This is a genomic window from Paenibacillus lautus (assembly GCF_050482385.1).
GTDB lineage: Bacteria > Bacillota > Bacilli > Paenibacillales > Paenibacillaceae > Paenibacillus_AQ > Paenibacillus_AQ lautus_B.
In genome coordinates, this window is record NZ_JBCNHV010000021.1 from 1 (window position 1) to 57,671 (window position 57,671).

The 57,671-nt window shown below is 51.3% G+C and carries 41 protein-coding genes and 1 riboswitch (1 of these 42 running past the window's edge); of the genes, 6 read left to right on the forward strand and 35 right to left on the reverse strand.

What is annotated here, in order from left to right:
- Positions 1 to 638 precede the first annotated feature (638 nt).
- The 22 genes from ABEW73_RS24405 to bcp form a co-directional block, all read right to left on the reverse strand.
- On the reverse strand, positions 639 to 2,009 hold the full coding sequence (locus tag ABEW73_RS24405) for an NCS2 family permease (RefSeq protein WP_430173253.1): 1,371 nt from the start codon (positions 2,007 to 2,009) through the stop codon (positions 639 to 641).
- A gap of 212 nt (positions 2,010 to 2,221) precedes the next feature.
- Positions 2,222 to 2,320: riboswitch (purine riboswitch) on the reverse strand.
- A 277-nt stretch (positions 2,321 to 2,597) separates the two neighbouring features.
- A complete protein-coding gene (locus tag ABEW73_RS24410) occupies positions 2,598 to 3,536 on the reverse strand; it encodes an NADP-dependent oxidoreductase (protein ID WP_430173251.1) in 939 nt (312 codons plus the stop codon).
- A gap of 254 nt (positions 3,537 to 3,790) precedes the next feature.
- Positions 3,791 to 5,329, reverse strand: coding sequence for a glutamine-hydrolyzing GMP synthase (gene guaA / locus ABEW73_RS24415; protein WP_430173249.1), 1,539 nt, complete (start codon positions 5,327 to 5,329; stop codon positions 3,791 to 3,793).
- A 78-nt stretch (positions 5,330 to 5,407) separates the two neighbouring features.
- Entirely contained in the window at positions 5,408 to 7,732 is a 2,325-nt protein-coding gene (locus ABEW73_RS24420) for a transglutaminase domain-containing protein (protein WP_430173247.1), read from the reverse strand.
- Positions 7,704 to 9,020 (reverse strand): DUF58 domain-containing protein, encoded by a 1,317-nt coding sequence (locus tag ABEW73_RS24425; RefSeq protein ID WP_430173245.1) that lies wholly within the window; start codon positions 9,018 to 9,020, stop codon positions 7,704 to 7,706. The genes ABEW73_RS24420 and ABEW73_RS24425 overlap by 29 nt, the downstream gene beginning before the upstream one ends.
- Positions 9,017 to 10,024 carry an AAA family ATPase gene (locus tag ABEW73_RS24430; RefSeq protein ID WP_430173243.1) on the reverse strand — a complete coding sequence of 336 codons (1,008 nt, stop codon included), beginning with the start codon at positions 10,022 to 10,024 and terminating at the stop codon, positions 9,017 to 9,019. The genes ABEW73_RS24425 and ABEW73_RS24430 overlap by 4 nt, the downstream gene beginning before the upstream one ends.
- A 273-nt stretch (positions 10,025 to 10,297) precedes the next feature.
- Positions 10,298 to 14,737: an endo-1,4-beta-xylanase gene (locus ABEW73_RS24435; protein WP_430173241.1), complete on the reverse strand. Its 4,440-nt coding sequence runs from the start codon at positions 14,735 to 14,737 to the stop codon at positions 10,298 to 10,300.
- A gap of 57 nt (positions 14,738 to 14,794) precedes the next feature.
- The gene (locus ABEW73_RS24440) at positions 14,795 to 15,754 is read right to left on the reverse strand and encodes a carbohydrate ABC transporter permease (RefSeq protein WP_430173239.1); all 960 of its coding nucleotides are present in this window, start codon (positions 15,752 to 15,754) and stop codon (positions 14,795 to 14,797) included.
- Positions 15,755 to 15,756: 2 nt separating this feature from the next.
- On the reverse strand, positions 15,757 to 16,722 hold the full coding sequence (locus tag ABEW73_RS24445; protein ID WP_430173238.1) for an ABC transporter permease: 966 nt from the start codon (positions 16,720 to 16,722) through the stop codon (positions 15,757 to 15,759).
- Positions 16,723 to 16,804: 82 nt separating this feature from the next.
- On the reverse strand, positions 16,805 to 18,502 hold the full coding sequence (locus tag ABEW73_RS24450; RefSeq protein ID WP_430173236.1) for an ABC transporter substrate-binding protein: 1,698 nt from the start codon (positions 18,500 to 18,502) through the stop codon (positions 16,805 to 16,807).
- A gap of 126 nt (positions 18,503 to 18,628) precedes the next feature.
- Entirely contained in the window at positions 18,629 to 20,161 is a 1,533-nt protein-coding gene (locus ABEW73_RS24455) for a response regulator transcription factor (RefSeq protein ID WP_430173235.1), read from the reverse strand.
- On the reverse strand, positions 20,133 to 21,977 hold the full coding sequence (locus ABEW73_RS24460; RefSeq protein ID WP_430173233.1) for a cache domain-containing sensor histidine kinase: 1,845 nt from the start codon (positions 21,975 to 21,977) through the stop codon (positions 20,133 to 20,135). Before ABEW73_RS24460 ends, ABEW73_RS24455 begins: the two co-directional genes overlap by 29 nt.
- Before the next feature lie 17 nt (positions 21,978 to 21,994).
- Positions 21,995 to 23,542, reverse strand: a complete 1,548-nt coding sequence (locus tag ABEW73_RS24465; protein WP_430206403.1) for a response regulator transcription factor — start codon at positions 23,540 to 23,542, stop codon at positions 21,995 to 21,997.
- 303 nt (positions 23,543 to 23,845) lie between these two features.
- Positions 23,846 to 24,679, reverse strand: a complete 834-nt coding sequence (locus ABEW73_RS24470; protein ID WP_076325872.1) for a carbohydrate ABC transporter permease — start codon at positions 24,677 to 24,679, stop codon at positions 23,846 to 23,848.
- A gap of 31 nt (positions 24,680 to 24,710) precedes the next feature.
- Positions 24,711 to 25,661 (reverse strand): carbohydrate ABC transporter permease, encoded by a 951-nt coding sequence (locus ABEW73_RS24475; protein WP_083659825.1) that lies wholly within the window; start codon positions 25,659 to 25,661, stop codon positions 24,711 to 24,713.
- Positions 25,662 to 25,691: 30 nt separating this feature from the next.
- Positions 25,692 to 27,014, reverse strand: a complete 1,323-nt coding sequence (locus tag ABEW73_RS24480; protein ID WP_430173229.1) for an ABC transporter substrate-binding protein — start codon at positions 27,012 to 27,014, stop codon at positions 25,692 to 25,694.
- Between the two features lie 141 nt (positions 27,015 to 27,155).
- Positions 27,156 to 28,709 (reverse strand): response regulator, encoded by a 1,554-nt coding sequence (locus tag ABEW73_RS24485; protein ID WP_430173228.1) that lies wholly within the window; start codon positions 28,707 to 28,709, stop codon positions 27,156 to 27,158.
- Positions 28,684 to 30,462 carry a sensor histidine kinase gene (locus ABEW73_RS24490; RefSeq protein ID WP_430173226.1) on the reverse strand — a complete coding sequence of 593 codons (1,779 nt, stop codon included), beginning with the start codon at positions 30,460 to 30,462 and terminating at the stop codon, positions 28,684 to 28,686. Before ABEW73_RS24490 ends, ABEW73_RS24485 begins: the two co-directional genes overlap by 26 nt.
- A 324-nt stretch (positions 30,463 to 30,786) precedes the next feature.
- The gene (locus tag ABEW73_RS24495) at positions 30,787 to 31,962 is read right to left on the reverse strand and encodes an NAD(P)/FAD-dependent oxidoreductase (RefSeq protein ID WP_430173224.1); all 1,176 of its coding nucleotides are present in this window, start codon (positions 31,960 to 31,962) and stop codon (positions 30,787 to 30,789) included.
- 32 nt (positions 31,963 to 31,994) lie between these two features.
- The gene (locus ABEW73_RS24500; RefSeq protein WP_430173222.1) at positions 31,995 to 32,465 is read right to left on the reverse strand and encodes a DUF1641 domain-containing protein; all 471 of its coding nucleotides are present in this window, start codon (positions 32,463 to 32,465) and stop codon (positions 31,995 to 31,997) included.
- A 270-nt stretch (positions 32,466 to 32,735) separates the two neighbouring features.
- Positions 32,736 to 34,043, reverse strand: a complete 1,308-nt coding sequence (locus ABEW73_RS24505) for a polysaccharide deacetylase family protein (protein ID WP_430173220.1) — start codon at positions 34,041 to 34,043, stop codon at positions 32,736 to 32,738.
- Positions 34,044 to 34,225: 182 nt separating this feature from the next.
- Complete coding sequence (gene bcp, locus ABEW73_RS24510; protein WP_430173218.1) at positions 34,226 to 34,708, reverse strand: thioredoxin-dependent thiol peroxidase; 483 nt, start codon at positions 34,706 to 34,708, stop codon at positions 34,226 to 34,228.
- Between the two features lie 129 nt (positions 34,709 to 34,837).
- Between bcp and ABEW73_RS24515 the strand changes: the two genes are divergently transcribed.
- The 5 genes from ABEW73_RS24515 to ABEW73_RS24535 all read left to right on the forward strand — a co-directional run bounded on the left by ABEW73_RS24515 (position 34,838) and on the right by ABEW73_RS24535 (position 40,198).
- Positions 34,838 to 35,926 (forward strand): LCP family protein, encoded by a 1,089-nt coding sequence (locus ABEW73_RS24515; protein WP_430173216.1) that lies wholly within the window; start codon positions 34,838 to 34,840, stop codon positions 35,924 to 35,926.
- Positions 35,927 to 36,007: 81 nt separating this feature from the next.
- Complete coding sequence (locus ABEW73_RS24520; RefSeq protein ID WP_430173214.1) at positions 36,008 to 37,324, forward strand: glutamate-1-semialdehyde 2,1-aminomutase; 1,317 nt, start codon at positions 36,008 to 36,010, stop codon at positions 37,322 to 37,324.
- 171 nt (positions 37,325 to 37,495) lie between these two features.
- The gene (locus tag ABEW73_RS24525) at positions 37,496 to 38,368 is read left to right on the forward strand and encodes an aminoglycoside 6-adenylyltransferase (RefSeq protein WP_430173213.1); all 873 of its coding nucleotides are present in this window, start codon (positions 37,496 to 37,498) and stop codon (positions 38,366 to 38,368) included.
- 299 nt (positions 38,369 to 38,667) lie between these two features.
- Positions 38,668 to 39,267: an RNA polymerase sigma factor gene (locus ABEW73_RS24530; protein WP_430173211.1), complete on the forward strand. Its 600-nt coding sequence runs from the start codon at positions 38,668 to 38,670 to the stop codon at positions 39,265 to 39,267.
- Positions 39,218 to 40,198 carry a DUF4367 domain-containing protein gene (locus tag ABEW73_RS24535; RefSeq protein WP_430173210.1) on the forward strand — a complete coding sequence of 327 codons (981 nt, stop codon included), beginning with the start codon at positions 39,218 to 39,220 and terminating at the stop codon, positions 40,196 to 40,198. Before ABEW73_RS24530 ends, ABEW73_RS24535 begins: the two co-directional genes overlap by 50 nt.
- A 294-nt stretch (positions 40,199 to 40,492) precedes the next feature.
- Here ABEW73_RS24535 and ABEW73_RS24540 read toward each other — a convergent pair whose 3' ends face one another.
- From ABEW73_RS24540 to ABEW73_RS24600, 13 genes are all read right to left on the reverse strand, one after another.
- A complete protein-coding gene (locus ABEW73_RS24540; RefSeq protein WP_430173208.1) occupies positions 40,493 to 41,941 on the reverse strand; it encodes an ABC transporter substrate-binding protein in 1,449 nt (482 codons plus the stop codon).
- A gap of 131 nt (positions 41,942 to 42,072) precedes the next feature.
- Entirely contained in the window at positions 42,073 to 42,939 is an 867-nt protein-coding gene (locus ABEW73_RS24545) for a carbohydrate ABC transporter permease (RefSeq protein ID WP_430173206.1), read from the reverse strand.
- Position 42,940: 1 nt separating this feature from the next.
- On the reverse strand, positions 42,941 to 43,876 hold the full coding sequence (locus ABEW73_RS24550) for a carbohydrate ABC transporter permease (RefSeq protein ID WP_430173204.1): 936 nt from the start codon (positions 43,874 to 43,876) through the stop codon (positions 42,941 to 42,943).
- Between the two features lie 96 nt (positions 43,877 to 43,972).
- Complete coding sequence (locus ABEW73_RS24555; RefSeq protein WP_430173203.1) at positions 43,973 to 45,292, reverse strand: response regulator transcription factor; 1,320 nt, start codon at positions 45,290 to 45,292, stop codon at positions 43,973 to 43,975.
- Entirely contained in the window at positions 45,292 to 47,124 is a 1,833-nt protein-coding gene (locus ABEW73_RS24560; protein ID WP_430173201.1) for a cache domain-containing sensor histidine kinase, read from the reverse strand. The genes ABEW73_RS24555 and ABEW73_RS24560 overlap by 1 nt, the downstream gene beginning before the upstream one ends.
- 311 nt (positions 47,125 to 47,435) lie before the next feature.
- On the reverse strand, positions 47,436 to 49,301 hold the full coding sequence (locus ABEW73_RS24565; protein ID WP_430173199.1) for an SLC13 family permease: 1,866 nt from the start codon (positions 49,299 to 49,301) through the stop codon (positions 47,436 to 47,438).
- Positions 49,302 to 49,673: 372 nt separating this feature from the next.
- Complete coding sequence (locus ABEW73_RS24570) at positions 49,674 to 50,936, reverse strand: stalk domain-containing protein (protein WP_430173197.1); 1,263 nt, start codon at positions 50,934 to 50,936, stop codon at positions 49,674 to 49,676.
- A gap of 185 nt (positions 50,937 to 51,121) precedes the next feature.
- A complete protein-coding gene (locus ABEW73_RS24575; RefSeq protein WP_430173195.1) occupies positions 51,122 to 51,388 on the reverse strand; it encodes a hypothetical protein in 267 nt (88 codons plus the stop codon).
- Positions 51,389 to 51,451: 63 nt separating this feature from the next.
- Positions 51,452 to 52,315: an inositol monophosphatase family protein gene (locus ABEW73_RS24580; RefSeq protein ID WP_430173194.1), complete on the reverse strand. Its 864-nt coding sequence runs from the start codon at positions 52,313 to 52,315 to the stop codon at positions 51,452 to 51,454.
- Positions 52,316 to 52,578: 263 nt separating this feature from the next.
- Positions 52,579 to 53,580 (reverse strand): UV DNA damage repair endonuclease UvsE, encoded by a 1,002-nt coding sequence (gene uvsE / locus ABEW73_RS24585; RefSeq protein ID WP_430173192.1) that lies wholly within the window; start codon positions 53,578 to 53,580, stop codon positions 52,579 to 52,581.
- Positions 53,577 to 53,894 (reverse strand): hypothetical protein, encoded by a 318-nt coding sequence (locus ABEW73_RS24590; RefSeq protein WP_006208215.1) that lies wholly within the window; start codon positions 53,892 to 53,894, stop codon positions 53,577 to 53,579. The genes uvsE and ABEW73_RS24590 overlap by 4 nt, the downstream gene beginning before the upstream one ends.
- A 98-nt stretch (positions 53,895 to 53,992) precedes the next feature.
- On the reverse strand, positions 53,993 to 55,087 hold the full coding sequence (locus tag ABEW73_RS24595) for a D-alanine--D-alanine ligase (RefSeq protein ID WP_430173190.1): 1,095 nt from the start codon (positions 55,085 to 55,087) through the stop codon (positions 53,993 to 53,995).
- Between the two features lie 45 nt (positions 55,088 to 55,132).
- Positions 55,133 to 56,155 (reverse strand): amidase domain-containing protein, encoded by a 1,023-nt coding sequence (locus ABEW73_RS24600; protein WP_430173189.1) that lies wholly within the window; start codon positions 56,153 to 56,155, stop codon positions 55,133 to 55,135.
- Between the two features lie 315 nt (positions 56,156 to 56,470).
- On the opposite strand from ABEW73_RS24600, the gene acnA reads away from it, so the two are divergent.
- On the forward strand, positions 56,471 to 57,671 hold the start of the coding sequence (gene acnA, locus ABEW73_RS24605) for an aconitate hydratase AcnA (RefSeq protein WP_430173187.1). 1,517 nt of this gene lie beyond the right edge of the window; the window shows 1,201 of its 2,718 coding nt (coding positions 1-1,201); it begins with the start codon at positions 56,471 to 56,473; its stop codon lies off the right edge, out of view.

Here is a 57,671-nt window from a genome sequence, read left to right on the forward strand (position 1 = left end):
TTCAATTCTCTATTTCAACGTTCCACCGAAGTGGTCCGTTTTACTCACTCGTTGTTCAGTTTTCAAAGATCAACTTCTTCGTTTGTCACCAACAATTTATCTCGTTAGCAACTCTTATATCTTATCACACCGGCTCGATCATTGCAAGCTTTTTTTGAATTTGTTTTTCAAATTCATTTTGGCTTGTTGACCCAAGCGTTTGTTTCGACCGTATTTCTTGGCCGGAAATATAATATACCATGTGCAGAACTAGAATACAAGTCTTTTTTAAAAGTTTTTTTCATAGAATTACTCTCTATCTAATATAAAGACCGCTGAATATAGTATAGGCTGTAACACTCCCACAATAAAAACCAGATTCTTATCGGATATTCACATGTGTTCATAATGAGCAGATACCAATTACAGTCCCATAATATTATAGAAAAGAACTGTACCCGATGTTTTTCGCTCCAGCACCTGATGACATGTCTATTCCGTGACTGAACATTTCTATAATCATATGACAACTTAACCCTTAGCTTCCCAAAGCCCTGTTATCTTAGTTAAGAAACATTTGCAGACGAAAAAAAGCGAAAGCCCCGAATAGATAACCCGGAGCCTTCGCTTTATTTGTTCATTAGAATAGAATTCCGAAACTATTCGGCACCGAGGAAAGCGTACCGGATCAAGATGATCACAAACAGGATCCACATTAGCCAATGCACCTTGGTGTCTGTACGTCCAGTCAATTTTCCGAATACCGCAAGGAGCACGTAGGCAATAATACCAGCAGAGATACCGTTAGCGATACCGCCAGTAAAAGGCATCATGATGATGGTCAAGAATGCCGGGAATGCCTGCATGAAGTCATCCCACTCGATATCGCGTACCTGGTTCATCATCAGTACACCGACAATGACAAGCGCTGGAGCTGTAGCAGCCGAAGGAACAACCAGAGCAATCGGAGCCAAGAACAATGCCAGAATAAAGAGTACGCCTGTAGTAACCGCAGTCAAACCTGTACGTCCACCTTCTGCAACACCGGAGGTACTTTCTACGAAAGCAGTGATTGTACTTGTTCCAAGGAATGCGCCCGCGCTTACGCCGCCGGCATCCACGAGCATCGCTTTACCAAGCTTCTTCTCGCCTTCCTCTTTGTTCTTCAGGAGTCCCGCACGGCCTGCGGTACCAACCAGTGTACCGAACGTATCGAACAGTTCAACGAATGTAAAGATGAAAATAACTTCTAGAAGACCCATGCCCAGAGCGCCCTTCAAGTCCATCTGACCGACAGCCAGATTATCAAATGAAGGAATCCAGCTTGCAGTGCTAAGACCTGACAAATCGGTTACTCCCATTGGAATACCAATCAGCGTCGTCAACACGATACCGATAAGCAAAGCGCCCTTCAATCTGAGAACCATCAGGATGGCGATCAGGAACAACCCGATTATCGCAAGCAGCGTATCTTTGTTCTGAATGAAATTCCCAAGACCAAGATTGAAGGCACCGCCTGGTACCGGATGTGTAATATCCGTTCCTGGGTTAATGGAAGCCGTCACGATGTTGCCCAGCTTAAGACCAACAATGGTAATGAACAAGCCGATACCGACCGTAATGGCAATCTTTAAATTGTTTGGAACCGCAGTCAGCAGCATTTGGCGGACTTTGGTAACCGTAAGAATAATAAAGACAATACCGGAGATGAATACTGCACCGAGTGCGGCCTGCCAAGTAATCGCTCCGTTCGAGCTTAATACAACTGTCATGAAATATGCGTTCAAACCCATACCTGGTGCCAACGCAACCGGAATGTTAACGAAGAAGCCCATCGCCATCGTCACAAGGCCGGCACCTACTGCAGTAGCGAAAAATACGCCTTCCTGCGGAATACCTGCGCCATCAGGACCCAGGAACAGATTGTTGACCAGCAGGATGTAAGCCATGGTCATAAATGTCGTTAAGCCTGCGATAATCTCGGTTCTTACATTTGTTCCGTGTTCCTTTAGTTTAAAGAAACGCTCCATTGTAGAGATATCCCCCTTAAAATTAATGACCGACAACATACAAAAAGACCCTAAGGATAAATCCCCAGGGCCATCGCTTGAAAAAAGAGCCGCAAAACAATCATTCGTATGCTGCCAGGCAGCATCCTTATCGAACAACCGACTGCTGCTTTATGGAGCGCCGCTCCAAAAACAGGCCGATATCTCGAATGCTGGACGAGTCCGCATCATTATATTGCCGCTCTTCTTTTCGTAGCGAGATCATTACGGTGACCTGTAGAGACTCCCGGGCCCATTCCCAGGATTATACGAAAAAGCTCGTTATTTGTAGTTGTCATGTCAGTTTCTACACATATTCTAGGACGAGAAGCCCAACCTTGTCAATAACAAAAGCGAATATTATGCTTGTCAATTTAAAGAAATGTTCGGAAATTGATGCTCCACCACCTATTGATTCTAGTACAACTGAACTACATACGACAAAATACATCATAGAATAATGCGCACATGACACTGAAATCCGTTCGGGAGGTGTTTCACTCGATAGTAGCAGTAGCGGTCGAAACCGAATTGTTTCCCACGCAGGGAGAAATCGGGATCGTGTGCTCCTTAGGAGAAACTTATTGCTATTTTACCGACGGCATGGTGGGTCTCACTTAATGCGTGAGCATCGTAGAGCCCTTTTTGCGAAAAAGGAAACGTAGCTCCCACTACTGCTCTTACTTTTTTTTGCTCCAACAGGTCGGCTATTTCTTGAAGCTGCTGACCATTGGGATCCAGCCATATATTTTTGGCGGTTACGTCGTATTCTCTTACCAGCTCTTCATCAAAATCGCTGACAATCGATATGATTCTCCCGGTGTGTTTTTTCAACACTTTAAAGCTGTTCTTCTGAACGTCACCGCCCATCGTATCGAACACAACATCCACATCCGATAATACATCTTGAAATGGGGTCGTGCGATAGTCAATTATCTGATTAGCTCCGAGTGAGGCCAGCAGTTCATGATTACGCTCACTGGCGGTCGTAATAACGTAGGCTCCCGCTTGTTTGGCAAACTGGATAGCGAACATCCCAACACCGCCTGCGCCTGCGTGGATCAATACCTTCTCTCCTTTGGTCAGTTCACCATGTGTAAAAAGCGCCTGCCAAGCAGTCAGGCCTGCGAGCGGAACGGATGCGGCTTCCTCCCATGAGATAGCAGCAGGCTTACGCGCCAGCAGATGATCATCCACCAAAGTATATTCGGCATAAGTGCCAAAACGAGTCGTTTCCGGACGGGCAAATACTTCGTCTCCCACTTTCCAATTCGTTACCTCGTGCCCAATTTCTGAAATTGTCCCGGCAACATCCCAACCTAAAATAATCGGAAACTCCCAATCCATCATTTGTTTTAAATAGCCTTCACGGAGCTTCCAGTCAATTGGATTTATCGAGGTGGCGGCCACTTTAACTAGGACCTGATGCGCTTGTGGTGTAGGGGTAGGTACTTCTCTTTCCTGTAGTTCCTCCTTGCCCCCGTAATGATCGATGACGATAGCTTTCATTATTTTCCCTCCTCGGTCTTGGTTCAACTTCCTTTTAGGACTTGGTTCAACCTCCTAAACGCTCGCACCTAACTTTCGCACCTTAACGTATTATTGATCTTATTACACAAAAGATGCATACAATAAAACCATGGGCATCTATCCGTCCATTGATTACAGGAAAAAGTTCGTGTGGTACAAACACACATAAAAAAGCCTTCAATCCCACAGATGTGGATTTGAAGGCTTTTTGGTCTAGTACAGCAGTATAAAAACTATTCCCACTCAATCGTTGCTGGCGGTTTGGACGTCACATCATACACGATACGGTTGACGTTCTCGACTTCGTTCACGATCCGTACGGAGATCTTCTCAAGAATATCCCATGGGATACGCGCCCAGTCCGCTGTCATGCCGTCAATGGAGGTTACGGCACGGATACCTACCGTGTAGGAATACGTACGTGCATCACCCATTACGCCGACACTCTTCATGTTCGGAAGCGCCGTGAAATATTGCCAGATCTCGCGATCCAGTCCCGCTTTCGCGATCTCTTCGCGCAGGATGTAGTCGGAATCACGAACGATTTGCAGCTTGTCCTCCGTTACTTCACCCAGTACGCGAATCGCAAGACCCGGGCCAGGGAAAGGCTGACGGTGAACGATCTCATCCGGTAAGCCCAGCTCTTCGCCGACTTTACGAACCTCATCCTTAAAGAGAGCTTTCAACGGCTCGATCAGCGTGAATTTCATGTCTTCAGGCAGCCCGCCAACATTGTGGTGGGATTTGATCGTATGCGCCGTGTCTGTACCGCTCTCAACGATATCAGTATACAGCGTGCCTTGAGCCAAAAATGCAAAATCATCAAACTTGCTGGACTCCTCATCGAATACGTAGATGAACTCGTTGCCGATGATTTTCCGTTTTTTCTCCGGATCGTCTACGCCTTTCAGCTTGGACAAGAAGCGTTCCTGAGCGTCAATCTTAACGACCTTCATATCAAACTTGCCGACGAAGGTTTCCATAACACTCTCAGCCTCGCCTTTGCGCAGCAGTCCATGATCGATGAACATGCATGTCAGCTGATCGCCGATGGCCTTGTGAATCAGCATAGCCACAACGGAGGAATCAACGCCGCCGCTCAGTGCGCACAGCACTTTTTGCTCGCCGACGACTTCACGGATTTCGCGAACCTGGTCCTCGATAAAAGTCTCCATGCTCCAGTTGCCTTCGCAACCGCACACTTCGTACAAGAAATTCTTGATCATTTCGTTACCATGGACGGAGTGACGAACTTCCGGATGGAACTGCACGCCGTACAGCTTCTTATCCTCGTTACTCATCGCAGCAATCGGAGCGGATTCCGTTCCTGCATCCAGCTTAAAGCCGGTAGGCAGCGATACCACATGATCACCATGACTCATCCATACGGTTTGTTTTTGCTCAATCCCTTTGACAAGCGTCGAGTTCGGAGCAAATTCCAATTCAGCCTTACCGTATTCACGCTTCGAAGCACGTTCTACTTTTCCGTCCAGCTGTTGAGCCATCAGCTGCATGCCGTAGCAAATACCGAAAATCGGCAGTCCCAGATCATAAATCGTTGGGTCCACATGCGGTGCATTCTCGGAATACACGCTGGAAGGACCTCCTGAGAACACAATGCCGCGCGGGGAAAGTTCTTTGATTTTCTCAGCGGGCGTATTGTATGGCAGAAGCTCACTATAAACGCCAAGATCGCGAATTCGTCGTGCTATAAGTTGGTTGTACTGTCCACCGAAGTCCAAAACGACGATGATTTCATTAGGCTTATTCATTACCGGGCCTCCCTTGATTAATGAAATTAATTATACGCAACCCGAATTCATACCGTCAAGAAAGAGGGCCCTTTGTTTTCATGCCAGTTTTTTGACAATTCGAATACATTGGCGTAAAAAGAGAACTTTTTCGGTACGGGACCAAGGTTTATTATGGTATGCCGCCCGCTCCCAGCGCTGCGCAAACTGCTCCAGCTCCGCCCTGAATTCGGCATCGGCAATCGACAAAGCATTGACGTATTGACGCATGGTCTGCCCTCTTTCCACATCTCCAAACCTTCGCTGGAGCTTGTCCCAAACCCACACCGAGGCCGATACGAGCCCCTCCCGCCTGCTTATCGCTATCGTTCTGGCCATCCTCATGAAGGCCAAGTTTTGGCGCACGGTCGGCATTTGATAAACAACTGCCACCAGGATGGGAAGAATCAATAGTAGAACGCCCCCAAACATCACAGGACCGATGGCGGCTATCAGAAAGAGTACTTTAACGACGCCGTAAAGCATGGAATTCCACATGCTGTTCCAGTACTTAAGCCCGGCAGAACCGGAATCACCGGCAATCGGAGGGGTGGACATCTGCTCGATGCCAAAGCCTGGGGTCGGATCAAACATCACCCAGCCTTGTCCCGGGAAAAAAACCTCAACCCATGCATGTGCATTCTTTTGTGCCACCTCATAACGGTCAACCGTACCTGCCACCCGCTCACCCGGTGCAAATCCCGTCACATAGCGTGCGGGAATGCCATCGGATCGGAGCAGGACGGTCATCGCCGTAGCAAAATGAACGCAGTACCCTTCCTTCGTATCAAACAAAAAATGTTCCGTAAAATCCCGGCCCTCCGGTGGCACGGATGTTTGCAGCGTATACGTATAGTTCTGCTCCAAATAGGATTCGATAGCTACCGCCTTTTCATACCTGTTCACAGCGTCCAATGTGATCTTCTGCGCTAAATCCCTCACCCTGAGGGGCAGCTCCTCAGGAAGCTGCAGGTATATCTCCTTCATATATTCGGGATCGTTGTCATTAGCCCTGAGGAGCTCTTGCTCCTCAGGCTGACTATATAGCGTTTCTATGGTATAACCGGATACCGCCCTCTCGCCTTGCAAGGATACCGTTTCGGACAGCCTGTCAACGGCAAGCCTCGGTGTACCTCTCTCTTTGGAGAAATGTATCTCCTTCACGCGGGTAATAATGCCTCCGGACAGCACGGTCTGAATGGGGGTATCTTGTTCAAAAGTCAGCGACTGCACAATCGTCTCTCCAGAAGGACGCTCCCAATACGGCAGAATGCCGCTCAGGTCTTCGGATCGTTTGACGGGCTTGCGGATGGAAGGATCTGCATCCCACTTCCGTCCATCATACCAGTTATACGTGTCCCCCCGCCAATAAGTCGGTTCAGGCGATTGCGCGGTAAAATACATCGCATCGCTCAGCGTCAGCGGACCTCCCAAATCTTTTCCCTGGGAAGTGTATCCGGCAACCTGAGAGGCAGGAATCGACGGTTCCGCATTCCCCAGGAGCCTATCCCCCCATCCCGTCAGACGTTCCGCTAATTCGGATACTGTTAATCCCACACCTGCCGAAGGCTCGCTAAAAGCTCCTCCCACTCGGGTCATTCCGGCGATTAGACAGGAAGCAAGTACCACCACCAGACTCCAGCGAAGCACAGGCAGCCCGGACAAGCGGCCGGATCGCACAGGCTCAGGGATGTCCGCTCCCCTAGGGGTTCCCTCGACGGTTTCCTGCTTCAGCTTAAGAATCAGCATCATGCCCTGGGCCAGCAAAATATACAATACAGCCCGCAGCATATGACGGTATATGCTCTCCTCCATGGCGGATTCGAGCACTGCTAAATAAACCAGCGTCGAACCGCCAAACAACCACACGGTTCGGCGATACAAGGCCAGCATATGGACAGCGGATACCATAATAGCCCAGCCGACAAGCAGGATGATCGTTCTCGTCTCCTGGCTTAAGGCAGTAAATTCCCACATATTTCCGAATATCGAAACGTCACCCGGGAGTATAGCCGAAGCATAATCGGATAACCATGCCAGCGGATCGCTATTTTCAAACAATCGGGCACACAGCCAGACCACCAGAACGGCGTTCAGCGGCAGCCACACCCAGCTCCGCAGCGTAAACAACCCTTGGAGCAGCAAGAACATGGCCCAGATGAATAAGGTCTGCAGCATAAGATGACCGCCCATGTCCCCTGCATCCCGAAGCGGCAAGAGCCACTCTGACAGCAGTCCCATAACCGGCAGAGTAATCAATATGCGATGAAGAAGCGTTCCGTGCGACAATCGGGAGACCAAAATATGGGGTACACTCCAGGCTCCGGAAATACCGGTCTTCCGATGGCCTCGATCCCTAACGGGCGAGCTTCCCGGTTCGATCATGGCCGGCACCTCCTATCTGCATTGGCTTCCCATCTGTCGGCTGTTCATGCAAATAAACCAGTCTCCCGCCTTTGCTGAAGAACTCTCGTGCCCACTCCGGCTGCGCCTGATTCTCCATTGGACTATTTGGACTATTTGGACTAACCCATGAGCTTGAATTTCCAGCTGGTTTCAACCCCTTTACACTTTGCGTGCAGAAGATGGTAACCTTTCTGCTTCCTGCATTCAGCAGGTTGATCGCTGCAAGAGCCGCTCCCTGATGAAAAACGCCTGTGATAATCGCCCAATCTGTATTCTTTTGTGAGGGAGAAAGAGACTTCTCGAAACTTCGGTTCGGTACAGGATCCTTCCCGGTTAGCTGGACGGAGGCAAACGGTACTAACGTATCCTGCTGCGCCTTGAACACACCCTTGTATTCGATCCGCCGATCCTCCATCCCATCCCCATCCATACATAGTTGATAGGGAACTTTATAGCGGATGAGCCGGGATACAAATCCTGCTGCTGCAGATACCGCGTCTTCAAATGCATCCTCCGGTTTTAAGGCGCCAAGACCAGCATACCCTTGGAGCGATGTATCCAGCACAACCCCCTGCCTCGATCCATAGCCCTCATGCGGCATGAAGGATTGCAGGCGTCCAAGCTTCGCAGAATTCTTCCAATGAATCCGGTTCATAGGATCACCGGGAACATAGTCGCGCACGCCCGATCCTCTCATTTCATTCCATACCTTGAAGCGTACCCGTTCATCTTCCAGGTCCATATCGCTTCCATGCATGGGCACCTGGGCCTCCGGCCACGCGGCGGGCCTTGGCAGCACGATCATGCCTCCCGTATCGCTTTGGACACTCCGGCTTGTCCTAAACCAGCCGAACATATCGCCCCATTCCACCTCGCTATAGATCGAAGACCAGACTCCGCGGGGAACCTGGTTCAGTCTGTAGGTATACTCGAGCCTTCGCTTCATGCCCGGGAACAGCAGCTTGCGATGCTCCCTGCTGCCGATCCGGTCGGTTATGATAAGCCATGGGACGGGCAGAAGGGAACGATAGGTTACTTGAACCGTCATCTGAGCAGAATCTCCCGCCTGTATGCACGAAGGAAAGCTTGTATGTAATATGGTGATTCGGTTTGGGCCCAACAAGCTTGTCAAAGCCCCGCCAAGCAATAGAATCGTGGATGCCCACCATACAAGCCGCAGTGATTCCCCGCCTAACCAAACATAAAGGCCCAACGAAACGGACCAGATAGCCGCTCCTCTCGACCATTCCAGCAGACGGCGTCTCATGACGGATTTCCCTTGCGGCTTCGCTGGCGCGGCAGATCAAACCTCGTAATGATGGACTCCACCATTTCATAAGGAGTTACGCCGGCGGCACGTGCCTCATGAGACAGATGAATCCGGTGGGTCAGCACCGGTACGGCAACACGCAGGCAGTCATCCGGGATGACATACATTCGTCCTGTCAAAAATGCAGCCGCCTGTGAAGCGCGAAGCCACGCCAATGTCCCTCTCGGACTAATCCCAAGGGTCAACCCCTGCTGTTTTCGGGAAGCATCAGCCACACTGACCATGTAACGTTTTATGGTGTCATCCACGAATATACGGGAAACCATCTGCTGCATCCGGATGAGCTCGGAGCCCATCATGAGCGGCTTCAGATCATCCAGTCTAGAACTGCCCATCCCCCGCTCCAGCAGCTCCAATTCACCTTCCATGTTGGGATAGCCCAGCGATAATCTCATCAGAAAGCGATCCAACTGCGCCTCCGGCAGACGGCTTGTTCCTTCATATTCATAGGGATTTTGCGTTGCCAGTAGGAAGAACGGGGCAGGCAGCGGATACGTATGGCCGTCCACGGTGACGCGCCCCTCTTCCATCGCCTCCAGCAGCGCGGATTGTGCCCGTGGCGATGCCCGGTTAATTTCATCGGCCAGCACAATATTGGACATCACGGGTCCGGGCCTAAATACAAATTCCCCTGTGTGCGGATAATAGACCGATGCCCCAGTAATGTCCCCTGGCATCAAATCATATGTAAACTGGATGCGGCTGAAATCACAGCCAATTAACGCAGCCACCGACTTCACCAGCATGGTCTTCCCGACTCCTGGCACGTCCTCCAGCAGCACATGACCTCCGGCCAGCAAGGCAATCATCGTTAACGAGATTTGCTCTTCATGTCCTACAATGACACTCCCGATGCGTTTGGTAACCCTCCCCAAAAGCTCAGGTGCCCACTCCGGATGATTGGCTTCTTCAGCATGAACGGATGAACTAAACAAGAACATCAACCCCCAACCTATATTCATAGATTATTAGATAGCGGTAACTCGGAATCTTGAATCTATGAATAGGTTTTCCAAGAAAGCAAGAAGATAGACGTCATTTGCTAGAAAAGGATTGGCCCTTCCAGCAGGATGTATAGCGTACGGTCCGCCTGGCCTAATCGGCATCTACACGAAAAAGGCCAGCCCGTTACTCACGGCTGGCCTCCGACTCATCCTACTTACATGCTGGCTTTCATCGTTCTCGTCCGATCACCCTATTAACGATTCACAGCCTTAATCATTCCAATTCCAAATCCGGTCAAGGATCACCGCAGCCTGAGCACGCGTAAAGTACGCCTTAGGCGCAATGCTGCCGTTCATGCCGCTCACGATGCCCGAACCTGCAAGCAGCGCCGCACTCGACTTGGCATACTCGGCAACCTGATCCCCATCAGCAAAAGAATCCAGTGCCCCCTGTCCTTTCAGCTTTTTACCGGCTGCCTCCAGAGCACGCTGCGTCATCACCATCATGTCCTGGCGTTTCATTGGCGTGTCCGGCAAGAAACGGTTTCCTCCGACACCTTGAACCAGCCCAAGCTCTGCCGCGATCTGCACGTCTTCGTAATAATATGCCGAAGACGAAACATCTCCGAATGCTGCTCGGCCTTCGCCTGAACCCTCCAGCTCCAACACACGTACGAGCATAACGAGGAATTCGGCTCGAGTAATCGAGTTCAACGGATTGAATCTCGTTTCGGTCTCCCCTTGAATAATCCCGCGGGATGCCATCGTTTCGATCGCATTGATCGCCCAAGACACATGCTTCAGGTCATGAAAAGTCTTGAACGCTGAGACAACAGCAAACGTGCCGCCCTGCGGCAATGAAGCACGTACGATACCATCTGCGGAATTATACCGGCTGTTGGAAAGCGGAACCCCGCGTCGTCCGTTAGAGTCGATATTCCAAACAACGATATGGTTCAGTTGTGCAAGCTCTTCCTTGGTAGGGGAATAAGGCACCGACCAAATGAGACGATGCTTGCCCTGTTTCCAGGACAAAGCCCGCTCACCGGCAAGTATTTCCACATGAAATGCGGGACGATTGCCAATCCGCTCATGAAGAGCTGCATCCATGTTGCCGCCTGACGCTTTCGCTAGACGAAGCGTAACGGTTTCCGTATCTGTTACACCGGTCCCCTGAATCAACAAACTTGGCATTTCCAGCGTACCAAACTCCGTTTGGACTATGAGAACTGCCTGCGGATTCCCCAGCAGCCACTTACCCGGCAGCTGAATATCATAGGACTGGGCCCCTTTCTGCGCCGGAACATCTACAAGCGTCCGCTTCGTTCCGTCTGTTCCAGCCACTGCCCTTTCCAATGCCTGCTGAAGCATTCGGCTTGAGACTCCAACCGTGATCCGGCCGTTCTGGTTCCGGATATCCAGAGAAGGCCTGCTTAGAGCTGGACTCGTACTGCTTCCGCCACCGCCCGCAGTTCCGCCGCTTCCTCCGTTACCGCCCCCATTTTGTTCTTCTCCGCCGTTTCCATCTCCTCCGCCGGGAGCGGAGCTCTTCGTAAATTCCAGCACGCCGAATCTGGTCGTGTTCTGATAGGATTGACCGGTCGGATCCGACCATATGGCCACGCTGTCTCTTGTACCTTGGCCGTCTTCATCGTTGTTCACCTGAAAATCGAACCCGATCACCGTCCCTTTCTCAGGTTTGATCTTATCCAGGCGGATCGCTGCTTCAACGACATACCCGCCGTCGATCGCCTTCGCTGCAGATGTGAAATTATTCTCGCCCGCATGACCGCCGAAGGAACGCACATTGTTGAAGTTCATCCGGTACTGTCCATCATCTTCTTGGTAAATATCCATCTTTCCATTATTCTGATCCACAAAAATCTCTACCGAATCCTGCTCCCATACGTTGGAACTCGCATCCGATAACAAGCTGTCGCTAATGACAGCATAAACGTACAGGTGATTCTCATCCCATAGCGTTCGGAATTTAGCGTTCGCGCCGCTGTTACCCTCGACCCACACGTCGGTTGCCAGTTCCCCGGCGTCCTTCCAGATTCCGTCGAGCTCGCCGTCAACCGTCGGGGTGCCATAGCGGGCCTGGGCCGATTTCGGCGCGGCAGCGAGCGTAAGAATGCCGAGTCCGTTCTGATCGCTCTCCTGGGCATGCCTTGGATCGCTCCACGATACCATCGCCCCATTCTTGCCATGCTCGGAACCGTCATCCGTACCGGAATCCGTCACTCTGATATCAAAATAAATGTCGCCGCCCAATGCCCCTGCTCCGTTAAGCTGGAGAAGGGCCTCCCCTGCGTAACCTCCCGCGGTCTCTGCCGTGTTGGCGGCTCCACGCTGAAGCCGGGCTTTTTGCAGGGTACCGTTCACCACCACGAAGATGTCAACCTGATCTCCCGGAGATATCGATCCATCCTTCACGTCAACCCTGACATACATATGCTCCTTGTCCCATAATGTCTTAAATTCAGCAGATAACGATCCCAACTGCTCCGTCTTAAGTGCCGGAACCAGATTCCATGCAAAATCCGGTTGTCCGTCGATGACCGCCGTACCTTCAATAGCCGTTCCGGTCTTTCTCACGATCGTTAATCGGGAAGGATCGACCATTCCCCAATAAGCAGGTTTGGCCTGATATTGCTTGTCAAAAGGAAACGGGGCATCTTGGCGTCCCGTCCCCGCGGGACGATCATGCAGCCAGGTATGGTCGTCTGCAATCCCCCAAAGGGTGACATTGCTGATCCAGCCTCCCTCCACGCCTGCATCAACGCCCATTTGGTCCAGCCGCTTCAGCTCTTCAAACAGCTCTTTGTATCGGTAGCCTTGCTTGTCGAGCAATTCCTGAGGGACGGTCTGATACACGTCGGTATTGTTCGTATACACCGAAACGTCCAGCTCGGTAAGCTGATTGTCAAAGCCCGCCTCGCCGAACATCCGGATGGAATCCGAAATTTGCTGAATGGATGGTCCGCTGATATTGATGTGCGTTTGATGGCCCACACCATCGATCGGAACGCCCTCCGCCTTCAACTGCTTCACAAGCTTCAGCAGGTAATCACGTTTCTTCGGATTGTGCGTGCTGAAATCGTTGATGTACAGCTTGGCCTCGGGACCGGCTGCATCACGGGCCGCATGAAATGCCGTACGAATATAATCCAGCCCCGTCATCCGGTACCACTGGCTGTCCCGCATGCCGTCCGGACGTCCTTCGTCAATGACCTCATTCACGACGTCCCAATCCCGGGCGTCATCCTTGTAACGGCCGGCCACTTCATGAATGTAAGCTTCCAGCCGTTGAAGGACGAGCGCTTTATTCTCCGGTGTGGCTTCGAAATAATTTCCCTGATCATCCTTCAGCATCCATTCGGCTCCTTGCTGATGCCACAGCAGCGTATGGAATCGAAGATTCATGCCGTGATCCCTGGCATAGTCCCTAATCAAATCCGCGTTGGTAAAGTTATAGGTTCCTTCTCTCGGACTGACCGATTCCGGTTTCATTACGTTCTCGGCAACTAGTGAATTATAATGATAATCCAGAAGCTCCTTGTGTACGCCGGACAGATGCTTGGGTTCCACGGCTGCCCCGATCTCGAAATAATTCTGATACACATCCTTCAGTGCCGGAATATCTTTCTGAATGGAGCCGGGTAGGGCGAGCTTAATGTCATCGACATAGAAATTGGTCAGATCCGAGGTTTCCACATACAGCTTCAATGTTTCCATATCCGAGCTGAAGCCGAAGGTCCCTTTCAGTTCCACCCACTCCGTGCCGCTCGCCGAGGCAGAGGCGAGGGTCGTATAGGATGTGTCCGCTGCGCCTGCCGCTTTGTTCTCCATCGAAAGCGATATTTTGACCGGAGCGACAGGGGCCTGCTCAAGCCTGGCATAGGCTGAGATCGTATACGTTTTATGACGAATCATGATATCTTTAACGTCGCGGCTAGGCCCGTTCCAGTTGTTCGTCCGATCACGGACCTTTAGGCTGTAGCCGCCGCTATGGGCTATGCCTTGCACAGCCTCGACTTTCTCCGAATCACGAGGTCCCCAATCCATCGTCGTTCCGTCTTCAAAATCCCATACGACCGAATTCTCTCCCCCCGGTATCTCGTTGCCCGGGTCTGGTGCCGGCTCAATCAACCGGACCTTGAATTCGTCCATATAATAAGCAGCGTCCGGACTGCTCGGACTCTGCAAATAAACCTGCAAGGCCGTAGCATTAGCATCGTATTTATAATGGCCTTTCACCTCTACCCACCCGTCGGCGGTTACATCGACCGGGCTGCTAAAGTTCACGTATTCCGGCTCCGCTCCGGTTTGCTGCATGGCAAGCTGAAGCTTCTGAGTCCCTTGGGTGCCCTCCTTCAAATGGACATATGCGGAAATTTCATAGGTAGCTCCCTTGTCCAGCCGATTCGTCGCGGCTAAATTAAACCCCGGTCCGTTCCAGTTCGCCGTCCTTCCCTCCGTCAACAAACTCCCTGTCCCTTCATAGGCATAGGTAGCGGAGGTCACCGTCTCCGTTCCCCGCTTAAACCACCCCTCCGTCCCGCCGTCAAAATGATGATGAATCACGATATCCTGATCAACGGGAGTATATACCGGTTCGGCTGCCGCCGCACTGAAGCCGGACGGAATGAGCAGCATGGACGCGATCAGCATCAGGCTGATCTTCCTAAAGATATTTCTCTTAGACACGGAATGCTTGCCTCCTCATTCGTTGCATATATAGTCTGTCATTTAGCGAAACCTTGGTTACTCTTTGACGCTGCCCACGTTCAATCCGACTACGAAATATTTCTGCAGAAACGGATACACCACCAGAATGGGAACGGAAGCTACGACCGTAACAGCCGCCCGTATGGACAACGGCGTTACCATGGCGGCGGCAGAATCCTGGGTCATGCCTGCGCCCGCGGCGACATTCGGATTGCTGTTGGAATTCATGCTGGACGACAGCAACTTCATGAGCTCATACTGCAGCGTGCTCAGCTTCTGCGTGGACGAAGTATACAGGAACGCGTCGAACCATGTATTCCATGCACCTACCGCTACAAACAGCGCGATCGTGGCAAGCACCGGCTTGCACAGCGGGAAGATGATCTGCATAAAGATTTTGAAGTCTCCTGCGCCGTCGATTCTTGCGGATTCGACCAGGCTTTCAGGTAGCGTGCCGATATAGGTTCGGATCACGATCAGGTTAAAGGCACTTACCATAGACGGCAGGATGTATACCCAGAAGCTGTTCAGCAAATTCAAATCCTTGATCAGGAAATAACCCGGAATCAAACCGGCATTAAAGTACATCGTCAATACAAATACAAGCGTAATCGGCTTGCGGAACGCGTATTCGCGCCGGCTTAACGTGTAGGCCAGCATCGTCGTCAGAAAGATATTCAATACGGTGGAGAGCACGGTTCTAGCGACCGTGATCCAGAATGCGTTATAAATCGTTCCAGAAGCGAATACGGCCTTGTAATTTTGCAGCGTCCACTCTCTCGGGAGCAAGTAAATTCCGCCGCGGATCGTATCGTTCCCCGCATTGAACGACACCGCAATCGTGTTCAGAAACGGGTACAGCGTCACGATCACGAGGAAGATCATAAATACAGTGTTAAACGTATTAAACAGAGCCGGCTCTACGCGCGTTCTTACGATATCTTTCTTCACGGGAGCGTTTGCCGCATTTTGCGGGCTGAGCTGCTGATTTCCCATGTCTATAACAACCTCTCTTCCCCAAGCCGCTTCGCGGTCCAGTTGGCAAGCAGCAGCATGGTGACGCTGACAACTGTCTTAAATATCCCGCCGGCCGTTGCCATCGAGTAGTTCCCTTGCGCAATTCCATACTTCAGTACGAAGATATCGATCGTCTCCGCCCAATCCACCACAAGCCCGTTGCCAAGCAGATACTGCACTTCGAATCCGGCTTCAAGGATGTGTCCGATGGACATAATCAGCAAAATCACGATCGTTGCTTTGATGCCCGGAAGCGTAACGTGAAGCATCTTGCGATAGCGGCTGGCCCCGTCAATTTCGGCGGCTTCGTAGAGAGCCGGATCAATGGAAGCAATGGCTGCCAAGTAGATAATCGTGTTCCAGCCCACCTCTTTCCAAACATGGGAGCCCCCGACGATGCCCCAGAAATATTTGCCTTCGCTCAACCAAAGAATTGGCTCCTGGATGATCTGCAGCTTCATCAACAGATCATTGATGATCCCATCCGAGGCAAGCGAAGTAGCCACGATGCCCGTTACGATAATCCAGGACAAAAAATGAGGCAAATACGAAATGGTCTGAACGGTTCGTTTCCAAAACACTTTTTTGATTTCGTTTAACAGCAGCGCCAAAATAATGGCGGTAACAAACCCAAGCACAAGATTGATCAGACTCATACCTACCGTGTTGCGCAACACGCGCAGGAAATTGTCGTCCGTAAACAGGAATTTGAAGTGCTTAAGCCCCACCCATGTCTGTTGCCCAAAGTCCCTAGCCGGCTTGTAATCCTGGAAAGCCATCGTCCAGCCCCATACGGGAACGTAGGCAAACAGGATAATGTACAGCATCAACGGGACCGACATCATGATCAGCTGCTTCTGATTTTTGATGAGGGTCCATGTGATGGGCTGTTTCTTTCCCCTCTTGGGATTTCGCATGGCTCTTTTTTTCGCTAAGGTCTCATCCATATCAAGCTGCTCTCCCCACCAACCTTAATTTTAGAAAGTGGAAGGCCAATAGCTCGCCTTCCACCCTCTGATCTTCAACCGGTTATTTGCTCCAATTGTCGATTCTCCATTGGATCTGTTCGTTAATTCGATCTTCATAAGCTTTGATGTTGATTTTTCCGATTTCGGCCGTATACTCGCTCCATGCCGATTCAAAATCAGCCGGTTTAGCCAGGATGGCCTTCGGCAAGTATTTGGTAGACAGGTCATTCAGCTTCGTATTGACCACCTTCGCGTCGGATCCTTCAACCAAATCGATGGTCCATGCCGGGTAAGCCACCTCATTCTCCGGCGGCTCGCTGAAGAAGTCCACATAGCTGTCAAAGCCGTAAGCTTCCAGGAACTTCTTGTCGTATTCCTTCAGGCCGGCTTTATACTCCTCAGGCTGAGCCGCCGCATCCGTGGCGTTGCCGTCACTGAAGCTTCCTTCGATTTTCGGCGCGAAGCCGAAAAAGGCATCCGCTTTGTTTGCCAATTTCCAGGTCCCGTCCGTAAACGCATCACGCTGCTCCTGCGTTTTCATAAAGCGGCCTTCCTCATTCACGATGTAATCCTCGCCTTCGATTCCCCAGCTCAATACTTTCTGCCAATCCTCCATAATCAAGGCGTCGAGCAGCTTCAAGATTTTGACCGGATCCTTGGCATTCACGCTGATGCCAAAGCCATTGTTCAGGTTCAGCGGCCCCCGGTCGCGGTAGTGATCCTTGATGCTCTCGTCGTAGACCAGCGGAAGGCCTACATACGTTCTTTCATCCTTGCCCTGCGTAATCAGGGAATTCTCGGCGTTTTGGAAGTTCCAGTGCTGATCAAACATCCCCAGCACCGTACCGCTGGATAATTTGGCAAGATACTGATCATAGTTCTGCACGAAGGTCTCTTTATCAATCAGGCCCTGCGCATTCATCTCGTTCAGCTTCTGGTAGTACTGCTTGGCATAATCCTTGTTGGCAAACACCTCGGCAGTGCCATCCTTAACCACGACGCCGCCATCGTTCGGATGTCCGATCAAATGCTGCGGCGCGTTGAACAGCCCCCAATTTCTCCAGTCATAATTCAGGATCTCGAACCCGATCGTTGGGCTGCCGTCAATGGTCGGATATTTCTCTTTATACTTGGCGATCAGATCGAAATACGCGTCCAGCGTCTTTACCTTCGGATAACCGAACTCCTCCAGCACCGCCTTCTGAATCCAGAATGCCGGTCCCGAATACCAGGTGCTGTTCAGCTTGCCGTTGAACACGCCATAGTTCGGGAGAATATAGATATGTCCGTCATTCGGGTCTTTCATCATGTTCCAATAGTCTTCATAATGCTTTTTCAAGTTGGGAGCATGCTCTTCAATCAGATCTTCCAGCGGAATATAAGCGCCTGCCGCTGTAAGCTTCGTATTTCCTGTCATCATGTCCGGATAATCGGAGCCGGCAATCATGACACCCAGTTTCTGATTGATATCGCCGGCCAGAAACTCAAAGTTAAAACTGGCGCCGAGCTCATCCTTGATTTTCTTATAGATTTTGTTATCCGGTGTCGGCTGCTGTCCAGCCTCCCCAATAAAAACGCTCACCTCAAATGGTTCGACCTTGTTCCCGTCCGTCCCGGGTGTTGTTTGGTCCGCGGAGTCCTTTGGTTCCGGCTTGGCCCCGTTACTCCCGTTTCCGCCCCCGCAGCCCGTAAGGACGATGCTAAGCGACAACAGCAATACCGTGCTGAGCCGAAGCCATGATTTTGTCTTTCCCCCCATAAAAGCACCTCCGTCATAATGTGGTTACATCGTTGGTTGAAACGCCTCTGCATGTAACCTATCTATATTTTAAAAGCGCTTTCAAAGGCAGACTATACTGGAATTAAAGCATTAACCTTAAAAACTTTAGAACATCCTGTTCTTGAATTCATTCGGTGCCATGCCCCATCTTTTTTCGAAATGTTTAAGGAATTGGTTGTAATGGCTGTAGCCGACCCTTTCGGCGATCTCGCTATTCTTCAGCTTGTTCTGCTTCAACAGCGCGACCGCTTCTTCGATCCGCAAATTATGCACGAGTTCATTGAAGCCGAGCCCATTCTTACGCATCAGCAGTTGGCCGAGATATACGGGATGAAGATAAAAAAGCTCCGCCAATCGCTTAATGGTCAGATTCTCGCGGTAGTGTTGCCGAATATATTCGTTAATCTCCTGGATTACGCCTTGCGATTGCCGGGCCTGCTCCTTGAGAAGAAACTCGATGCTTGCTTCCCCGCAGCGTATCATCTCCCTGAACCAATCCTCCAAATGGGTCATCCCGTCTGTTAACCCGGTTACCTTATTTTTAGATGTCAGGATTTGATCTTCAGCGCCTTCAGCCTCTTTCACCAGGCTCATGATTTTGTATAGAGCATGGATCATCATTTTCTTCACGATAACCGGTGCAATTCGCTGCTCCCGAAGCCTGGATGCCGCCAATATGGCAGCCTCACGGAAATCATTCTTGCTGAGGAGCTCCACGGACCTGATGACATCATCCAACATGCTTGTGGGGTAATGATAACGAAACGGCCGATCCCGTGCCTCCAGATAAGATATAACCCGGCCATCACCCGTATCATAAAATGCATGCTCGACAGCCTCCTTGGCGGTCCCGTAGGAATGATGGATCAACCTAAGAGAAGGCCGCCCCTCTCCTTCACCCATAAGCACCCGTTGGCCTTCATAACGGTGGAGCAGCTCGCGGATCGTGCCTGAAGGTACGCACCCGTTGTCAGGGGAATAGCCGTACACCAAACCAAGCCGGTTCGGTTCCAGATCGATGACATACTCCGAATTCGACTGGGCGGACAAGCGGGCGACGGTCTCCCTGACGTCAGGAAACAAGACGGACTCGGCTTGGATCAGACATACGTTCCACTCTTGATGGACAGAGGATAAAACCTGAAGCTTCGAGAGGGCGCTATCCCGAAGCGGCATCTCCAGAAGCGATTGCTTAATTAGCGAAACGTCCTCTTCTCTCTTAGCAATCGCGCTCAGGCTTATTCTGCGATGCTCTTGCATCAGCTCTGCATGAATCTTACCCAGTTCCTCCTCGGCTTCTTCCGCAATAATGGGCTTCAGCATGTAATGATGAATGCCATGACGAAGAGCCTTCCTTGCATATTCAAATTCGCTGTAGCCGCTCATGATGGCAAACTTTACGCCGCTGTCATGGTGATGCTGCTGCCAGGTTTCAATCATATGAAGCCCGTCCATAAGCGGCATATTCACATCCGTAATGACTAAATCCGGCGCAAGCCCATGAATCATCTCCAATCCTTCCACTCCGTTGCCGGCGGTTCCGCAGACGCTAAACCCCAGGCGTTCCCAATCGATCCACAGCGCCAGCCCTTCCAGCGCACCCGGTTCGTCATCGATCAACAGCACTTTGAATGGCATGGTTCTCCTCCCCTCCGCCTTCCTGCTCACGAAATTCCAGCAGCCGGATCGGAATCTCGAATGAAACGGTGGTCCCTTGATTCGGGGTGCTGGCTATGTTGAACATGACATGATCGTCGTAGTACAGCTCCAGCCGCCGATATACGTTTCGAATGCCGAAGCTGTTGCCCGAGAACTGCTCGTTGCGGACCGTGAGAATAATGTCCCGAAGCTTGCTTTGCTCGATGCCCTTACCGTTATCCGTAATGACGATGCGAAGATAATCACGGGCAACCGAAGCGCTTATGGTCACCAACCCCGCTCCATCCATCGCCTGCAGACCATATTTGCAAGCATTCTCAATGAGCGGTTGAATGCTCATTTTCGGAATTTTATAATGAAGCGCTTCCATATCGATGTTGAATTGATATTCGAATTTATCCCGAAAGCGGAATTTTTCGATTTTGAGATACATTTCGATAAACCTGATTTCCTCCTCCACGGAGACCAGATCCTCTCTCCAGCTCAGCAGTCTGCGAAGCAGTTTGGACAAGCTTTTGATAATATCCGTCACTTCCATGTAACGGTTCTTCGTGCAGACCACCAATATCGCATTCAGGGTATTGAACAGGAAATGGGGATTCATCTGGCTCTGCAAAAAGTTCAATTCAGCCCGGACCCGCTCCATCTCCAGGCTTTTCTTCTGAATCTCCAGCTTGTACACATTGTTGATCAGGGAGTTCATCTTCGCTGTCATCTGATTAAAATTCCGGATGAGTCCGCCGATTTCGTCCCGGCCTTCGTCCAGTTCAATCAGGTCGAATTTCTCGTTGCTCACCTTCTGCATATGACGGGACAAACGCTTCACCCGGTAATTGTAGGAGCGGAGCATAACGGTAATAAAGACCGCCGCAACCAGTGTAACAACCGCTGCCAATACAACCGTAAACAGCTGCATGTCCAGCATGGCGCTCGTGATCCGGCTGCCCCGGGTGATGCCGATCAGCTTCCACCCCTTCACGTACCTGGCCGTTCCGATCGAGAACACATGCCGATCCTCTTCATCGTATTGCTCCAGATCAAACTTCGTATATGCGCTGTACTTCCCTCTTTCATAACCGCTGCTGGCCGACATAATAATCTCATTGTTCTCGTTCACCAAGTACATATCGAGGTAATCGCGTTCCCGCACAATGACGTCATAAATCTTGCTCAGATCGATGTCGATGCGAAGCAGCTTCTCATAGGTGGCATAGCTATCAAAATAATCCATCTTCTCAATGACGCTTAAATACGGAACCGTCGAAGCCGCGTTGTTTGCCTCCATCGCCCTGTATGCCGCCACCAGCACCGGATGGGCCGAACTCCTCCACAACGCGTACCAGTCGCTCTCGAGCACATCATCGTTGATCACATGATAATTGCCTCCGGACACAATGGTGGAATTTTCGGTGAAGATGCTAATTCGCTGAATTTGGTTGTTAACCGGTATGTAGCTGGTTACCCGATTCCGGAGCTGCTCATCAAAGGTCTCGTAGAAGTCCAGCTGGGACTCATATTCACGGTCGAGCATTTCATAAAGGGTCTTATCCGTGCTAAGTGCATGACTTACAGCCACCCCGCCGTCGATGAAATTATGAATATCCTTCCTAGCCCGCTCCATCGAAATATCGAGGTTCTGCTCTTCTCTCTCCCGGATCAGCTCCGACATCCGATCCATAAAGACGAGGTTGACCACCAGAATAGGCAGCAATACCCCCATCACAAAAATAAGAAAAAATTTAGTTTTCAACGGAATATCGTTCACGAAATTCCCCAGCCTGAACTTCCTCTTCATGAAGGCACCCTCCCGGATTAACGCAGCTTGCTTTCAACATGATTCTTGTAACTTGTGGGCAGCATCCCGGTTGTCAGCTTAAACTTATGGATAAAATAGTCTGCGTTCGGGAACCCGACATAGATCGCAACCTCGGAAACCTTCATGCCGCTCCGCTTCAGCAGCAGCTTGGCCTCCTCGATCCGCTTGTCATTCAGATATTCCTTGAACGGCTTGCCTGCATGCTTCTTGAACAGCTGTCCCAAATAGGTGGCGTTCATATGAAAATGCCGTGCCAAATCCTGTAGCTGAAGCTTGCTCCGGTACTCCCGGTCGACATACTGAATCACTTGAAAAATGGTGTTGTGCTCGTTAAGCCTGCTTAACTCGGCCAGCTGCGAAGCAGCCTCAAATGCGAGCAGCCGCATATAATTCTTTAACGCTGCGTTAGGACAAGCATCGCCCAGATGACCAAGATTCCCTTGCAGCCGGTTCATGAAAAGATCCGGATCCCCATTCATCTCCGCGATTCTTCGGCACAGCTTCAATTCCAGATCGGCCACATCGGCTTGAAGAGCCCGAAGGTGGGGCAGGTGATCAGTCATGGCTGCAAAAATCCGCGCCAAGCATGACTCGATGGACGCATGCTCTCCCGCCATGATCATGGAAAACAATTCGTCTATCCATCCGAAGGGGAGTCCCCCGAGGTGCTCGACCCTCCTCCATTCTTGATAACAAAACACACCGCTTCTATCTTGGCTCCGTTTAACATCGCGCACCTCCGCGCTTTGCCTGTAAAGCTCTCCGATCGCCTGAATTCCTGCCCCCGTTCCGCTTATCGCTACGATTACCGGTTCTTCAAGCTCCCGGGTCAGAGCAGACTGCAATTGCAGCGCAGTCTCCATAACTTCATCCGGGGTCGAATGCTCGACATGCAGCACCGCTCCGATGCTCCCGCTATTGTCCTGGAAGCATCCCAGCAAGCTCGGAGGCCCGTAATCGGCCATCCATTCGATCCAATCGACTCCCGTTTCAGTAATCCCCGTTTCAATCAATAGGCACTGCAGCAGCGGCTCGCCCTGGATCTGCATCGCTTTTCTGGCTTGCTCGGCCAAATCATGGCTTAACTCGTCCCGAATTAACCGGTTCAACAAATAATGGACGGCAAGGCCCGCCTTCTTCCGGTAGCTGCATTCAGCGTCTCGTTCGTCCTGGATCTCATGGCTGAGCTTGGCAAGCATAGCCTCGATCTCCTCGTCATCAATCGGTTTCAGCAAATACTCCGCGACCCGTTGGCGCATGGCTTGATGCGCGTACCGAAAATCATCATATCCGCTCAAAATAACGAATTTCGGAGGAAGAGTCAGTATCCGTTTGCTGTGCTCAATCAATTCAAGGCCGTTCAGGACTGGCATGTGGATATCCGTCATCACCAGCTCGGGCTTCAACTGTTCCATTAGCTTTAGCGCTTCCGGAGCGCTCAGAGCTTCTCCGCATATTTGAAATCCAAACCGGTTCCAATCGATCATGGTTCGAAGTCCCTCCAGGACCCATGGTTCATCGTCCACCAGAAGTACATTGAACAATACCTTCATCCCCCTTCATGAACTGTTAGTTGTAAGCGCACTCATTTTACCTCATACTACCATACTAGTATATCTGTGAGAATATACTACAGCTCCTCTGCTTTATATTGGTACAGTTCCCCTTCCGCCTCAGCCATGACCCTCTTCAGGAGCAAAAGCCGTTCTTCAGCTGGCAAATCATCAACATAAGGCGTATTTGTAACTTGCTTGTACTCCCCGTCTTTATCCCGGTCAGGACACAAATAACCCGTAAGAGGGCTCCTTATTCAAGGACCCCCGCTTACGGGCTGATTAAGCTCTCACCTATCCCTTAATCCCGGATAAAGTAACGCCTTCAATAATATATTTCTGACCGATGATATATACGATGAGGACCGGGATGAGCGCAATGGATGCTCCGGCCATCATGAGCGTCCAATCCGTTGAATACATGCCCCGGTACAAATTCAGCATCATCGGCACGGTAAACTTATCCGTGCTGCTGAGAAAAATCAGCGGGTTAAAGAAGTTGTTCCACATCCCGAGGAAGGTAAAAATCCCGAGTGCCGATAAAGCCGGTTTGATTAGAGGCAGCATAATCCGGGTGTATATCGTCCAGCGGTTCGCGCCGTCCACGATGGCCGCCTCCTCCATTTCTTTCGGAATGCCTCTGAAGAATTGCCGGAGCAGAAACACCCCGAAGGCGTTGAGAAGTGCCGAAGGGACGATAATCGCCAGATGTGTATCCAGCCATCCGATATTTTTCATAATCAGATAGAGCGGAATGATGGTCACTTGTCCCGGCACCATCATGGTAGCTAGAAACAGAATGAACAGCGGCTCCCGGAACGGGAACGTGATTTTGGCAAACGCATAGGCCGCCATGGAACAGGTAATCAGCTGTGAAACCACAACGATCATATTGATGTAGAAGCTGTTAAAATACGCACGCCCGAACGGCAGCGCCGTCAGCGAATCCTTGTAATTGGACCAGATGAACGGGTCAGGAATCCATTTGGGCGGCACGACGAATACTTGTGACAAATCCTTGAGCGAGCTGAGCACCATCCAGACAAACGGCAAAGCCATCATACACGCGCCTATGATCAGCACGATATGCAGCACTACGGTGGACATCCTCAATCCCCGATGTATCATTCATTTTCCCTCCTTCCTAAAGGTTCGACCGTCAGTCTTCATAATGCACCCACCGCTTGGACATCCTCATCTGGAACAAGGTGAGCGACAGGATCATCACGAACAGGATGACCGCCGACGCCGTGCTCTTGCCAAAGGTGAAGTCCGCAAAGGCCGTCTCATAGATGTGATAGACAAGCGTATAGCTGGCCTTCGCCGGTCCGCCGGAAGTCATGACAAACGACTGATCAAACACCTGGAAGGAACCGATAATGGACATGATCGTTACGAAAAAGGTCGTCGGGGACAGCAGCGGAATCGTAATATGGATCAGCTGCTGCCATTTACCGGCACCGTCAATCTCGGCCGCCTCGTAATAACTTCTCGATATGCCCTGAAGCCCGGCAAGGAACAGCACCATATTGCCTCCCAGCCCCATCCAGACGCTCAGCAGGGCAATCGAAGGCATCACGTACCTGGAATCCGTCAGCCAGGAGGGGCCCGTTATCCCGAACCACTGCTGCAAGTACATGTTAATAAGGCCAAAGTCGGCGTTGAACAGCCACATAAACACGACGGCGACGGCAACGGACATCGTAATGTTCGGCATGAAGTAGATCAGCCGGTACAGGATTTTCCCGCGAACCCGGTTTAAGCCTACCGCCACCAGCATAGCCAGAACGATGCCTGTCGGTACCGAAAGAATCGTGTAATACACCGTGTTCACCAGTGCGATGTGGAACTCCTCATCCTGAAGCTGGGACACGAAATTTTGGAGACCGATAAACTTCTTGGCTCCCATGCCGTCCCAGTTCATCATGCTGATGACAAAAGCCGAGATGAGCGGGATCAATGAAAAAGCGATCAAGCCGATCATCTGGGGAAAGATAAAAAAGTAGCCCCATAAACCATCGGACGTCTTGCTCTTTAGGGTCGTTCTCCTCTCCGGAAACCGCTCCGGAGAAGGAGCGGCGCCGGAGCTTCCTGCAGGCTGCGTGTTCATTTCATCTCACCGTTCCTCCCCAGAGCTGGATCAATTCTTGCCGCTCTTGTAATCTTGAATTTTCTTGTTAGCCATATCCTGAATGTCCTTCATCGAGCTTTCAAGATCCTGATCTTTCAGCCATAGTGCCTCGAACTTGGACGTAATATCCTGGCTAAGCCCGGGAATGCCGGCCTCGAACGGAGTCAGGGAATACCCGATCTCACGCGCGTCCAGGAATAACTGGGCATGCTCCGGCAGATTCCCTTCCAGCACCACCTCATCCGTTCCCTGTACCGACGGGACAGCATTGCCGCCGCCCTGCAGGCGAAAGCGTTGACCCTCTTTACTTACGTACTCGGAGAAGAAGGTGTATGCCGCTTCCTTATTCTTCGATGCCTTGTTCATCACCATGTATGCGGTCGGGATACCGGCCGGCTCGATCTTATTGCCGGAATTGGTTGGCCATGTGACCACGTCATATTCAAGTCCTTGATTCTTCTTGAACAGCGGCAAGTACCAGCGGCCTGCAGCAACGAATCCAACTTGGTTGGACATAAACATGGCATCCCCGCCCTGCCCTTTAGGAAGTGTGCCGGAGAACGTAATGTTTTTGGACTTCACGTTGTCGTACAGGAAGCGGAACGCCTCCATCGCCTTCGGATCCGAAGCCGCCACGAAGTTCCCTTCGTCGTCATACACCCGGCCGCCGTTGGAAGTAACCCAGCTGTGGTAGCTGTTCCAGGAGTTATCCAGCACGTAGCCGTACTTTTTGCTGTCCCGGATCTTGTCCGACATCTCCTTGAATTTGTCCCAGGTCCACTGTCCGCTCGCCTGAAGATCGGCCGGCATCTCGGTGATCCCTGCTTCCTTCAGCACCTTCTTGTTGTACCACAGCACCATCGGGTTACAGTCCACCGGTACCCCGAAGGTCTGATCATCTCGCACGGCCGCTCCCCACAAGCCTTCGAAATAATCCTCTTTCTTGATCACGCTTTCCGGGGCTTCCATATACGGCGTCAAATTCTCAATGCTCTGATTCTCGATCAGTTTCACGACCAGGGCGTCCCCTGCATAGAAGATATCCGGGGCCGTCCCACCTGTTAATTGGGTTAATATTTTCTGATCATACTCGCCCGGAATCGGAATAAATTCGACCTCAATGTCCGAGTGATTCTTATTAAAGTCCTTCGTGAGCTCCTGAAAGCGGCTAAGCTCCCCGGGATTTCCCCAGGTCGCCCATTTAATCTTGACCTTCTCGCCGCTTCCGGGCTTCACGCCTTCTGATGTTCCGCCGCCTCCACACGCTTGGAGTATGGATGATAGTAGAAGAATGATTGCAAGCAATGACCCTCTCACCTGTTTCCTTGTCATTTCATTTCCTCCATTCAAACCAGATTTGGACTCGCTGGCACAGCTCTTGTAAACGCTTTAATTATAAAATTTCGGCAAAAAGCTTTTGAACGGATTATGTTCCGAAAAAGTGGATTCTTTTCCGATTCTATGAAATTCCCCTTATCTTCGATGCTGTCCCTGGTACTCCGCAGGCGTCATGCCTACCATCTTCTTGAACAGCTTGCTGAAGTATTTCACGTCATTAAATCCGGAGCGGTCCGCCACTTCATACACTCGCAGCGATGTCGTGGAGAGCAGCTCCTTGGCCCGTTTCAGCCGCAGATCAATCACATAGTCAATGAAGTTGTGCCCCGTGACGCGCTTAAACAATTCGCTAAAATAGTTGCGGCTTACGGCCACCTCGTCCGCCACCTCCTGCAGGGAGATCGGCTCAGTGAAGTGCGCCTTAATATATTGGACGGCCTGCAGCACGATTCGCTCATGCAGCGTGGATTCCGGTACGGGGTGACGCATGGCTTCATCCCGCAAAGTATGGAAGCCTTGGAGCACTAGCTCTTTCACTTCCTCCACCGAGCGAAGCTTGCCCACTTCTCCGATTTGCGGAAACGGCGGGCAGCCGGGAAGATGAAACATAGCGAGCAAGCTCAGAAGCTCCTCTGCTTCCCGGAGGACCGCCCGTTTCTTCATCCTTCCGGGCTGCCAGCGCAGCATAATGGACTGCAGGCGCTCTTCGCTGATATCCATGTTCCCGACGGTCAGCGCGGCTCTTAGGGCATGCAGCTCAGCGGCCGGCCTCTCCTGAGCCGAATCGGCCTCGGTCAGAGGGAGCTCCTCTGCCCGAAGAATCTGTTGATCTTTATGAAAGAAGAGGCCTTCCAGGCACTCGCTAGCTTCTCGAAACGCTTCTTGCAGCTTATCCATGCCGTTATATCTCCTGCTGAGCCCCATCGCGCATCGGATCGGCAGACGGATGGCCGCTTCGTGCTCTGAAGCTGGCAGCCTTCCTGCATGCCGTAGGGGCACGTAGACAGCGATCCGATCCGTCTCCAGCCGAGCTGCCAGCGCCTCCGGCGCCTGGTCATATAACTGTCCCATCAACCCCTCGATCTCGTCATGCCAATCCTTGTGCTGAACCCCGGCCGCGCCAGCCCCTGGATCAGAATTAAGCTGGAGCACGGCCAGCAGATAAGGACCGTTATGATTCCATGCTTCCAGCTTTGCGAGCGCACCGGGCTCCCCGGACAGTGCCTGAAAGAGGACTTTTTCCGCGGCCTTCTTCTGATTCAAACGCTGCTGCTGCTCATGCTCGGTCAAAATCCGCTGCATCTGCTTCTCCTCTTCCAGCTTCAAACGCATGTGATCAAGCACAGCACCCAAAGAGTCCGCATCCAGCGTCGGCTTGAGAATATAATCCGATGCGCCAAGCCTGATGCCTTCGCGCACGAACTCAAAATCGCTATGACAGCTGAGCAGCAGCACTTTCACCCAAGGACAAAGCTCCCTTGTCCGGCGGGTCAGCTCCAAACCATCCATGACCGGCATCGCGATATCCGTGATCAGAATGTCCAGATCCCCGTTCAGAATCCATTTCATGGCCCGTTGTCCGTTGGAGGCCTCGCCCACAAGCCGGTAACCATATTTCTCCCAATCGAAGGTCGATCGAAGTCCTGTACGTGCGATCGCTTCGTCATCCACGAGCAGCACTCTGTACATAATCGTCCCCCCTTTGCCTCGCAAATGTTATCGTGACCCGAGTTCCTCCGCCTTCCGGGCTTTCTACCCATACCCCGTAGCGACTGCCGTAATACAACTGGACCGTTTGGTGAACATGACGCAGCCCGATGTGGGTCATGCCTTGCTTGGAGTGATCCTGCTCATACGACAGCAGTCCCGCTATTCGTTCGGGCTTGATGCCGATTCCATTGTCCTCGATCCGAACCATGACATCCTGCTGGTGCGATGTTATTCGAATCGTGATAACGCCAGGATCATCAAGCGGGGCGATCCCGTGAAAGATCGCATTCTCCACAATCGGCTGCAGCAGCATCCGGGGAACATAGAGATCCTCCATTGGCTCGGGGCAGTCGATCCTCAGCTCAATTTGATGGTCGTACCGGTAATTCTGGATGATCATATATTTCCGAAGCAGCTCCAGTTCATCTCCAAGGCGTATGAATACCCCATTGCGCTCCAGGCTCCCCTCCAGCAGCTGAACAAGGGCCGTAACCGATCGATCTACGTCATTCGTCCGGTTCAGCTTGGCCATCCAGCGAATCGAGTTCAGCGTATTGTAGAGAAAATGAGGGTTGATCTGATACCGCAGCGCGCGGATTTCCGCCTTTTTTTTCTCGGATTCCTCCGCGGCGATTCGCCGGATCAGCAGATCGATCTGCTCAATCATTTTGTTGAAGCTTCTGCCCAGCTGACCGATTTCACTGGGACCCACATTCTTGCTGCGGACCGATAAATCGCCTGCTTCGCTTCTGCGCATCAAGCGGCTTAAATGAACGAGCGGATTGCCGATCCTCCGCGTCATGAAATAACCGATCCCGATCGCTGCCAGAATCGATCCGAATACAATCCAGACCGTGAAACTCCGGATGCTGGCGGAATCGGCCGTCAATTCCTTAAGCGGCACCATGCCGACCACATGCCAGCCGTTGTTCAGGCGCGAAGGGATCATCAGCGTTTTGTTATTGTTCAGGTTGTATTCCGTCAAACCCGAGGGCAGCTTGATCCGGGACGGCTTCCCGTACATGGAAGGATCGGGATGGTAAAAGTAACGATTCTCGTCATTGGTCACGTACATATACCCCGTGTCGCCGAATTGGACATGGTTTAATTCATCGATCAGGACATCCCCCATAATCTCGATGAACATCACCCCGACGATCTCCCCCGTATCCCAGCTCCGGATTGCCCGGCCCAGCCCAAACACGGGAAATCCCATTCCCGTTTGCTTCAGGTAGGAGGTATCCGACAAGCCGAACCATACCGCCTGCCCGTTCGCCTCCAGTATCGCTCGATACCAAGGAGAATCCCACTGGTCCGGGATGGACATCAAAGAATCGGCGCTCAGGACCGAATTGTTCCGCTGCACGTCAAACACGTACACGTCCAATATCTCCGGCGAATTAATCATGATGGAGGTCAACAGATCCTTTCCCTCCTTCACCTTCAACGTCAGGTCGTATTTACTGATATCCTGATCCTCGAGGATGCCGTGAACCACTTTGCTGTTCAGCACCATCATCGAGGAGTCATCCAGTTTCTTGAAGAACATATTCAGCTTGTCACTGACTTGGGTGATGGTGAGGGAAGCCACTTTACTGACCTGCTCCTCCACGATTGAGGCTGATTTGTGATACGACAGGAAACCCATAATGAGAACCGGAAGTGTTGTACCGATGAAAAAAAACAAAAACAGTTGAATGACAATGGAATAAAGACGATGATATCCCCGCATACATGCTCCCTCCGTTTCATAAAATGAAAACTGCGAACCTTTTGTGACAGCGCTTACATAAATGTTCGACCTTCTTTCTTCTCCCTTTTGGACTCTACCTTTTTGCCTTTCCCTTTACCTCCTTCTCTAACATCCCGCTCCGGAGCACGCGTGTGACATCCCCTTGCATCCCTTGCTCCCGGGTGTAACCATCGTATTATGTTTTCATGTCGATGTCCCTAAGTCCATCTGCTTATGTTTGGGCTGTACAATAAAAAAAAGAGATGGACCCGGAAAACTCAGGGTCCATCTCTTTGTATGTGAATATAATGCCGCCTTCTAGGCTTAGTAAGCCAGTGTAAACAAACCGTTGATGTGGGACAGGTAACGCATGTTACTTGCTTCTTTCATCAAGGTTGCAGGCAGACCCTTCAATTGGGTCTTGTTAGCACCAATGGTACCGATGGCATCTTTACGTCCCAAGCTGCCGAGTGTACCGGAGAATACCGGTGTGAACGAAGCTGGTACGCCGCCATTCAATTGAGCGAAGATGTTGTAGCCGATCAGCTCGCCCATTTGCCATGCCAGCTGAGCTGTTGGCGGGTATGGACGACCTTCCGGTCCCATAACAACCGCGCTATCACCAGCAACATATACGTCAGGGTGGGATGCGGATTGCAGGAATTCGTTAACAACCGCACGTCCACGGTTAACTTCGATGCCGCAGTTAGCCACAACGGAGTTGCCTTGTACGCCGCCAGTCCATATCAATGTGCTGGTTTCGATTGTGCTGCCGTCTTTCAGTTCAACGGTTGTGCCATCCATTTTGGTAATCGGCAATCCGGTCAGGAAGTTCACGCCGCGTTTTTGCAGGCTTGTTGTTGCGCGGTCAACCAGTTCTGCAGGGAAGCCCGGCAGAATGGAAGGAGCTGCTTCAACACAATAAAGCGTGATTTCTTGTGGATCGATACCGTATTTGCGAGCTAGCTCGCTTTTCATATCGGCATATTCACCAACAAGCTCAACGCCTGTCAAGCCGCCGCCGCCAACAACGATGGTAGCGTCCGCTTTGTTTTTCGTTTTGCTATATTCCGCAATGCGGGACTCCACATGAGCACGCAAGCGGTTAGCATCGTTCACGGACTTCAGGATGAAGCTGTTCTCTTGCAGTCCCGGAATGCCGAAGAAGGCCGTTTCGCTGCCCAGTGCGATAACCAGGGCATCATATGTGAAGCTTCCGCCGTCATCGAGGGAAACCGAACGCTCATCCGGCTTGATTTCCTTAACGTTGCCGATGCGCAGGTCAACGTTCGCGCCGCGCAGAAGCTTATCGAGCGGCAAAGCTACTGCTTTCTCTGCAATGTTGCCTGCTGCCAGACGGTGCAATTCAGTAATGATCTGATGGGTTGGGAAACGGTTGATCAGCGTGATTTTTGCTGCAGCACCAAAATGCTCGCGTGCAGAAAGCGCACTAAGCAAGCCGCCATAGCCTCCGCCCAAAATTAAAATATGTTTAGACATGACCATCCTCCGTTCTTCGTATGATTTATGGATTAACGCTTGTTTTGTTGGTCGCGCTCGTTAAGAACGTCCAAAAAAGCCTGAGCATAGCGAAGACCCTTTTGAACCTGAGGATCTTTCAGCATTTTCATCAGACCAAATACGCCGATCTGAGCTTGGTCGCCTTGAGCGTGTACACGGTCTCCGGCTTCGATGGCTGCAGATGCAACGCTTTTTGCTGCTGTCGTGACCGGCTTCGCGAATCCGCTAAGGGAAGCCATAGTGTCTTCCGCAAGCACGGGATCCGTAGCTACGGATTTACCGAAGTCATAAGCTTTAGTCATGACGGTCAGCATTTCCGCAAGTTTTGGAAGATTGTCCACGAGAGTTGTGAGGGATTCCTGAACCTCGGGCTTGAGCAGTTGTTCGAGCAGCACATCAGGACGGCTGGACGCCGCAGCTTCTTGGTTTCCTACAACATTTTCCGGATTTTCGGACGGCTGTGGAGAAGATGTTTCTGTCATAAAGAATTGCCTCCTTTTCTTTAAGTGAATTCCCAAGATGGACTTGGCGACGATCGAACCGGTTAGCTTTAATTTTGGGATAACCGGTATCTATTATGCATCACTTACAAAAGTGCGAACTTATGGGTGACTCACTATCGCCAAAAATAAAGCAGGGGGAAGCGTCCCCCTCCTTTATTCTGAAACAATCTTAGGGATTGTGATAAATATCTCTAAGTACTAGTCTATAACTTGTGAAGCATAATTACAAACATAAAATGCAATTTTCGACTACAAAGTTAGAACGCGATACTCGCTTTCTTCATATGTCACTCTTGTAACAGGGCGGCCGGAAAAGTCAAGCGCTTCCCGAAGCGGAATCCAAGCGGTACCGCCGATTAAATGAACATCCGAAGGCACCGGTTTGCCCCCTGTTTGCATGGGGAATAGCAAGCCGCCCACCGGGTCTGCTTCCCAGCGATTCCCTGCCAGCGTCACCTGCACGGTCTTATTGTGTGACTTCCAGGACACGCTTCCGCCGAGCCGCTCCACCAGGGCGCGCAGCGGTACCATTAACCGGCCGTCCACCGTTTTGTATTCCCCTGCCGCGAACGCAGTCTCCATTCCTCCGAATTCCACGGCCAATGTTCGCCCAGTCTCAAAAAGCGCGGCGTTAACTGCGACATGCTCCTCAATCCACTGCTTTGAAGGCTGCGAAACCTTACGCGCGCTCTGCTGGGCACGAAATTGAACGGGCTTGATTTCCGGAGATAGTACGTCAAAGGCATAGCCTTGCTTTTTATAATAAGAAATGATGTCCGGCAGAGCCTTTACGCTTTCGGCATGCCCTCTACCGTCATGAAGAAGCACAATTGCCTCATTGCCGTTCACTTTCGTGGTTGCCCCTTTAACGATGTCTTTAACCGGGACGCCTCGATACCTGGAGTCGCCGCTGTCAACGTTCCAATCGAATACATGATATCCCCCCTGCTTCATGAATTGAAAATAGGCTTCGTCAAAATGGCCGGCCGTTCCCCCGGGAGCTCTGACCAGCTGCGGCCGTTCCCCCGTAATTAAACGAATGACTTCCTCCGTTTTCTTAATCTGTCCCCAGAAATCCTGAAAATGCCCGTAGAGCTCGTCATAACGATGATCATATGTATGATTCCCGATCACATGGCCTTCCTCATAGATGCGGTTAATAATCTCGGGACGGGTCTCCGCTTCCTTACCCAGTACAAAAAACGTGCCTTTAATTCCTTCCCGCTTCAAAATATTCAGCACATCGAGCGTCAAATCCGATGGCCCGTCATCAAAAGTCAGGTATACCGTTTTGTCACTTTGTTTCTTATATTGAACAGGTGCGGCGTTCACGGCCGATGTATTCTTGTATGCAGCTGTGACGATTGGCTTGCTTGCCTCTTCCGGCTTCACTTGTATCTCCTGCCCAGTTACTGTCATTGGCGCTGCTGCCAGAGGAGCCTGTTCGATATATATGTCAGTCGGCTGCTGGACCTTAAGCCCCATACCGATCATGCATAGCACTGCCAATACGCCGAAAAATACCGCAATTGATGTTACCCGCACCATATTTTTCATTATCAACTCTACCTCCATCGTTTCTATGAGTTCGGCTTCCTAATAGATTATATGGAGGGTGTTTCAAAAAAAGACTAGAATTTGAGTAAACTGAATCCATTATTCCTCTGGTCTTATTTCTCTAAAAAAACGGTCCCTTATCATGCCTTTCCAGGCATGCTGAGGGACCGTTCTTCATATAGCTATGACAGCACGGCTGCGAGAACCGCTTCGACATGACCTTTCACTTTTACTTTCCGCCACTCGCCTGCAAGCTTCCCCTGCTCATCAATCAAGAAGGTAGAGCGTACAATACCCATATACTCGCGGCCGAACATCTTCTTCATCTGCCATACGCCAAACATTTCGCTTACCTTGTGCTCTTCATCAGAAATGAGCAAATAGGGAAGGCTATGCTTATCAATGAATTTGGCATGGGATTTTAGCGGATCCGGGCTAATCCCGATCACCACGGCACCAGCTTGCTCCAACGCACCATAGTTGTCCCGGAAGCTGCAAGCCTCCTCGGTACAGGTTGGGGTCATATTTTTCGGATAGAAGAACAGCACGACTTTACGTCCGCGAAAATCGCTTAATGCTACCTTCTCCCCGTTCGAAGCCGGAAGTGAAAAATCCGGCACCTGGCTTCCAACTGTCAACTGCGTTTGATCTACGATAAGGCTCAACTCCTACTATACGGACTTTAGTCCCGAAAATTGATTGTCTTTTCGAAAAAAATTATAATAGAATGAATGTCGAATGTTCAAATGTTCTATCGAATTTATTCATCAGCGTAATCCGAAAGGAAGAACACAATGACCAAAAAAACAAAGAAGACGATTATATGGAGTGTCAGCCTCATCCTCGCCGCTATTATTGGTTACGGCATTTATTATGCGGCGTCGTTCTACAACGGCTTGCAAAGTCTTCAGAAATCAGGTGATTCCTCCCCTTTTCGCGAAATTGAAAAGGTAGACGCCAAGGTTCCTGCGCCACCCGAGTGGGAAGGAACGGAGACGGTTAACATTCTGCTGATGGGCGTTGATGCACGCGGTTTTGAGGAAGGCGAAATTCCTCGTTCCGACAGTATGCTTGTTGCCTCGATTGATCCGGTGAAGAAAAAAATGCACTTATTCTCTATTTTGCGCGATACTTACGTAGAAATACCCGGATATGACCGAAACCGAATCAATACGGCCATCACGCACGGCCCGAATACGGCCATGAAGGCTGTAGGCGATCTGCTGGGCATTCCGGTTCAATACTACGTCTATACGGATTTCCAGGGTTTCATGAAGCTGGTTGATTCCGTCGGCGGGGTTGATTTCTATGTTGAGAAGGACATGAATTATTCCAGTAAAGCAGACAAAAACGAATACGACATTGAATTGAAGCAAGGCATGCAGCATCTAGATGGCAACACGGCGCTGCAATATGTCCGGTTCCGCTATGATGCGATGGGCGACTTTACCCGCACCGAGCGGCAGCGCGAGCTTCTGAAGGCCGTGGCCAAGAAAATGCAGACCACCACGTCTATCATGAAGCTTCCGGACATTCTGAAGTCCGTCAGCCCATATATTGATACCAATCTCGATGTCGAGGATATGTGGAAGCTTGCGAACGTTGCCTACAAGAGTAAAATGAGTGGCAGCGAACAGGTTCCTCCAATGAAGCTCCTGAAGGAAGAACACATCGGCGGCGCTGCCGTTCTAACGGTCGGCAACCCCGATACGCTGAAACAGTATATCCAGGACATCTTAAATCCGCCAACACCTGACCCTGAGACAGTAGGCAGCGAAGGTACGGAAAGCCATTCTGAGAACCATGGTTCTGAGAACAACGATTCTGAGAATGGTAATTCCGAAAGCTCCACTGCCCCATCTGCAACAACGGATCGTAACTAATACACTTACAGCAAGCAGGACAGGACGCTACGTCATTTTAGCTTCCTGTCCTGCTTCATGAAGAAAGGAAGTTTTACTATCATGGCAACATCAAGAAACCGTTCCGAAACTCTGTATCAAGAAGCGCTGCAGCATATCGTAGGCGGCGTAAACAGTCCCTCCCGTTCCTTCAAAGCCGTAGGCGGTGGTGCCCCCGTCTTTATGAAACGCGCAAGCGGAGCCCACTTCTGGGACGAGGACGGCAACCGTTATATCGATTACTTAGCGGCTTATGGTCCGATCATAACCGGACATGCCCATCCGCATATTACGGCTGCAATCACAACAGCAGCTCAAAACGGTACTCTTTACGGGACGCCAACAGAGCTTGAGATCACCTTAGCCAAAATGCTGAAAGCCGCCATTCCGTCCATGGATAAGGTGCGTTTCGTCAATTCCGGTACCGAGGCGGTCATGACGACGATCCGGGTCGCCCGCGCCTACACCAAGCGCAACAAGATCATCAAGTTCGCCGGCTGTTACCACGGCCATTCCGATCTTGTCCTTGTGGCAGCAGGCTCCGGCCCTTCCACGCTCGGCATTCCAGACAGCGCCGGTATCCCGGCCAGCATTGCGACGGAAGTCATTACCGTTCCGTTCAACGACCTGGATGGCTTACGGGCTGCCCTCGATGCATGGGGCGATGATGTGGCTGCCGTTATGGTAGAGCCGATCGTAGGCAACTTCGGAATGGTGATGCCAAAGCCGGGATTCCTTGAAGGCCTATGCCAGATGACGCACGACAATGGCTCACTGGTCATCTATGACGAAGTTATCAGTGCTTTCCGCTTCCACTACGGATCTACCCAAACCTATGCGGGTCTTGCCAATCACGAGGCGATTCAGCCGGATCTTACGGCTCTTGGCAAAATCATCGGCGGCGGGCTGCCTATCGGCGCCTATGGCGGCCGTAAACATGTGATGGAACAGGTCGCACCGCTCGGTCCTGCTTATCAGGCAGGAACTATGGCAGGTAATCCTGCCTCCATCGCCGCCGGAATCGCTTGCTTGGAGGTTCTGCAGGGTGAAGGCGTATATGAAGAAATGGAGCGCTTGACCATCAAGCTGACGGAAGGCTTGCAGGCATCCGCCGACCGCCATGGCATTCCGCTCACAATCAACCGCATCCGTGGCTCCTTCTCCACTCATTTCTGCAATCATCCAGTCACGAACTATGACGAAGCGCAGGATACGGATGGCGAAGCCTTTGCCGCATTCTTCCGCCATATGCTGGACCGTGGCGTGAATCTGGCTCCTTCCAAGTACGAGGCCTGGTTCATGACCACCGCCCATACGGATGCCGACATTGAGGCTACGCTGGAGGCTGCGGAGGAATCTTTTAAGGCCATGAAGAATTAATATAAATAAATGCAAAACGTGCGAAAGGAGATCTTCTCATGAAAAAGCTGTTGAACAAGTTATAACCTGTTCCACATCCATGCCATGCTTCTACGGTCCGGATTCGTGGACCTCCTGATCCGTCCGATTCCTATCATGATTCAATCAAATATGAATACGGAGGCTGGAAACATGAGAAGCGAGCAAGAAATGATGGATTTGGTATTGGGCTATGCAGCCCGCGACGAACGGGTTCGGGCCGTGACCCTCGAAGGCTCCCGAACGAATCCCAACGTGCCGAAGGATATTTTTCAGGATTACGATATCAGCTTTCATGTTACGGACATGGAGAGCTTTATTCAGGATCCGAACTGGATTGACGTCTTCGGGGAACGGTTGATTCTGCAGACGCCGGAAGATATGGCCTTGTTCCCTCCGGATCTTGGAGGCTGGTTCTCGTATCTGATGTTATTTACCGACGGCAACCGGATTGACATGACCCTGATTCCCGTCGAGGAGAAGGAGAAATACTGCAAGGAAGACAAACTGATCCAGATCCTAATGGATAAAGATCAGACCTTTCCCAAGATTCCTGCTCCGTCCGACGAGGATTTCTGGGTACAGCGTCCGTCCGCAGCCTTCTTCGAGGATTGCTGCAATGAGTTCTGGTGGGTATCTACGTATGTAGCCAAGGGCTTGTGGCGGGAAGAAATACTGTATGCCCAAGACCACTTCCACAACATCATGCGGCCGATGCTGATGAAAATGCTGGAATGGCAGGTGGGCGCCCAAACCGATTTCTCGCTCAGCGTGGGCAAGAACAGCAAGTACTTGAAAAACTACCTGTCTGCGGACAGCTGGAACGAGCTGATGTCCACCTATCCTCGCGGAACCTACGAAGAGGTGTGGGAGGCACTGTTTACGATGGGAGCGCTGTTCCGCAGAACCGCGTTGGATGTCGCTGAACAACTGGGCTTTGAATACGATATGGGGCAGGATCGACGTGTGACGGGCTTCCTGCAGCATGTCCGGCAGCTGCCGGCGGATGCGAAGGCGATTTATTAAGATTACGGAAGCTACGCTCCCTTAATTCCAAATATCGAATCAGGCAGCCATGCTCGAAGAGATTGACCACGGGTCCAAATCAAGTCCCGATTCCAAGGACATGAATCAGCAAAGAGAGACGCCGCTCCGGCGTCTCTCTTTTTTGCGATGCAGAATTCTCTCCAGTTCCATCCGGGAGCGCTCCCTTACTCCAACCCGATTTTCGAAATGCGCTCTCCTGCAACCAAGATTAATTGAATCCATTTGTCACATTTGTGCTCTGCCCAAGCGTAATACAAATTGTAAAGGGGTGAAACCACTTGGATGAACCAGCATTCCATCAGATCGTTGCTGATGTTTTGAAGGGAGAGATCGACAAATATGAGCTGATCATGAACCGTTGCCACAAAGCCATCTTCAACTATTGCTATCACATGCTTGGCGACTATGCCGAAGCCGAAGATTGCACCCAGGAAGCTTTTTTGAAAGCTTATCGCAATCTATCTAAATTCAAACTGGACAAGCCCTTCGAAGCCTGGCTGTACCGCATCGCCTCCAACCAGTGCATCGACTACCTCCGTAAGCGAAAGCTATCCCGATACTTCCCCTTTCTGTATCAGAAGGATCAGGATAACAGGCATGTCGATCAGGTCATCGAGCACAAATACTACAATCCGTCCGTGCTCCGGGCGCTGGCCAGGCTGACCGCCGAGGAACGGAGCCTGCTCATCCTGCGCTGCGTCGAGGACAAGAGCTATCACGAGATCAGCCTTATTTTGCAACAAAACACGACCTATCTTAGGAAAAAATTTCAGCGGGCCGCAGCCAAGTTCCGCAAACATTATGCCATGTCCGAGGGGGAAGAAACGAATGAACATGGACAACGACCAGGACCTGGAACCACTCTTTCAAAGGGTTGAGCCGCTCGGGACGGCCCTCCAGGAACGCGTCATGAACCAAATTCGGGAAAAGCATCTTAAAAGGGAGCGATTTTTCGTGAAAAACAAAGTAAGCATTCTCTTAATTGCCGGCATGCTGCTTACCGCATCGACCGGTTTCGCAGCAGTAAAGTACCACTCTTTAACCAACGGCCAGGGAGAGGTTGTCTATGAGGAGAAATCGAAGGCAGAGTCGCCTTCGCCTAAAGACTATTCAAAAGAGGAACTGAACCGCATACATCTGATGAACACCATCTGGGACGAACAGATCAAGCCGGGCGAAGCCGCCATCATTTATGTCGTACCGGATAATCCGAAGCATGCCATTGATATCAAATCCACTCCACATGCCGTCAAGGATTTCGCCAAGCTGCAAAGCATGGTGAACGTGCCCGGTTTGCCGCTGGCCAAGGAGCTGTCCGGTTCGGGCACATACACGTTCAATAACGCCAGCGTGCACATGGAGCGCGAGACTGACGTGAACCCGCTGACCGAGCAGGAAAAAGCCAACATCGCCAAAAAGCTGCTTCAGAAAGCCAAAGCCTCCGGGAAGGACTACGCCCTGATGCCGGTGAAGTTCACCGATAATTTCTGGATTTCAACGGTATATTATACCAGCGACAAAAAGGAAGTCTCCCTTACCATCCTGAATAACGGGGACCACGGAAGCGTGACCTCCTACTGGGACGACAATAGTGACATGATCAACCGGAAGATCAAGATCAATGGGCAGGACGTTCTGCAAAAAACGTGGAACGGCGGAAGCTCGGCGCAGCTGGACTGGGCCTATGAAGAACCAACGACCGGGCACCACTACATGCTTAGGCTTAGTAGCTCTGCCCAGGGAGAGATCGCTGCCGAAGAGCTGATCCGCATCGCCAATACAATCATTCCGAAGGCGGATTCCAAGTAAGCAGCGTTATGTCTCTTGGCTTAAAAACATCATAATCGCCAATCATTATACCAATTATGGCTCTTTTCTCGTAGAAACACAGTAAAAATGATAGATAATACAGAAAAAGTCGCCTGTGGCGGTCTCGGGACCCGGACACAAATCTGGCGGCCATGCTTGGGAAGGGCTGACCTTTCGCCCGGCTTTTAGCAGCTACTGCCAAGGATATGAAAAAGCAAAGAGAGACGCCACTCCGGCGTCTCTCTTTTTTGTGCTGCAGAATTCTCCCCAATCCCATCCGGGACAGCCGTCCCCTTACTTCTGTTCGATCTTATTGAAGAAATTCTCCTGAACCAACTTGGCTGTTTCGTCCAGCTGTTTCTTGGAATCCGTGCCTTCCTTCGAGAACGATTCCTGCACAATGTTGGACATCGCCGCATAATAATCCTGCGTGCCGAATTGCGCTTCCGGTTTGCCTTCCAACAGGCTGAAGAGCTGCGGATCATATTTATAGACATTGTCGTACTTATCGTAGATGGCTTTCACCTTCGCGGCATACTCGGAATCGTCGCTGAAATATTCAAGCGGCGTCGGTACAAAGTATTTGCCTTCGGCTTTACGGGCATTAATCGTATCTTCCACCGATTTCAGCGCATCATCCGTAAAATAATCAAACGTGATGTAACGGAATGCCATTTCCTGCTCTTCCTTCGTGGCATTCGGGTTGATGACTAAATAATTTCCGCCCAAAATGCCGTGATGCGCTCCGCCTTTCTCCATGGCAGGCATCGGATACGCAAGCACATCCTCAGGCTTCATGCCGCCCTCATTCAATGCCGGCTGGATCACGTCAAATGCGCCAGCAATGACCATCGCCGTACGTCCCTGCTGGAACGAGCTGACGGCATCGCCCCAGCCGAGGGCCCAGTCCTGCGGAATAGCATTCGCTTCCCATCTCAGCTTCTTGTAGAAGTCCAGCGCCTTCACGCCGGCTTCCGAGTTAAACGCCGCTTTCACTTTGCCATCCTCGTTCACTTCGATATCCCCGCCGGCTTCAAACAGGAAGTTGGTCCAGTTCCAGCCGGCTTCATTGCCCTTGCCCATCGGCGCAATCCCGGATATGCCGGCCTTTGGATCCGCAGCGCCTTTTGCCGTGTTGTACATGTCGTCCCACGTCCAATCCATCGGCGGAACCGATACGCCCTTCGCATCCAGCAGCTTCTTGTTCACGATCGTTGACGTGATATAACCGTTCTGCGTAACGCCGTATACTTTGCCGTCCACGATAAATTGATTTTGCAGCACGGGATTCATGTCGTCCTTGTACTCCCAGTCGTTCCAGAACTCCGTAATGTCGGCCACCCAGCCCCGCTCCACGAGCAGCTGTGCTTCCGTAGCCCAAGTGTTATAAAATGTCGGCGCTTCGTTCGAAGCCATCTTGACCCCAATTTCGTTGACACTGTACTGCCAGTCGTCCTTCACGATGGTCACGTTCGGATATTTCGCCTGGAAACGGGCGATTTTATCATCCTCCTGCTGACGCAGCGTTGTGTCATCCGGCAGCGGATAGTGGATCTTGATCGTTATCTTTTGATCCGCGATATCCTCCTTCGGTTCCTCCGTCTGCGTCGTGGTCGTTCCGCCCGAATTGGCGGTCCCTCCGTCTTTATTGCCGGCCTCCGGCGCTGCTTTGCCGCCGCCGCATGCTGCGAGCAAGGAGCTGAACAGCATAAGGCAGATCAGTAGTGCTGAGAACTTGCGCATGGATACTCCCCTTTTCCTTAATTGAAATGATGATGTCCTTTCCTATCTCCATCATAAAAGCCAAATCCGGAAAGGACGATGTGCATTCATATGACGATCATGTGCAGGGCTACGATGGTGTACACGCTGCCCTACCCTTTAACGGCCGAGAGACTGACGCTGCGCATAATGAATTTCTGGAACACCAGAAATACGAAAATCGGCGGCACCATGACCATAAACAGAATCGAGAATTTGATGCTGCTATCCAGGCTCCTTGCGTTAATGACATACTTGTAGATGGCCGTAGCCAGCGTGTACTTGTCCTGCGTCTGCATGACAAGCGACGGCCAGAACCAGTCATTCCATGCCGTAGAGAAGATAAAGATCGCCAGCGTTGCAAAGATCGGGACGGACAGCGGAACGGCAATCCGCAGGAAGCTGCTCAACTCCGAAGCGCCGTCGATGCGCGCCGCCTCGAAGATTTCCGGATGAATGCCATCGAAGAAGTTTTTGATCAGCAAGAAGAAATAAGCATTCGCTCCGGCGGGCAGCCAGAAGGCCCAGTAGGAATTCAGCAGCCCAAGCTCCTTTAAATTAACGAAGTTCGGAATCATGTAACTCGACGCCGGAATAAACAAGGTCATGAGAATGAAGAAATAGATGGCCCGGTGATAGGGAACCCGGATACGGGATATGCTGAATGCCGCAAGGCCCAGTACCAGAATCGTCACCAGCAGATTGCCGCCAAAAATAAGCAGCGTATTCTTCAGAAACATCGGCAGATCGATGTATTCCCACCCCTTCGGGAAGTTGTCCCAATGCCATTCCGACGGGAGAAAGCGTGGCGGAAACGTGTTGATCTCCTGATTGCTCTTCAGCCCGTTGAACATCGTCATGCCGATCGGGTACAGCATCGTAAAGACCATCACCGCGATGCACAGCACCATAAACCCGTATACGGCCTTGTTCCACGGTTTTCTCAAATCCGATGCGGACAGTATGCCTCTCTCTTTCATCCTAGTACTCCTCCCTGTTCATCTTGAATTGCAGGATGCCCAGCAAACTCAGCACCAGAAACATCAAAATGCCCATGGCGGTTCCTGCCCCGTAATCCAGCTGGTTAAAGGCGTATTTTACCGTTAGAAGAGCATAGGTGAGCGTGGCTTTGTTCGGTCCGCCATCCAGCATCGCAAGCTGCGACTGATACGCCTGCGAAGTGCCGATCAGCTGCAGAATCAGCATGAGCATAATCAAATTGCGCATCGAAGGGAGCGTAATGTATTTAATCCGGGCCCATACGCCCGCACCGTCGATCTCGGCAGCTTCATACCAATCCTTCGGTATGCTGAGCACCCCGGCCAGATAGATCAGCATCGCCGAGCCGAATTGCTGCCATGTCTCCATCACGACCAGCGACACCATCGAGAATCGGCTATCCGATATGAACGACACCGGGTCTGCCCCAAAGAAGCCGAACAACGCATTGACCGGACCCACCGGATCGTACATCCATCTCCACATGCCGTAGAGCACGACCCCGGGCACGACAAACGGGAGATACGCCGCAATCCGGGCAAAGCCCTGGAACAGCTTCAGCTCCGAGATGGCAATGGAGGCCGCGATGGGCACCCAGAAGCCGACGACCAGCGTTAACAGCATGAAATACAATGTATTTCGAACGGAAAGCAGCAGGTCGGGATTGCTCAGCACCTTGGCATAATTATCGAACCCGACGAAGGTGTTTCCTTTTACGAAATCGATATGAAAAAAGCTGTAAAAAATCCCTTTAAAGATCGGCACCCACAAAAAGACGATAAAGATCGCAATCGCCGGAACGAGGAACAAATACCCCCATATGTACTTCTTCCATAGCGGCTTGCGCTTGTGCTCTTTTCGGGTGCGATGACCGGGCTCTATCCGAGCCTGGCCTTGCGGCATGGCCGTTTCTTCCATCTGACTCCCTCATTCCTTTATTAAATGTCCAGCTTTAATTGTAGAAAGGCAGAGAGTCTTCGAACATGTCTAAAACTATGTGAAGTATAACCGTTCTTACTTCTTTAGCTCGCTTGGGCTGACACCGTAATATTTTTTGAAGATTTTGCTAAAATGCTCCGGGGATTCATAGCCGACCCGTTCGGCGATTTCGTAGCGGCGGAGATCCGTGCTCAAGATCAGAGACCTGCTCTCCTCCATCCGCAGCTTCACGACGTACTCCCACAGGCTGCTGCCGGTATATTTTTTGAACAGATAACTCAAATAGTTCGGACTCACGTGATTGTTCTTGGCTACCTCGTGAATCGTCAATCCCTTCTGGCGATAATGCTCCTCGATATACTGCCTCGTATTCTCGACGATCCGGTTGCTCTGGCTCGAGAGCACCTCTTGCGACGTCTCCTGGGCATAGTTGTGCCAATTGAAATCCCCGTAATAAAACACGTGGAAATCATGCAACTGCTCGCTCCACAGCATCGCTTTGTCCGCCTGACGGCTGAGCACACTCAAAAATTCAGGCCCTCTCAGTATTTGACTGATCCCCACAGTACAGCTACGTTTCAGGTACAGCTCCTCATGGTGGTGCAGGCTCCGGCCAATCATCTCCAGATGGTGGATCTTGCTGCTCGCATTCTCCTCCATTTCCTGCTCGCTCCATTGGAGAATGATGTTGATGTCCCGTTCCGGCGAGTAGAACACGAAGGTGTGCGGCTCCTGCTCCAGCAGCTCCTTGGCGATATTCAGCGCGGCATATTGAATCAGATTTATATCTTGCCGGGAAAAAGAAGCGCTGCTGTCTTCCGTTAGGCCCAGCTTCATTTTGATGACCGCAAAATAAGGACCGATCAGACCAAGTTCCGATTCTTCTAGACCGGCCAGTTGCGGCTGATCCGGCTCCGTGGAGAGCCGCTGGTTCAGCCGCTCTATTCGTTCGGACGGAGGCTCCTCCATCCGAAAATGCTCGTTATCGGCCAAGAGAAACGACTCCACCTGAGGCGCCGGTCGGTCCATCTTGAGCAGCACGCTGCGGACCGAATCCAGAAACTGCTCACTGTTCAGCGGTTTGATCAAATAATCCTTGGCTCCGAGCTGAAGCGCCCGCTGCGCATATTGAAATGTTTCATGGGCTGAAATAATGATGGTCTGAACCCAAGGCTTCACGATTTTCGCCTGCTGCATCAGCTCGATGCCGTTCATCTCGCCCATCTGGATATCGGTGACCAGCAGATCGATATCCCCCATTCGTATGTAATCCAGCGCTTCCTGCCCGCTGTAAGCCGTGGTAATTCCATCGATGGCAAGGCCCGAGGACGTTAACAGGCCGGCTAAGCCCTTGCAGATCAAAGGTTCGTCATCTACCACCAAAATGTTATACATCAGGAAACCTCCTGTCCGGTTGCGGTAATGGTTGCTGCTTCTATTTGGGGAATCGTAATTGTCACGCGGGTTCCCCCTTCTTCTCTTGGTTCATATTCCAGCCCATAGCAGTTCCCAAAATGCAGCCGGATCCTCTCCTGGATATTGCGAATGCCGTAGCCCAATGAAGGGTCCTGCGCTTCATTATGGAGCAGCCTGTAAATGGACTCGTAGTTTACGGGGCGGAAGCCGTTATCTTCGATGACGATCCGGCAGCATGTATTCTCCAGATGTCCTGAAATCCGGATGATTCCGTCCTCGCCCATATTTTTAATGCCATGAATAATCGCGTTCTCCAGCAGCGGCTGCAGCGTAATCTTCGGCACATGGTTCACCAGCAAGGACTCGGGAACTTCCCAGCGGACGGTAAACTGATAGTCGTAACGGTTCAGCTGGAGATTAATATAAGCCCCCGCATGCTCGAGCTCTTCTCCAAGCGTGATCAGATCGCGGCCCCGGCTAAGACTGATCTTCATCAATTTGGACAAATCCTTGATCATCTCGGCTGACTCGGTATTGCCTTCCATCGTGCTCTTCCAATAAATGCTTTCCAGGGTGTTGTACAGCAAATGGGGGTTAATCTGCTGATAAAGCAGCTGCAGCTGTGCTTCCTTCTGCTTCAGATCCATACGGTATTTATAGTGGATCAGATCATTCAATCGGCGGGCCATATCATAGATCGTGGAGATGAGGACACTGACTTCATCTTTTCTGCGCCGATAGGGGGTTTCCGGCACGACGTTCCCCGGTTCGTACCTTCTGACGAAATGCGCCAGCTTCTGGAGCGGCGTCATCAGCGACTGCCAGAAGTAAAAAACGATAATGAGCCCCACGGCAAAGTAAGCGATGGAGATGACCTGGATGACGCGCTTCATCTCGCTTTGCTGGGCGAGCAGCGTTTTGACAGGCACCTTGTAGACCAACTTCTGCTGGAGCACGTAGTTATAATCGATGACATAGATAAAATCCGACGTGATCACGTCCATGACGCCGATGGTGGAATGGCCCGGGTCCGCTTCAGGGGGCAATTCAAGCCTTCCTGCCCTGTCTTGTACCGACGAAGTCAGGATATGGTCGTTCCAATCCGTAAAATACAGTTCCCCATCCGGTATCGATACCGTCGATAACGACTCGCCGATCCGCGCGTCCAAATTGGTGACCACCAGAACGCCGATGGTCCCGCCCCTATAAATATTGTTAACGGCCCTCACATAGCTTAAGGTCTCTTGATCCTGCCGCCCTTGTACCGGCGGGGACAGATTTGCTATCCGCTTGAGATACCCGTTCCCTTTCATCGCCACGGCCTCGTCGAACCATGCCGGCTTCTCCTTCTCGTCGGAGAAAAAATACACTCCCGCTTTTCTGCGATCAGGATAATAGGGAGCAAAGAAATAGCTGTTGTCCGGGTCATACACATAGAGCGAGTAATAGACTGGTTCGCGTTCATCCGTCTCTTGAGAGAAGGACAACAGCATCTTTTCCAGCCGCTCGTAGTTTTTGACGCGTTCCAGAACGGTGCCCTCGACAAAGGGATCCAACTGCTGGATCTGCGAGTTTTGAATGACCGTGGAGGTCACTTTGTTAACGGTTTCAATATCACGGTTAATCAGCTTAAAGTTCTGCTTGTTCAGTTCGATATAAGCATTGGTCACATGACGCTTCAGGATTTGACCGGCCATGGAATTCCCGTAGGCATTTAGCGCAAACAACGGGATGACCAGCACCAGAAACAGCAGAATCATCTGCTGTTTGATATTCATGCGGCCCAGCGGATTTTTGAAGCGGCTCTTCATCGGTCCTTGCACCTCCGGCTTTATCCAGCATAGCAACAATCCAGCAGCACCAGCGTAGTCATTTCTACGGAAATGATGCGTATTTTTACGATGAGGCAGGAAGTTACAAGTTTAACTATTAGCCTCGGGGCGGGGGATTTCCTGCTTACTACCTTAGGCGTACCAAGTGTGAACGGACTGATCTGGAGCAAATAAGTGCCCGATCAAACAAGTCCGCTCCAATATGCCATACCGCCAAATTGAATAACACCCCCATGCTGGATCCTACAGGACCCAACATAGGGGTGTTCTATATGCAAATCCCCTTTCCTTTAGAAAGGAAAGAACATTGGCAGTACCGCCATCATAACCAGGCCGATCACGAGTTGAAGCGGTAATCCGACCTTCACATAGTGGCTGAATTTATAACGGCCTGCGGACATGACGAGTGCATTCGGCGGCGTAGAGAACGGAGATGCAAAGCACATGCTCGCTCCAATGGAGACGGCAAACAGGAACGGATACGGACTGGCTCCCATCTGGATCGCAGCCGATAGGGCAATCGGCGCGAATAATACGGCGCAGGCCGTGTTGCTGATGAACATCGTCAACAGCGAGGTGGTGAAGTATACCCCTGCCAGCAAGGCAAGCGGACCATAGCTGCCCAGTGAATGGACCAGCATATCCGAGATCAGCGAAGCGGCTCCCGTTTTCTCGATCGCAATGGACATCGGAATCATGCCGCCAATTAGCACAATGCTCTCCCAGTTTACCGTCTTATAGGCCTCCTCCATGTTACGCACGCATCCAAATACAACCATCAATACCGCAGCAACCATCACGGAGGCGACCGCCGGAATCCATTCCGTCACCAGCAGGATCACCATCAAGAGCATGATCCCGGCCGCAATCGGCGCTTTATGGTCCATCGTCAATTTGCGAGACTCCTCCACGGGCTGCCCTACCACCACGACATCCGTTTGCTCGGCTGCCAGGAGGGCTATATCCTTCCATGTGCCCTGAACGAGCAGGGCATCGCCAAAGCGCATTTTCTCTTCCTTCAGATGATGCAGAAGATACTGTTCTTTTCGCTGGATGCCCAAAATGTTCACCCGATACTTCTCACGGAAGCCCGAATGCTTAACGAGACGGCCAATCAGCCGCGAAGACGGAGTCAGCATCACCTCGGCAATGCCGACGTCGCTCGTGGCGTACTGCGACTCTTCGGCGCGTTTCCGATGCTCGGGTGCACGCTGATCCAGCATGATAAGCCCATACGTCTCCGCAAACTCCGCCGCCCGCTCGAACGGGCCGTTCACATACAGAATATCGTCTTCCTCAATCACAGTCTCAGGACCTGCAATCTCCTGGTTGATCGTCTTGAAGAATTGATTCTTGGCCGACATTTTACGGCGGATTTCAATGACATTCACTTCGAACTTCGCCGGAATGTCCAGCTCCCGCAATGTCTTGGATCGAATGGAGGAATCGGCTCCAACCTGAATACGATACAGGTTCTGGGTCAGCCGATACTGTTTGGCCAGCTCTCGAAGCGAGCGCCCGCCCTGTTTACCTGCTCCCCCTTTTTCATTGCTGGGAAGAAAACGGCGAAGAAACAATATCGCGATGATCCCCGTTGCCAAACACACCAGCCCGATCGGCAAAAAAGCAAAAAACGACAGCCGTTCGTATCCTGCGTTGATCAGCGTCTCCTGAATCACGAGATTCGGCGGCGTACCGATTAACGTGAGCATGCCGCCCAGGCTGCTTGCAAAAGCAAGGGGCATCAGCAGCCGCCCCGGATTAATCTCGGCGCTGAACGCCAGACTGACAACGATGGGCAGCATCACCGCTACCGTGCCGGTATTGCTGACGAATCCGCCAATGAGCGACGTTACCAGCATGATCATAATCAAGAGCCGGGTCTCGCTTCCGCCGCCAAGCTTCAGCAGTTTACCGCTGGCCATCTTGGCTAATCCGGTCTGAAAAATTCCGCCGCCCACAACAAACAAACCGATCATCATGATGACAACCGAATTGGAAAAGCCCGAAAGGGCTTCAGCCGGACTTAAAATGTCCGTTAACATAAGTACCATCAACACGCCGATCGCGACCAAATCCGACCGCACTTTTCCCGACATGAACAATGCGGATGCCACGGCCAAGACAGATAACGTAACGATCATCGGTCCATTCATTCCTTGTTCCCCCTATAATGCCATATCTATGTTTCTTCCAACATTCGACATTCAACAATTCTTTCCCTGCCGCTTTCAAACATCCCCACTTTCCATCATGTTAGGTAATGGGTTCAATTTCTGATCTGATGTCAAACCATGCATGAAAGGAAATGATGTCGTATTGTACCACCTGTTTGGAGTTACTAATGTTAGAAACATCACACCGCTGTGCAAAGACATCTGTAACCTATACCCAAACTTGTTCTCTATCGAGCCGTCAACCAAACGGGGGGAATCAACAGGATTTCTTTCATAGCCCATCACTACAACCGGTAATCACAAAAAAAAGCTGCATCGGCTCCTTCCAGCCGGTGCAGCTTGCTTATGGGATTACAAGTTAATGAATGCGGTACGCAATTTGGTGCTGTATTGAACATCAAAACCAAGACCAGATGCAATCACCGCGAGCGGAACGTAGGTTTTATCTTCTTTCCCAACTTTTTGCAGGAAAGCCGGCGTATCGATCGGTACAGCCGTTCCGTTAACTTGAACGGTTTTGGCACCGATCTTCACGACCACCGTCTGATCTCCGAACGTAATCGTCGCACTGGACGTTTTATTTTCCCATGTGGTCGTCGCCCCCACTGCATTTACGATATCCTGTATCGCGACGTAATTCAGGTTATCGCGAAGGATCGGCTTATATGGCGTGTTCAGCTCCTGCCCCTTCACGATGATGCGCATCGGCTGCCCCTGTTCTTGAACAGCGGGATTCTTGTAACTGCCCCAGATCGTCTCTGCGAACACGCCAGCCATGGTCTCGTATCCATATTGGTTCGGATGAATATCGTCTTTCAGGATATGGGTCATCGTCAGCTCGGAGCCCACGAATTTCTTCGCAACATGGGCTACCTTGATGTTCACACCCTGAGTTGCAAAACTGTCAGCTACGCCTTCCACCAGCTTCGTGAACTCTCCAGATGCTGCAAGCAACTTGGCGTATGCGACCTCGTCAGCGACTTTAGGCACCGGATTGTACTGGTCCGCCACCACGATAGAGGCATCAGGATTGATGGCATGCAAGTTGGTAATGACGGATGAGACATTATCCGTATAGGTCTTGAACAGTTCCTGCATTTTGGCTTTCAGCTGTTCGTCACTTAATGTTTCCACGGTACTGACTAGACTCATCATGTCATTGCCGCCGATGGTAATGGTAATCAGATCCGCACCCGCGATAATCGGCTTGGCTTTCGCTGCGTCAGCGCCCATCTGTTTGGTGCGCGGATCGATGCCGCTGAGCCCCGGCTGCAGCTCCTCCGCCGTAATCGCGCGTTCATCCAAGACGGCCTTGACGTAATGGTTCAGCCCATCGGTTTTCAGGCCGCCGATCCCCAGATTCGTTACTTCGGTCCGGCCGTGGAACAAACCTTGCTCATACAGCCGGTCAACAAATCCGTAAGGCTTGCTGTTCAGATCCATTCCCGGTTCATACCCAACGGTCAACGAGTCCCCCAGCGCTACAATATGATATGTATCCTTGGCTGTAATCTCATCGGCATAAGCCGGCGCAACGCCCGGCCCAACCAGTGCCACCGCGAGCGTCAAGGTGCCGGTTACCGCCGCCAGCCCCTTCTTCCATTGTTTGAACATGCCTTCACTCCCTTAACGTCAATTATCTTGATACAGCCTTATTTTACCACCGGCAACCTGTGAATGGTACCGACCTTGACTAGTGATCACAAAAAAATGGACAGCTCGCTCTATGCTGTCCATTCCTGATTCGGGTCTTTCATGAATAGAGATGTCCCGCTTCGTAAACATCCCTTAAAACGCTATCAAGCTTCTTTACCTGAATCCTCAGGCTTATCCTTCTTAACTGTCTTATCCATGTACTTGTCATAGCGATCATCCAATTCCTTCGCCATGCTGCGGTACTTCTGCGTCTCTTCCACAATCGGATCGAGCTGCGTCTGAATCCGGATCTCGTATTTCGGAGAGAGAAGCCTGCGCTCCTCCTTCTCCCGATCCTTCTTCTCCATTTCACCGTCCGTTAACATCTCGCTGAGCTGGCGCTCCAAATCCTGATCCGACTTCTCATTCATCGTAAGCACACTCCTTTATCAAGCGGTTGTAAGTGACCTGCATTTCTCTGCTGTCCCGGGCCTTTAGCGAACCAAAGCTTCGCCCGCGTCCTTTAGTGTATCCAGAAAACGCTGATGAATCAGCCCGTTGGTTGCCGCCAAATGACGCACCGACAGATCGTATGACTTTCCTTCCGTATCGGTTACTTTACCGCCGGACTCCTGAACCAATAGCGCGCCCGCGGCAACATCCCAAGCGCTCAAGCCGTGCTCCCAGTAGCCGCTGAGCCGGCCGGCAGCTACATAAGCAAGATGAAGCGCAGCGGAGCCGCCTGCTCTTACATTGCGGACCATCGGCAACAGCGCCTGCAGCTCAGCCATATTTAGCGGCAGGTTGACCGTGCTGTCCAGTGGGAAGCCCGTGGCCAGCAAGCTGTCCGACAATTGATCTTCCTTGGAAACATAGGTAGGGTTGCCGTGAACGTAGGCCCCCTTTCCTTTTTCCGCAACAAACAACTCGTCCCGGGAAGGATCGTAAATAACGCCGACAATGACTTCTCCATGATGAGCCAGTGCAATCGACACAGAGTAGAACGGAAATCCGTGAACATAGTTCGTCGTTCCGTCCACCGGGTCGATAATCCAAAGATACTCTTCGTCCTTGGCGTCCTCGAGTGCCTTCACGTAGGCATCGGTACCTGGGGCAACCCCTTCTTCTCCGAGAATCGCATGATCCGGAAAGTGCGTCAAGATCAGCTTGCGGATCATCTGCTCCGCGCCTTTGTCCACTTCGGTTACGATATCCTGTGCCGAAGACTTGGTGCTCAACTGCTTGACGGTACCGAGTTTGCTCTTAATCCACTCTCCCGCTTTGGCGGCGCAATTAATCGCAACGGCGGTGTAGCTCTTACTGCTGACAACATAAGGAATCTTTTCATTCTCTTTCAAAGCATTCACTCTACTTTCTATATAAATCTAGTGATTTTTGACAATCCCTACATCCTATTCAGCCATGGCGGTAATCGAAAGGGCAACCACGCGAAATTTCCGCCTATTTCAATAAAAGTCCGTCCTATGCTGTGCACCTGAATGCTTGGCGAGAACGAACTTTTTATCCAATGTCATGTATTAAGGGGAATCTCTGTTTGGATACTTCCAACGTAACCCAAAATCCATCAACTTGCAAGTGTTAACAAACTCATTTTCTCGGGTTAAGGGTTAACTTGGATGGAAGCACCGTCGAGAATGGTTACGCCCTCTTCCGTATAATCTCCCAAGTCCTTCATCAGATCAAACAAGGCGCCGTCCTTCATCTTCGCTTCAATCATGACGTCCACCTTCGACGTAACCCCCGCAATATTCCGTAAAAACGCCAACAAAGGCACGACATCCACCCCATCCGCATGACTGCGGATATCGGTAGGGCTCTTGGGACTGGATACATGAATCTTGGGCGGCAGCGGGTTCGTCCGATCCGAATCCGCCTGCGCAAGCGGCGTCTCCCAGGTGCGGAGGATATCCGGCCACAGCTCCCAAGGCGTCTCGCCATCGTTATTGACCCACTGATGATGGATATCCAGCACCATCGGCAGCCCCGTTTGCCGGCATACGGCCAGCGTTTCCTGCGCTGTAAAGGTTTTGTCGTCGTTTTCAAGGGTCAGCCGTTCCTTGATATGCGGGTCAAGATCATGAAAGTGTTCCACGAATCGTGCCGAGGCCGAAGGCTTGTCTCCATAGGCGCCGCCGATGTGAATGTTATTTTTCATAGAAGCAGGCAGCTCCATCGCCTGCAGCATATGGACGTGCGACTCCAGATCACGGATCGAGTTGACCAGCACCTCAGGACGCGGGGTGCTCAGCACCGTGAAATGATCCGGATGAAAAGATACCCGCATCCCGTGCTTTTTTACAAAATCCCCAATCGCCTGAAAGCCTTCCCGCAAAGCCGGGAACGGATCCCAATCCTGCATATCTTGATGCGTAGCCAGAGGAATCAGCTTGGACGAGAAGCGGTACACCTTGATATCGTGAGCCGCATTATGCTTCAAAAGCCGTAGGGTATTATGTAGATTCTCATTCCCAATCCGCTCCAGTTTGTGTATACCGGCCTCGCGGTCATTCAGCTTCATAAAACTTTTCATAGTCATCGTCTTGGAAGGAGAAGCATTCTGCACCACCGTGGACATGGCTACATAACCGAAACGAACAATCATGCATGATCTCCAAAGAACATTTCGTGAGCGAGGGCTGTCTGTACGCGTGCTTCCTCATCGGTCAATTTGCGAATCAGCTGCAGCTCGACCGAAGTGACCTCGCGGCCCTGGAAGTTAATCTCCGATACGCATGCGGTGATCAGAACGATTGCCACCGCCTGGTTATCCGGCGTATAAGCAATGACCTTCTGTCCTGTTGGAAATACCCGAAGCCCATCCTTCAGCATTTTACCGCGGCCGTATTCCAGCAGCTCATAGAGCTCCTGCTCACTCTTAAACTTACAAACGGAATTGAACTCGGTTTGAAATCCCATATTTCGTATCTTCCTTTCATCCCAAAATATTAGACTCAAGGGGAGCCGTAATGAATAGCGCGGACTCCCCCTGGTGTTTCATATCCTATTGTGACGGCTTACGCCTGGTTCTCATAAATTAGGGATTGCTTACGGTTGTACCGCTCAAGACCCAGCTCGATCATCCGGTCAAGCAGCTCGCGGTAGGACACGCCCGTTTCCCGCCACAAAAGCGGGTACATGCTGTACGGTGTAAAGCCAGGCATCGTGTTCACTTCATTAATCAGAATCGCGCCGTCCGAACGGCGGACAAAGAAGTCGGCCCGAGTAATGCCGCCGCCTTCTATTGCTTTGAACGCGGTAATGGCAAGGTCGCGCAGACGGTCAGCCGTATCCGGCTCGATCTCGGCCGGGATTTGCATCTGTGACTGTCCATCCGTATATTTGGCCGCATAGTCGTAGTATTCACTGGAAGAGACGATTTCACCCGGAACGGATGCCATCGGCTCATCATTGCCAAGCACGCTGACCTCCACTTCGCGCGCATCCACGAACTCTTCTACGATGATCTTGTCATCGAACCGGAGCGCGGATTCAATCGCCGCTTTAAGCTGCTCCCGGTTCTTAGCCTTGGATATCCCGACGCTTGAGCCCAGATTAGCCGGCTTGACGAAACTCGGGAATCCGAGTTTGTCCTCGATATCCTTCAGCACTTCATGCTGGCTCCGCTCCCACTGGGTACGAGTGAAATAACAGTACTCGCATTGCGGTAATCCCGCTTGGGCGAAGAGCTTCTTCATCACGACTTTATCCATCCCCGCTGCCGACGCAAGTACACCGGTTCCCACATAAGGAATGTCCGCCATTTCGAATAACCCCTGAATCGTTCCGTCCTCTCCAAACGTCCCGTGAAGCAGCGGGAACATAATGTCCACCGCCTGAGTCTCTTGGCCATACAATCTGCTAAACACGGCGTTCAGCGCTGTTTGCGTGCCTTCCCCTTCAGCCAGCTTCAATTCCTCCAACTGGGCAAAAGGAGCCGACAGCTTGCTGCCGATTCTCCAGGTACCCTGCTTGGAAATATAAAACGGAACAATCTCATATTTATCATAATCAAAAGCGTTCATGACCGCGAATGCCGTGGATAGCGACACCTCATGCTCGCCGGATTTCCCCCCGTATATTAAACCAACCGTCAATTTATCCTGTCCCATGTTAACCTCTCTCTTGTCCGTATTGCAGCATGACATGCTGTCATCTTAAAAATAATCGGGGATATGGTAAAACCGGTATTCGGTGTTATCGTTCCAAGCGTAGGAATCCCGGTAGTCCCAATAGCGATGGCGGCTGGACACCGTATGCGCATTAACCAGCGGCATGCCGCCCGCGTCAAACGCCGTCACGATGGTGCTGTGCTGAAACGCGCCGTCACCGTCCCAGTCGTACACGATGACATCCCCCAGCATCAGCTGCTCGGGACGCTCCACCCGCTCGGCCCGCAGTCCCGAGGTACTGGCGTTCAAATAATGCGCAAAGCTGTTCGATACCGCCCAGCTGTAGCTCCACCATTCCCGTTTGTTTACGTACCCCTTGTACCACCATCCCGTTTCTCTTTTACCAGTATAGAGGATTGGGGCTTTGCCTGCAAAGAGGCACTGGGAGATATAATTCGTGCAATCCACGTCAAATTCCTCAAACTCCGGATTCCCGGAATCCCACCAACGGTCGGCATAAGCAGCTGCGGCTTCACGCTCGTACCGGCCGGACCGCGGGCTGCTGCCGGCGGCGTATACGCGGCCATTCATATAGGGGGTGGACGGCTCTCTTCCAGCCCCATCCGCACCTGCTGCCGGAACATCGGTTCTTTGCAGGGGATGGCGTTCATCCTGCAGACGTTCAATGCCAACGATCAACCAGGCATCCCCGTCCCGGATCAGCGTCAGCCGCTCCCTAAAAACCGTATCTTCACGGTGCGTCATCCCTCTTTTTTCATAATAAATTACGCTGTGAAGCCGCACGTCCGCGACCACATCATCCTCCGTCTCCCTCAGGATGCGCAGGAGGCGGGCGCGAGTCTCGCTCTTAAGCGGCAATGCCTCCCGCTGCGCATACCACGTCTGCAGCCGAAACTGCCTTTCTCCTCTCTCTACCAGGAAACTCAGATCCGCTACAATCTGCTCTTTCAGGCCTGAAGAATAGTCCACGCGATTTTGGTTATATTGATTGACGTAAATATATAGAGCTTGCTTCCAAGGCTTCTCTGCTTGTTTCAGACTGTTCATCTACTCTCCTCCTCTAACCTTGCCTTTCACGCTGTTCCCTATCACAACTATATGAAGAAAATCTTCAGGCTATGAACTTCGGCCAAGAGAATCCAGAAACACCGGGATCACAGCGACTGCATTCGGGTTAAAAACGGGCTTGTTTTCACCTTTTTGAAATACTTTTCTTCTATAAAAAATGCTTTACGCAGCGAGTTGAAAACGGTATACTTAAAGTAGTTAATTTATGAAATTAGGTTTCATCTAGTGAAACCGCAAGGGATTTAACTCAGATTTATTTATTCGATTTATGAAATGACTTAAGGAGGTTCATCAATGCCAGCAAAGGATCAATTCTCCATCTCCCGCAACCTCGAGGTGGGTGGTAAAAGTTACCGTTATTTCAGCCTGCAGGCGCTCGAAGAGCAAGGATACGGCAATGTATCCAAGCTTCCTTTCTCCATTCGGGTACTGCTGGAAGCTGCCGTGCGTCAGTTCGACGGACGCGCAATTACCGAAGATCACGTAAAACTCTTGTCCAAGTGGAATGAAGGACGCGACAACAACAAGGAAATTCCGTTCATTCCTGCCCGTATCGTGTTGCAGGACTTCACCGGCGTTCCGGTTGTCGTTGACCTTGCAGCTATGCGTGACACCGTTAAGAAATCCGGCGGCGACCCTAAACAGATCAACCCTCTCGTTCCGGTTGACCTCGTTATCGATCACTCCGTCATGGTTGACGCTTTTGGTACCGACCAAGCTCTTGAAACGAATATGAAGCTTGAATTTGAGCGTAACGAAGAGCGTTACCGCTTCCTTCGCTGGGCTCAAACGGCATTCAATAACTTCCGCGCAGTTCCTCCGGGAACGGGTATCGTTCACCAGGTTAACCTGGAATACCTTGCTTCCGTAGCAGCTACGAAGACGGTTGACGGTGAAACGCTTGTCTTCCCTGATTCCCTTGTAGGTACGGACTCCCATACAACCATGATCAACGGCCTTGGCGTTGTGGGCTGGGGCGTAGGCGGTATTGAGGCGGAAGCCGGTATGCTCGGCCAACCGCTGTATTTTGTAACACCTGAAGTTATCGGCTTCAAGCTGACAGGCAGTCTGGCGGAAGGCGCAACAGCGACCGACCTTGCCCTCACGGTAACCGAGCTTCTCCGCAAGAAAGGCGTTGTAGGCAAATTCGTAGAATTCTACGGACCGGGTCTTGCTAACATCAGCCTGGCTGACCGTGCAACAGTTGCCAACATGGCTCCAGAATACGGCGCTACCATCGGTTTCTTCCCGGTTGATAGTGAAACCTTGGCTTATCTCCGCAATACGGGCCGCACCGACGAGCAGGTTGAACTCGTGGAGAGCTACTATAAAGCGCAAAACATGTTCCGTACGGCAGATACGCCGGACCCTGAGTTCTCCGATGTAATCGAATTGGATCTCGCTTCGGTTGTACCAAGCTTGGCTGGACCAAAGCGTCCGCAGGACCGTATCGAGCTGACCAACATGAAACAAAACTTTAACGATATCATCCGTA

Excerpts from the sequence above, each read along its gene's own strand:
- ABEW73_RS24480 (WP_430173229.1), bottom strand. The coding sequence starts at position 27,014 with ATGACAAGGAAACAGGTGAGAGGGTCATTGCTTGCAATCATTCTTCTA.
- ABEW73_RS24500 (WP_430173222.1), bottom strand. The coding sequence starts at position 32,465 with ATGACAGAAACATCTTCTCCACAGCCGTCCGAAAATCCGGAAAATGTT.
- ABEW73_RS24505 (WP_430173220.1), bottom strand. The coding sequence starts at position 34,043 with ATGAAAAATATGGTGCGGGTAACATCAATTGCGGTATTTTTCGGCGTA.
- ABEW73_RS24520 (WP_430173214.1), top strand. The coding sequence starts at position 36,008 with ATGGCAACATCAAGAAACCGTTCCGAAACTCTGTATCAAGAAGCGCTG.
- ABEW73_RS24450 (WP_430173236.1), bottom strand. The coding sequence starts at position 18,502 with ATGGGGGGAAAGACAAAATCATGGCTTCGGCTCAGCACGGTATTGCTG.
- ABEW73_RS24515 (WP_430173216.1), top strand. The coding sequence starts at position 34,838 with ATGACCAAAAAAACAAAGAAGACGATTATATGGAGTGTCAGCCTCATC.
- ABEW73_RS24535 (WP_430173210.1), top strand. The coding sequence starts at position 39,218 with ATGAACATGGACAACGACCAGGACCTGGAACCACTCTTTCAAAGGGTT.
- ABEW73_RS24405 (WP_430173253.1), bottom strand. The coding sequence starts at position 2,009 with ATGGAGCGTTTCTTTAAACTAAAGGAACACGGAACAAATGTAAGAACC.
- ABEW73_RS24555 (WP_430173203.1), bottom strand. The coding sequence starts at position 45,292 with ATGTATAACATTTTGGTGGTAGATGACGAACCTTTGATCTGCAAGGGC.
- ABEW73_RS24485 (WP_430173228.1), bottom strand. The coding sequence starts at position 28,709 with ATGTACAGAGTGCTGCTCGTGGATGACGAAGCGATCGCACGTACAGGA.
- uvsE (WP_430173192.1), bottom strand. The coding sequence starts at position 53,580 with ATGATTGTTCGTTTCGGTTATGTAGCCATGTCCACGGTGGTGCAGAAT.
- ABEW73_RS24545 (WP_430173206.1), bottom strand. The coding sequence starts at position 42,939 with ATGAAAGAGAGAGGCATACTGTCCGCATCGGATTTGAGAAAACCGTGG.
- ABEW73_RS24445 (WP_430173238.1), bottom strand. The coding sequence starts at position 16,722 with ATGGATGAGACCTTAGCGAAAAAAAGAGCCATGCGAAATCCCAAGAGG.
- ABEW73_RS24455 (WP_430173235.1), bottom strand. The coding sequence starts at position 20,161 with ATGCCATTCAAAGTGCTGTTGATCGATGACGAACCGGGTGCGCTGGAA.
- ABEW73_RS24525 (WP_430173213.1), top strand. The coding sequence starts at position 37,496 with ATGAGAAGCGAGCAAGAAATGATGGATTTGGTATTGGGCTATGCAGCC.
- ABEW73_RS24460 (WP_430173233.1), bottom strand. The coding sequence starts at position 21,977 with ATGAAGAGGAAGTTCAGGCTGGGGAATTTCGTGAACGATATTCCGTTG.
- ABEW73_RS24420 (WP_430173247.1), bottom strand. The coding sequence starts at position 7,732 with ATGATCGAACCGGGAAGCTCGCCCGTTAGGGATCGAGGCCATCGGAAG.
- ABEW73_RS24570 (WP_430173197.1), bottom strand. The coding sequence starts at position 50,936 with ATGTTCAAACAATGGAAGAAGGGGCTGGCGGCGGTAACCGGCACCTTG.
- ABEW73_RS24495 (WP_430173224.1), bottom strand. The coding sequence starts at position 31,962 with ATGTCTAAACATATTTTAATTTTGGGCGGAGGCTATGGCGGCTTGCTT.
- ABEW73_RS24490 (WP_430173226.1), bottom strand. The coding sequence starts at position 30,462 with ATGCGGGGATATCATCGTCTTTATTCCATTGTCATTCAACTGTTTTTG.
- ABEW73_RS24430 (WP_430173243.1), bottom strand. The coding sequence starts at position 10,024 with ATGTTCTTGTTTAGTTCATCCGTTCATGCTGAAGAAGCCAATCATCCG.
- ABEW73_RS24440 (WP_430173239.1), bottom strand. The coding sequence starts at position 15,754 with ATGGGAAATCAGCAGCTCAGCCCGCAAAATGCGGCAAACGCTCCCGTG.
- ABEW73_RS24595 (WP_430173190.1), bottom strand. The coding sequence starts at position 55,087 with ATGGGACAGGATAAATTGACGGTTGGTTTAATATACGGGGGGAAATCC.
- guaA (WP_430173249.1), bottom strand. The coding sequence starts at position 5,329 with ATGAATAAGCCTAATGAAATCATCGTCGTTTTGGACTTCGGTGGACAG.
- ABEW73_RS24565 (WP_430173199.1), bottom strand. The coding sequence starts at position 49,301 with ATGAATGGACCGATGATCGTTACGTTATCTGTCTTGGCCGTGGCATCC.
- ABEW73_RS24575 (WP_430173195.1), bottom strand. The coding sequence starts at position 51,388 with ATGAATGAGAAGTCGGATCAGGATTTGGAGCGCCAGCTCAGCGAGATG.
- ABEW73_RS24540 (WP_430173208.1), bottom strand. The coding sequence starts at position 41,941 with ATGCGCAAGTTCTCAGCACTACTGATCTGCCTTATGCTGTTCAGCTCC.
- ABEW73_RS24475 (WP_083659825.1), bottom strand. The coding sequence starts at position 25,661 with ATGAACACGCAGCCTGCAGGAAGCTCCGGCGCCGCTCCTTCTCCGGAG.
- ABEW73_RS24560 (WP_430173201.1), bottom strand. The coding sequence starts at position 47,124 with ATGAAGAGCCGCTTCAAAAATCCGCTGGGCCGCATGAATATCAAACAG.
- ABEW73_RS24550 (WP_430173204.1), bottom strand. The coding sequence starts at position 43,876 with ATGGAAGAAACGGCCATGCCGCAAGGCCAGGCTCGGATAGAGCCCGGT.
- ABEW73_RS24410 (WP_430173251.1), bottom strand. The coding sequence starts at position 3,536 with ATGAAAGCTATCGTCATCGATCATTACGGGGGCAAGGAGGAACTACAG.
- ABEW73_RS24425 (WP_430173245.1), bottom strand. The coding sequence starts at position 9,020 with ATGAGACGCCGTCTGCTGGAATGGTCGAGAGGAGCGGCTATCTGGTCC.
- ABEW73_RS24600 (WP_430173189.1), bottom strand. The coding sequence starts at position 56,155 with ATGAACAGTCTGAAACAAGCAGAGAAGCCTTGGAAGCAAGCTCTATAT.
- ABEW73_RS24590 (WP_006208215.1), bottom strand. The coding sequence starts at position 53,894 with ATGGGATTTCAAACCGAGTTCAATTCCGTTTGTAAGTTTAAGAGTGAG.
- ABEW73_RS24470 (WP_076325872.1), bottom strand. The coding sequence starts at position 24,679 with ATGATACATCGGGGATTGAGGATGTCCACCGTAGTGCTGCATATCGTG.